The 56,047-nt window shown below is 73.2% G+C and carries 56 protein-coding genes (1 of these 56 cut by a window edge); 29 read left to right on the forward strand and 27 right to left on the reverse strand.

Going from position 1 to position 56,047, the window contains the following annotated elements; genetic code table 11:
- From IEZ31_RS41920 to IEZ31_RS41945, 6 genes are all read right to left on the reverse strand, one after another.
- Positions 1–1,249 (reverse strand): glycoside hydrolase family 10 protein (locus IEZ31_RS41920; protein ID WP_190255701.1); only part of this gene is annotated, 1,249 nt, incomplete at its 3' end.
- A 466-nt stretch (positions 1,250–1,715) separates the two neighbouring features.
- On the reverse strand, positions 1,716–2,627 hold the full coding sequence (locus IEZ31_RS41925) for a DUF6807 domain-containing protein (RefSeq protein WP_229836549.1): 912 nt from the start codon (positions 2,625–2,627) through the stop codon (positions 1,716–1,718).
- Positions 2,624–3,676 carry a Gfo/Idh/MocA family protein gene (locus IEZ31_RS41930; protein ID WP_190255702.1) on the reverse strand — a complete coding sequence of 351 codons (1,053 nt, stop codon included), beginning with the start codon at positions 3,674–3,676 and terminating at the stop codon, positions 2,624–2,626. The genes IEZ31_RS41925 and IEZ31_RS41930 overlap by 4 nt, the downstream gene beginning before the upstream one ends.
- 13 nt (positions 3,677–3,689) lie before the next feature.
- Positions 3,690–5,345, reverse strand: a complete 1,656-nt coding sequence (locus IEZ31_RS41935; protein WP_190255703.1) for an extracellular solute-binding protein — start codon at positions 5,343–5,345, stop codon at positions 3,690–3,692.
- 18 nt (positions 5,346–5,363) lie between these two features.
- Positions 5,364–6,206 (reverse strand): carbohydrate ABC transporter permease, encoded by an 843-nt coding sequence (locus IEZ31_RS41940; protein WP_190255704.1) that lies wholly within the window; start codon positions 6,204–6,206, stop codon positions 5,364–5,366.
- Entirely contained in the window at positions 6,203–7,204 is a 1,002-nt protein-coding gene (locus IEZ31_RS41945; RefSeq protein WP_229836552.1) for an ABC transporter permease, read from the reverse strand. Before IEZ31_RS41945 ends, IEZ31_RS41940 begins: the two co-directional genes overlap by 4 nt.
- 201 nt (positions 7,205–7,405) lie before the next feature.
- Here IEZ31_RS41945 and IEZ31_RS41950 point away from each other — a divergent pair, with 201 nt between their 5' ends.
- Together IEZ31_RS41950 and IEZ31_RS41955 are read left to right on the forward strand one after the other, a co-directional pair.
- Positions 7,406–8,452: a LacI family DNA-binding transcriptional regulator gene (locus IEZ31_RS41950; protein ID WP_190255705.1), complete on the forward strand. Its 1,047-nt coding sequence runs from the start codon at positions 7,406–7,408 to the stop codon at positions 8,450–8,452.
- Positions 8,453–8,617: 165 nt separating this feature from the next.
- Entirely contained in the window at positions 8,618–9,103 is a 486-nt protein-coding gene (locus tag IEZ31_RS41955; protein WP_190255706.1) for a DinB family protein, read from the forward strand.
- Here IEZ31_RS41955 and IEZ31_RS41960 read toward each other — a convergent pair.
- On the reverse strand, positions 9,100–9,957 hold the full coding sequence (locus tag IEZ31_RS41960; protein ID WP_229836555.1) for an alpha/beta hydrolase family protein: 858 nt from the start codon (positions 9,955–9,957) through the stop codon (positions 9,100–9,102). The two genes, IEZ31_RS41955 and IEZ31_RS41960, sit on opposite strands and share 4 nt — an antisense overlap.
- Positions 9,958–10,155: 198 nt before the next feature.
- On the opposite strand from IEZ31_RS41960, the gene IEZ31_RS41965 reads away from it, so the two are divergent.
- The 7 genes from IEZ31_RS41965 (at position 10,156) to IEZ31_RS41995 (ending at position 16,083) form a co-directional block, all read left to right on the forward strand.
- Positions 10,156–10,356 carry a hypothetical protein gene (locus IEZ31_RS41965; protein ID WP_190255707.1) on the forward strand — a complete coding sequence of 67 codons (201 nt, stop codon included), beginning with the start codon at positions 10,156–10,158 and terminating at the stop codon, positions 10,354–10,356.
- Positions 10,357–10,439: 83 nt separating this feature from the next.
- On the forward strand, positions 10,440–10,976 hold the full coding sequence (locus IEZ31_RS41970) for an RNA polymerase sigma factor (RefSeq protein ID WP_190255708.1): 537 nt from the start codon (positions 10,440–10,442) through the stop codon (positions 10,974–10,976).
- 2 nt (positions 10,977–10,978) lie between these two features.
- Entirely contained in the window at positions 10,979–11,281 is a 303-nt protein-coding gene (locus IEZ31_RS41975; protein ID WP_190255709.1) for a hypothetical protein, read from the forward strand.
- A 63-nt stretch (positions 11,282–11,344) separates the two neighbouring features.
- Positions 11,345–13,309, forward strand: coding sequence for a dynamin family protein (locus IEZ31_RS41980; RefSeq protein WP_190255710.1), 1,965 nt, complete (start codon positions 11,345–11,347; stop codon positions 13,307–13,309).
- Positions 13,306–13,995, forward strand: coding sequence for a C39 family peptidase (locus IEZ31_RS41985; RefSeq protein WP_190255711.1), 690 nt, complete (start codon positions 13,306–13,308; stop codon positions 13,993–13,995). Before IEZ31_RS41980 ends, IEZ31_RS41985 begins: the two co-directional genes overlap by 4 nt.
- Positions 13,988–14,539 carry a hypothetical protein gene (locus IEZ31_RS41990; RefSeq protein WP_190255712.1) on the forward strand — a complete coding sequence of 184 codons (552 nt, stop codon included), beginning with the start codon at positions 13,988–13,990 and terminating at the stop codon, positions 14,537–14,539. Before IEZ31_RS41985 ends, IEZ31_RS41990 begins: the two co-directional genes overlap by 8 nt.
- The gene (locus IEZ31_RS41995; RefSeq protein ID WP_190255713.1) at positions 14,536–16,083 is read left to right on the forward strand and encodes a dynamin family protein; all 1,548 of its coding nucleotides are present in this window, start codon (positions 14,536–14,538) and stop codon (positions 16,081–16,083) included. Before IEZ31_RS41990 ends, IEZ31_RS41995 begins: the two co-directional genes overlap by 4 nt.
- Here IEZ31_RS41995 and IEZ31_RS42000 read toward each other — a convergent pair.
- Positions 16,080–16,529: a hypothetical protein gene (locus IEZ31_RS42000; RefSeq protein ID WP_190255714.1), complete on the reverse strand. Its 450-nt coding sequence runs from the start codon at positions 16,527–16,529 to the stop codon at positions 16,080–16,082. The two genes, IEZ31_RS41995 and IEZ31_RS42000, sit on opposite strands and share 4 nt — an antisense overlap.
- Before the next feature lie 130 nt (positions 16,530–16,659).
- On the opposite strand from IEZ31_RS42000, the gene IEZ31_RS42005 reads away from it, so the two are divergent.
- Positions 16,660–18,543 carry a SpoIIE family protein phosphatase gene (locus tag IEZ31_RS42005; RefSeq protein ID WP_190255715.1) on the forward strand — a complete coding sequence of 628 codons (1,884 nt, stop codon included), beginning with the start codon at positions 16,660–16,662 and terminating at the stop codon, positions 18,541–18,543.
- Here the strand turns inward: IEZ31_RS42005 and IEZ31_RS42010 are convergent.
- Positions 18,540–19,433 (reverse strand): AraC family transcriptional regulator, encoded by an 894-nt coding sequence (locus tag IEZ31_RS42010; RefSeq protein ID WP_190255716.1) that lies wholly within the window; start codon positions 19,431–19,433, stop codon positions 18,540–18,542. The genes IEZ31_RS42005 and IEZ31_RS42010 overlap by 4 nt on opposite strands.
- Before the next feature lie 61 nt (positions 19,434–19,494).
- Between IEZ31_RS42010 and IEZ31_RS42015 the strand changes: the two genes are divergently transcribed.
- From IEZ31_RS42015 to IEZ31_RS42025, 3 genes are all read left to right on the forward strand, one after another.
- Entirely contained in the window at positions 19,495–20,346 is an 852-nt protein-coding gene (locus IEZ31_RS42015; RefSeq protein ID WP_229836558.1) for an NADP-dependent oxidoreductase, read from the forward strand.
- 62 nt (positions 20,347–20,408) lie between these two features.
- Entirely contained in the window at positions 20,409–20,738 is a 330-nt protein-coding gene (locus IEZ31_RS42020; RefSeq protein ID WP_190255717.1) for an ArsR/SmtB family transcription factor, read from the forward strand.
- Positions 20,735–21,145 (forward strand): SRPBCC family protein, encoded by a 411-nt coding sequence (locus IEZ31_RS42025; protein ID WP_229836560.1) that lies wholly within the window; start codon positions 20,735–20,737, stop codon positions 21,143–21,145. Before IEZ31_RS42020 ends, IEZ31_RS42025 begins: the two co-directional genes overlap by 4 nt.
- Positions 21,146–21,550: 405 nt before the next feature.
- Here the strand turns inward: IEZ31_RS42025 and IEZ31_RS42030 are convergent, their stop codons facing one another.
- From IEZ31_RS42030 to IEZ31_RS42050, 5 genes are all read right to left on the reverse strand, one after another.
- The gene (locus tag IEZ31_RS42030; RefSeq protein ID WP_190255718.1) at positions 21,551–22,720 is read right to left on the reverse strand and encodes an NAD(P)/FAD-dependent oxidoreductase; all 1,170 of its coding nucleotides are present in this window, start codon (positions 22,718–22,720) and stop codon (positions 21,551–21,553) included.
- Positions 22,721–22,819: 99 nt separating this feature from the next.
- Entirely contained in the window at positions 22,820–23,764 is a 945-nt protein-coding gene (locus IEZ31_RS42035) for an RNA polymerase sigma-70 factor (protein WP_190255719.1), read from the reverse strand.
- 78 nt (positions 23,765–23,842) lie between these two features.
- On the reverse strand, positions 23,843–25,981 hold the full coding sequence (locus IEZ31_RS42040) for a heavy metal translocating P-type ATPase (RefSeq protein ID WP_190255720.1): 2,139 nt from the start codon (positions 25,979–25,981) through the stop codon (positions 23,843–23,845).
- Entirely contained in the window at positions 25,981–26,862 is an 882-nt protein-coding gene (locus tag IEZ31_RS42045; protein WP_190255721.1) for a DUF8832 domain-containing protein, read from the reverse strand. Before IEZ31_RS42045 ends, IEZ31_RS42040 begins: the two co-directional genes overlap by 1 nt.
- A gap of 3 nt (positions 26,863–26,865) precedes the next feature.
- Complete coding sequence (locus tag IEZ31_RS42050; protein ID WP_190255722.1) at positions 26,866–27,069, reverse strand: heavy-metal-associated domain-containing protein; 204 nt, start codon at positions 27,067–27,069, stop codon at positions 26,866–26,868.
- Positions 27,070–27,236: 167 nt separating this feature from the next.
- Between IEZ31_RS42050 and IEZ31_RS42055 the strand changes: the two genes are divergently transcribed.
- Positions 27,237–28,331 carry a DNA polymerase III subunit beta gene (locus IEZ31_RS42055; protein WP_190255723.1) on the forward strand — a complete coding sequence of 365 codons (1,095 nt, stop codon included), beginning with the start codon at positions 27,237–27,239 and terminating at the stop codon, positions 28,329–28,331.
- A gap of 446 nt (positions 28,332–28,777) precedes the next feature.
- On the opposite strand, the gene trxA is transcribed toward IEZ31_RS42055, so the two are convergent.
- Entirely contained in the window at positions 28,778–29,209 is a 432-nt protein-coding gene (gene trxA, locus IEZ31_RS42060; protein ID WP_190255724.1) for a thioredoxin, read from the reverse strand.
- A gap of 176 nt (positions 29,210–29,385) precedes the next feature.
- Positions 29,386–30,060, reverse strand: coding sequence for a TetR/AcrR family transcriptional regulator (locus IEZ31_RS42065; RefSeq protein ID WP_190255725.1), 675 nt, complete (start codon positions 30,058–30,060; stop codon positions 29,386–29,388).
- Between the two features lie 87 nt (positions 30,061–30,147).
- Here IEZ31_RS42065 and IEZ31_RS42070 point away from each other — a divergent pair, with 87 nt between their 5' ends.
- Both IEZ31_RS42070 and IEZ31_RS42075 read left to right on the forward strand, forming a co-directional pair.
- Entirely contained in the window at positions 30,148–31,329 is a 1,182-nt protein-coding gene (locus IEZ31_RS42070) for an FAD-dependent monooxygenase (RefSeq protein ID WP_190255726.1), read from the forward strand.
- Between the two features lie 186 nt (positions 31,330–31,515).
- Positions 31,516–31,710 (forward strand): hypothetical protein, encoded by a 195-nt coding sequence (locus IEZ31_RS42075; RefSeq protein ID WP_190255727.1) that lies wholly within the window; start codon positions 31,516–31,518, stop codon positions 31,708–31,710.
- Positions 31,711–31,984: 274 nt separating this feature from the next.
- Here IEZ31_RS42075 and IEZ31_RS42080 read toward each other — a convergent pair whose 3' ends face one another.
- Positions 31,985–32,536 (reverse strand): DUF6939 family protein, encoded by a 552-nt coding sequence (locus IEZ31_RS42080; RefSeq protein WP_190255728.1) that lies wholly within the window; start codon positions 32,534–32,536, stop codon positions 31,985–31,987.
- Positions 32,537–32,648: 112 nt separating this feature from the next.
- Between IEZ31_RS42080 and IEZ31_RS42085 the strand changes: the two genes are divergently transcribed.
- From IEZ31_RS42085 to IEZ31_RS42095, 3 genes are all read left to right on the forward strand, one after another.
- On the forward strand, positions 32,649–33,062 hold the full coding sequence (locus IEZ31_RS42085; protein WP_190255729.1) for an ATP-binding protein: 414 nt from the start codon (positions 32,649–32,651) through the stop codon (positions 33,060–33,062).
- 65 nt (positions 33,063–33,127) lie between these two features.
- Complete coding sequence (locus IEZ31_RS42090) at positions 33,128–33,454, forward strand: STAS domain-containing protein (RefSeq protein ID WP_190255730.1); 327 nt, start codon at positions 33,128–33,130, stop codon at positions 33,452–33,454.
- A gap of 26 nt (positions 33,455–33,480) precedes the next feature.
- Positions 33,481–34,107 carry a hypothetical protein gene (locus IEZ31_RS42095; RefSeq protein ID WP_190255731.1) on the forward strand — a complete coding sequence of 209 codons (627 nt, stop codon included), beginning with the start codon at positions 33,481–33,483 and terminating at the stop codon, positions 34,105–34,107.
- On the opposite strand, the gene IEZ31_RS42100 is transcribed toward IEZ31_RS42095, so the two are convergent.
- From IEZ31_RS42100 to IEZ31_RS42130, 7 genes are all read right to left on the reverse strand, one after another.
- A complete protein-coding gene (locus IEZ31_RS42100) occupies positions 34,108–34,410 on the reverse strand; it encodes a hypothetical protein (protein ID WP_190255732.1) in 303 nt (100 codons plus the stop codon). It lies immediately after the preceding gene.
- Between the two features lie 49 nt (positions 34,411–34,459).
- Positions 34,460–35,326 (reverse strand): GNAT family N-acetyltransferase, encoded by an 867-nt coding sequence (locus IEZ31_RS42105; protein WP_190255733.1) that lies wholly within the window; start codon positions 35,324–35,326, stop codon positions 34,460–34,462.
- 20 nt (positions 35,327–35,346) lie between these two features.
- A complete protein-coding gene (locus IEZ31_RS42110; protein ID WP_190255734.1) occupies positions 35,347–35,760 on the reverse strand; it encodes a hypothetical protein in 414 nt (137 codons plus the stop codon).
- A gap of 23 nt (positions 35,761–35,783) precedes the next feature.
- Complete coding sequence (locus IEZ31_RS42115; RefSeq protein WP_190255735.1) at positions 35,784–36,365, reverse strand: DUF4184 family protein; 582 nt, start codon at positions 36,363–36,365, stop codon at positions 35,784–35,786.
- A 54-nt stretch (positions 36,366–36,419) separates the two neighbouring features.
- Positions 36,420–37,319, reverse strand: a complete 900-nt coding sequence (locus IEZ31_RS42120; protein ID WP_190255736.1) for a sugar phosphate isomerase/epimerase family protein — start codon at positions 37,317–37,319, stop codon at positions 36,420–36,422.
- Positions 37,320–37,439: 120 nt separating this feature from the next.
- Positions 37,440–37,949 (reverse strand): DUF3592 domain-containing protein, encoded by a 510-nt coding sequence (locus IEZ31_RS42125; RefSeq protein ID WP_190255737.1) that lies wholly within the window; start codon positions 37,947–37,949, stop codon positions 37,440–37,442.
- Between the two features lie 32 nt (positions 37,950–37,981).
- Positions 37,982–38,512: an FBP domain-containing protein gene (locus IEZ31_RS42130; RefSeq protein ID WP_190255738.1), complete on the reverse strand. Its 531-nt coding sequence runs from the start codon at positions 38,510–38,512 to the stop codon at positions 37,982–37,984.
- A 37-nt stretch (positions 38,513–38,549) separates the two neighbouring features.
- Here IEZ31_RS42130 and IEZ31_RS42135 point away from each other — a divergent pair, with 37 nt between their 5' ends.
- Positions 38,550–39,194, forward strand: a complete 645-nt coding sequence (locus IEZ31_RS42135) for a TetR/AcrR family transcriptional regulator (protein ID WP_190255739.1) — start codon at positions 38,550–38,552, stop codon at positions 39,192–39,194.
- Here the strand turns inward: IEZ31_RS42135 and IEZ31_RS42140 are convergent.
- The gene (locus IEZ31_RS42140; protein ID WP_190255740.1) at positions 39,182–39,568 is read right to left on the reverse strand and encodes a hypothetical protein; all 387 of its coding nucleotides are present in this window, start codon (positions 39,566–39,568) and stop codon (positions 39,182–39,184) included. The genes IEZ31_RS42135 and IEZ31_RS42140 overlap by 13 nt on opposite strands.
- Positions 39,569–39,739: 171 nt before the next feature.
- Between IEZ31_RS42140 and IEZ31_RS42145 the strand changes: the two genes are divergently transcribed.
- Entirely contained in the window at positions 39,740–42,667 is a 2,928-nt protein-coding gene (locus tag IEZ31_RS42145) for a glycosyl hydrolase (RefSeq protein WP_190255741.1), read from the forward strand.
- Here IEZ31_RS42145 and IEZ31_RS42150 read toward each other — a convergent pair.
- Positions 42,664–43,419, reverse strand: a complete 756-nt coding sequence (locus IEZ31_RS42150; RefSeq protein ID WP_190255742.1) for a dienelactone hydrolase family protein — start codon at positions 43,417–43,419, stop codon at positions 42,664–42,666. The two genes, IEZ31_RS42145 and IEZ31_RS42150, sit on opposite strands and share 4 nt — an antisense overlap.
- Before the next feature lie 551 nt (positions 43,420–43,970).
- On the opposite strand from IEZ31_RS42150, the gene IEZ31_RS42155 reads away from it, so the two are divergent.
- Positions 43,971–44,228, forward strand: a complete 258-nt coding sequence (locus IEZ31_RS42155; protein WP_190255743.1) for a hypothetical protein — start codon at positions 43,971–43,973, stop codon at positions 44,226–44,228.
- 169 nt (positions 44,229–44,397) lie between these two features.
- Here the strand turns inward: IEZ31_RS42155 and IEZ31_RS42160 are convergent, their stop codons facing one another.
- Positions 44,398–45,423 (reverse strand): LacI family DNA-binding transcriptional regulator, encoded by a 1,026-nt coding sequence (locus IEZ31_RS42160; RefSeq protein ID WP_190255744.1) that lies wholly within the window; start codon positions 45,421–45,423, stop codon positions 44,398–44,400.
- A 176-nt stretch (positions 45,424–45,599) separates the two neighbouring features.
- Here IEZ31_RS42160 and IEZ31_RS42165 point away from each other — a divergent pair, with 176 nt between their 5' ends.
- From IEZ31_RS42165 to IEZ31_RS42195, 7 genes are all read left to right on the forward strand, one after another.
- A complete protein-coding gene (locus IEZ31_RS42165) occupies positions 45,600–47,408 on the forward strand; it encodes a glycoside hydrolase family 127 protein (protein WP_229836567.1) in 1,809 nt (602 codons plus the stop codon).
- Positions 47,409–47,468: 60 nt separating this feature from the next.
- Positions 47,469–50,726: a discoidin domain-containing protein gene (locus IEZ31_RS42170; protein ID WP_229836569.1), complete on the forward strand. Its 3,258-nt coding sequence runs from the start codon at positions 47,469–47,471 to the stop codon at positions 50,724–50,726.
- A 4-nt stretch (positions 50,727–50,730) separates the two neighbouring features.
- Positions 50,731–51,750, forward strand: coding sequence for a LacI family DNA-binding transcriptional regulator (locus IEZ31_RS42175; RefSeq protein WP_229836570.1), 1,020 nt, complete (start codon positions 50,731–50,733; stop codon positions 51,748–51,750).
- Between the two features lie 87 nt (positions 51,751–51,837).
- Positions 51,838–53,058 (forward strand): ABC transporter substrate-binding protein, encoded by a 1,221-nt coding sequence (locus IEZ31_RS42180; protein ID WP_229836573.1) that lies wholly within the window; start codon positions 51,838–51,840, stop codon positions 53,056–53,058.
- Between the two features lie 349 nt (positions 53,059–53,407).
- Entirely contained in the window at positions 53,408–54,334 is a 927-nt protein-coding gene (locus tag IEZ31_RS42185; RefSeq protein ID WP_190255746.1) for a carbohydrate ABC transporter permease, read from the forward strand.
- Between the two features lies 1 nt (position 54,335).
- Positions 54,336–55,115, forward strand: coding sequence for a carbohydrate ABC transporter permease (locus IEZ31_RS42190; protein WP_190255747.1), 780 nt, complete (start codon positions 54,336–54,338; stop codon positions 55,113–55,115).
- Between the two features lie 167 nt (positions 55,116–55,282).
- Positions 55,283–56,047 carry the start of a glycoside hydrolase family 127 protein gene (locus IEZ31_RS42195; RefSeq protein WP_190255748.1) on the forward strand. The gene runs 1,692 nt beyond the window's last position, so 765 of the gene's 2,457 nt are visible here — the first part of the coding sequence; it begins with the start codon at positions 55,283–55,285; its stop codon lies beyond the right edge, outside the window.

Below are 56,047 nucleotides of genomic sequence, written 5' to 3' on the forward strand. Positions count from 1 at the left end.
TCCAGGCGTTGGTGATCGTGGCGCCCGAGGGCAGGGTCAGCCGCACCGACCACGAGCTCGTGGCGGACGAGCCGGCCGTGACCCGGATCGTGGCGACGAACCCGCCCTGCCACTGGTTGATCGAGACGGTGGCGGAGCAGCCGCCGGTGCCCGGGTTCGGGTTGGACGGCGACGGCGACGAGGGGTTCGACGGCGAGGGCGAGGACGGGTTGGACGGCGACGGCGAGGTCGGGTTGCCGCCGTTGAGCGCCTGCAGGACGGCGTCGTAGGCGGCCTTCTTGTTGCCGTTGCCGTCGAAGAGCAGCGGGGTGCCGCTGGCGCGCCACGAGTCGCTGTCCCGGATGCCCCACACCGTGATGCCGGTGCAGCGCGAGACGTTCAGGCAGGCCTGGGTGACCGTGCGGAAGTTGTTGGCCTGCGCGGTGCCGGAGCCCTCGATGTCCAGCTCGGTGATCTGCACGTCGACGCCGAGGTTGGCGAAGCGCTGCAGGTTGGCCTGGTAGTCGGAGGGGACCGGCGACTGGGGGTTGAAGTGCGACTGGAAGCCGACGCAGTCGATCGGCACGCCGCGGCTCTTGAAGTCCTGGACCATCGCGTAGACGGCGTTGGACTTCGCGTTCTGCCCGTCGGTGTTGTAGTCGTTGTAGCAGAGCTTCGCGCCCGGGTCCGCCGCGCGGGCGGCGCGGAACGCGGCCTCGATCCAGTCGTTGCCGGTGCGCTGCAGGTTCGAGTCGCGCCGGGCGCCGCTGCTGCCGTCGGCGAACGCCTCGTTCACCACGTCCCAGGCGTAGATCTTGCCCTTGTAGTACGTGGCGACCTGGGTGACGTGGTTGAGCATCGCGTTGCGCAGGGCCGTGCCGGACAGGTTGTTCACCCAGCCGGGCTGCTGCGAGTGCCACGCCAGGGCGTGCCCGCGCACCCGCATGCCCTGCTGCTGCGCGCGGGCCACGATCTGGTCCGCGGAGCCGTACGAGAAGCTGTTCTGCGACGGCTCGGTGGCGTCCCACTTCATCTCGTTCTCGGGCGTCACCATGTTGAACTCGCGGTTCAGGATGGTGCTGTAGGTGCTGTCGCTGAGCTTGTACGCCGCGACCGCGGTGCCGAAGTAGCGGCCCTTCTCGGCCGCCGAGGCGCCGAGCGTCGTGGCCGCGTTCGCGGTGGCCGCGAGGCTCACCACGACGCCGGTGACGAGGGCACCGACCGCCGCGACGGTGATCGCGGCCCGCGATCGCCTCCGGTTGCTGTCCATGCTGTGCCTTTCCAGTACGGTTCGCCGGAGTGCGTTTTCGAAAACGATTCGGCGGTGGGCGGGGATGAGCCCCAGCATTGTCGAGTTGGCAATCGCTGTGCAGCGCCCCTCGGCGAGCAATTTCCGGACGGGGCCCGACCAGGCCCGCGAGCGCAAAGAATGCGGTCCGGGAGTGCTGTTTTCGAAAAAGGAATACTGAAACTTTCAGCGACCGGCGACGATGTCCACGACGTCCGCCAGGGACTGTCCGGCCGCGCGGGACAGCGTGAGCGCCGGATAGCCGAGGCCCGCCGCCGCGGCCACCACGGCCGGGTCGCCGCCGACGAGGAGGCAGTCGCGGCCATCCGGACCCCGGCCACGCGCAGCCGCTCCAGCGCGGGGACGGTGTCCGGGTACGCCGCGACGGGCGGACCGGGCGGCGGCGCGTCCCGCAGGAGCACGCCGCCGGCGTCGAAGCGGACGCCCTTCACCACGCGGCCAGCCGCTCGCAGGCCGGGGCGTCGAGCTCGCCGTCGGCCACGACGACCGCGTACCGCAGCGCGAGCGTGGCCCCGGCCGGCAGGTCGACCGGGCGCAGGGCGAACGGCGCCGGGCAGACCACGGCGTAGACGCCGCTGCGGACGAACCACGGCGTCGGGTGCCCGGGGTTGCCGGGATGGTCGGCGAAGACGAGCGTCGACGACGCCCCGTCCGCGTCGTGCCGGCCGGTGAAGGCCAGCCACGGCGCGGCCGTGCCGTTGAGGTCGTCGGTGCCCTCGGCGGTCGCGGTCCGCACGGTGCCGCCGCTGAAGCTGCGCGGCCCGCGCCAGAACAGGCCGCTGTAGGCGGCGCCCGCCCGGCCCTCCGTCTCCGGGCTGCCGATCGCCAGGCCGGCCGCGCCGACGTTGCGCAGCTCGGTCGCCACCTCCAGGCGCCAGGCCCCGGCATCGGGGCGCACGGTCACCGCCAGCGAGCGGCGCTCGGCGAGGACGGCGCCGCCGTGCTCCGAGGTCCAGTCGAGGCGCTGCACCGCCAGTACCGCCGCATCGTCCGCGGACAGGGTCTCGAACCCGGCGTGGTCCTGGCTGCCGTTGTTCGGCAGCTGCGCGTAGCCGCCGTGGTCGCGCAGGTAGGTCGGGCCGCCCCAGAAGTTCTCCCGGCCGACGTTGGACAGCGCGATCGACAGGCCCTTGTGCCACACGTGGTCGTGCGGGCGGTACAGGCTGACCTCGCGGCCCGACAGCGTGCGGACCGGGTGCAGGTACGGCTTCGGCGACTCCACGCGGGCGTCCCACGGCCGGTAGACGTAGCGGAACAGCTCGCCGCCGCGCCACGACACGCGCAGCGACCGGTCGTGCTCGTGGCTGAGCGCCAGACCGGCGGGAACGGGTTCGGTCACGGTGCCTCCCAGGGTGGGCCGGAGCCCTGCATGCGGTCGTAGAAGGGGCTGCCCGGCCCGACGTCGGCGGGCCGGACCGGCCGGCCGGTGAAGGCCGACGCGTAGACGGCGGCGACGAGGCTCAGCGTCCGCCGGGCCTCGGCGGCGGTCACCGGCAGCGGCTCGCCGGCCTCCAGGGCGTCGAGCACCGCCGCGAACTGCGCGCGGTGCCCGCTCGGCCCGTCCGGCCCGGTCCATTCGGCCTTGACCGCCGCTTCGTGGCCCGGCGCCGGGGTGACCCGCCAGTTGTCGTCGCCGTAGCCGTAGAGGTGGGTCAGCTCGACGGTGGCCCACTCGAAGTCGAACCGCAGCCGGCTCTCCTCGCGCGGGGACAGCACGCTGTTGACGACGCTGGCCACCGCGCCGTTCGCGAACTCGACGAGCGCGAGCGAGAGGTCCTCGGTCGCGACCCGGCGGGCCTGCCGCCGGGCCACGGCCCGCACCTCGGTCCACTCGCCGAGGACGGCGAGCAGCAGGTCCATCTGGTGGATGCCGTGGCCCATCGTCGGGCCGCCGCCCTCGGTGTGCCAGTTGCCGCGCCACGGCACGTCGAAGTACTCCTGCGGCCGGAACCAGCTCGTGTCGCACTGGGCGACGAGCGGCCGGCCGAACGCCGCCGTGCGCAGGCGCCGGACGCCGCCGCCGAAGCGGTGCTGGAACACCGTGGCGACCGGGCCGGCCGCGGCCAGCTCGTCGAACTCGCGCAGGGTCAGCGTCGGCGGCTTCTCCACCAGCACGTGCGCGCCGGCGGCGAGGGCGGCCCGGGCCGCGTCCAGGTGCGCGCCCGGCGGGGTGCACACGTGGACGAGGTCCGGGCGGGTGGCGGCCAGGACCGCCGGCAGGTCCGCGCCGGCCCGCGGGATCCCGTGCGCCGCGCAGAACTCGCGGGCCCGGGCCTCGTCGATGTCGACCCCGGCCACGACGGTGACCCGGTCGCCGAGCTCGCGCAGCGCCTCGACGTGGATCCGCGCGATGTTCCCGGTCCCGGCGACCGCTATCCGCACGCTCACCTGAGTTGCACGCTCACTTGACGCCGAGCTTCTGCAGCTGCTCGGTGAACTCCGCGCGGACCTTGTCGCCGCCCTGCGCCTTCCAGTTCTTGATCATCTCGTCCAGGTAGGACAGTGGCTGGCGCCCGGCGATGATGTCGTTCTGGCCGTTGTTGACGATGCCGCCGAGCACCGGCTGCTTGCGCGACCACTCGTCGGAGAACAGGGCGTTGGCGATCACCGGGTCGGGGACCGAGGTGCCGATGACGGCCTTCTGGTACTCGTACGAGGTCTTCGTCGCGTCCGGGTTCCCGGGGATGAAGATGGCGTCGGGCGCGTCGACGATGTACCGGACGCCGAGCGCGGTCTGGGTGACGCCGGCCTGCGTGTAGACCGGGCCCCCGTTCTGCATGGTGTAGTGGGTGCCCGCCACGCCGTAGCGGCGGAACAGGAACTCCGCGGTGCCGAACGGGGCGGCCAGGTAGTTGCAGAGGGTCAGCAGCTCCCTGACGCGGCCCTTGTCGGCCTTCTTGAACACGGTGAAGTTGTTCGTGGCGCCGGCGCTGGACTGCCAGGTCGGGGCCCAGCCGCCGCCGTCGTACTTCGGCGGCCGCATCCCGCTGATCTTGAAGCTCAGGCCGGCGACGTTCTCGGCGTAGTACTGCGGCCAGGCCGTGTACCGGTCGGCGGTGAGCACCGCCTCGCCCGCGTTGAACCAGCGCTTCGTCGGCGCGTTGTTGGCGAAGCTGTCCGGGTGGACGACGCCCTCCTTGTACATCGCCACCACGTCCGACAGCGCCTTGCGGAACTCCTCGCTCTCCACCTGGTGGGTGAGCCTGGTGCCGTCCCACCGCCAGCCGTTGGGCCCGCCGAGCATCTGCTGGACCAGGAACATCAGGCCGCCGGCGTTGACGATCGCCCAGCGGTTCGCCTTGGCGTCGGTCACCTTGCGGCAGAAGTCGCGGAACTCGGCGAAGCTCTTCGGGTCCGGGTCGACGCCGAGCTTCTGGATCAGGTCGTCGCGGCGGAACATGAGCGTCCCGGCGACGCCGCGGGGGACCGGCACGCCGTAGATGCCGCCGTTGTACACGCACTGCTTCCAGGCGGCGGTCGAGATGGCGGCGAGGTTGGGGTACTCCTTGACCGCGTCGCCGCCGAGGAACTCGGTGAGGTCGGTGCACTTCGTCGCCATCCACTGCGGCAGGTTGCCGATGCCGGCGGGCACCCCGTTGGGCAGGAACAGCGCGGGCACGATGAGGTCGGGCAGGTCGTCGCCGGTGATGAGGGTGGAGAACTTGGCCGCCATCTCGGCGCTGGGCGTGATGGTGAGCTTCAGCTCGGTGCCGAGCCGCTTGTCGAGCTCCTGCCAGAACGGGTTGTTCTCCTTCGGCGGCGGCACCGGCGAGCCGGTGAGCACGAACGCCGACACTGTGCCACCCTTGAGCGGCGGGCCGGTGAACTGCTGGACCGGCGGGTCGGGGTAGGACAGGAACGCGTCGAGCAGGCCGTCGGCGTTGCCCGGCAGGTCGGGCTTGACCACGGTGGACGGCACGTAGGCGGGCAGCTTGACGCCCTGGTTGCGCTCGGTGGTGTTCTCGTTGCTCGTGCCGCCGTCGCCGCAGGCGGCGAGCAGCGGACCGCTCACGGCCGCGGCGGCGGCGCCGCGCAGCAGCGTTCGTCTGGTCAGCATGGCTCTCCCTTTACGAAATCAGCCCTTGACGGCGCCCACGAGGACGCCCTTGGTGAAGTGGCGCTGCACGAACGGGTAGACCAGCAGGATCGGCACGATCGAGATGACGAGGATCGCCATCTGCAGCGCCTCCTGCGGCGGCAGGTTCCCGGCGCCGACCTGGTCGACGCCGAGCTGCTGCTGGTTCACGACGTAGGTGCGCAGGACGAGCTGGACGGGCCACTTGCCCGCGTCGTTGAGGTACAGCAGCGCGGTGAAGAAGGCGTTCCAGTAGCCGACGGCGTAGAACAGCCCGATGACGGACAGCACCGCCTTGGACAGCGGCAGCACGATCCGGGTGAGGATCTGCCAGTCGCCGGCGCCGTCGATGCGCGCGCTCTCCACCAGCTCGGCGGGGATCTCCATGAAGAACGCGCGCAGGATCACGACGTTGAACGCGCTGACCACCGCCGGCAGGATCACGGCCCAGTAGGTGTCGAGCAGGCCGAGGGAGCTGACGGTGAGGTACCCGGGGATGATGCCGGGCGTGAACAGCAGCGCGCCGACGACGAGCGAGAGCACCGGCCGGTGCCCGAGCGAGCCCGGCCGGCTGAGCCCGTAGGCCAGCAGGGTGGTCGTCGCCAGGCTCAGCACCGTGCCGACGACCGTGATGAACACGCTCACCCCGACGGCCCTGGGCACGACGCCGCCGGTGAACAGCGCTTCGTAGGCGGCGAACGTGATCTCGTCGGGGACGATGACGAAGCCACCGGCCTGGACGATCTGCTCGCGGGTGGAGAGGCTGGTGGCGACGATGCCGGCGAAGGGCACCACCACCAGCGCGCAGCACAGCGTGAGGACCAGCGCCTTGAGGGCCTTCATCGCGGGCTCCGCTGGTAGAGGCCGGGCTCGCCGAACACGTGCGCGAGCTTGTTGGCGCCCAGCACCAGCACCACCCCGACCAGGCCCTTGACCAGCCCGACGGCGGCGCTGACGCCCCAGTCGCCCATGACGATGCCGTGGTTGTAGACGTAGGTGTCGAGGACCTCGCTGGCGTCGACGCCGACCGCCTGCTGCTGCAGCAGGATCTGCTCGAAGCCGACGGTGAGCGCGTCGCCGAGCCGCAGGATGAGCAGCAGGACGATGACGCTGCGCAGCCCGGGCAGCGTGATGTGCCACAGCTGGCGGGCCTTGCCGGCGCCGTCGACGGCCGACGCCTCGTAGAGTTCGGGGTCGATCCGCGACAGCGCGGCCAGGAACAGGATCATCGCCCAGCCGGCCTCCTTCCACAGGACCTGGCCGGTGATGAGCTCCTGGAACACGGCGGCGTTGCCGACGATGTCGACGGTGCCGAGGTCGTGGCGGCGCAGGAACGTGTTCAGCGGGCCGCTGCCGCCGAGCAGCTCGTTGAAGATCGACACGACGATCACCCAGGACAGGAAGTGCGGCAGGTACAGCACCGTCTGCACGACCCGCTTCCACCGCTCGGAGACGAGGCTGTCGAGCAGCAGGGCCAGGGCGATCGGCACGGTGAACACGACGCCGATCTGCAGCAGCATGATCACCAGGGTGTTCCCGAGCGCGGTGACGAACTGGGGGTCGCCGGTCGTCAGCACCTCGAAGTTCGCCAGGCCGTTCCACGGGCTGTGGAGGATGCCCAGGTACGGCTGGAAGTCCTGGAAGGCGATGACGTTGCCCAGCAGCGGCAGGTAGTGGAACGTGAGCAGCACCGCCAGGCCCGGCGCCGTGGCGAGCAGCAGCACCCGGTCGCGGCTCAGGCGGTACCGTTTCGGTCGCGGGGATGGCTCCCGTCGCCGGGGCCCGGCGGCGGGGTCGGGCACCGGCGGCGGCGTCGCCGTCGGGCGTTGCGTCTGCGTCAAGGCCGTCCTTCCGCTGGCGGTGGGCAGGGGTGATCGGCCGGGGCTGGGCGGCCCCGGCTTACGGAAAGATTCCGGAAATGTTTCCTCACGCTACGATCGACGCCCGTCTTCGTCAATGCCCGTCGATCCGTCCGTCCGGCGGCCGGCGGCCGACCCGAGCGACTGACGTCGATATTGACCGGGCGTGCTTAGAATGCCGTCGTGGCTGGGAAGAACGCGCACGAGCAGCGGTCCAGGCGGCGCCGGGGCGAGGTCACGGTGGCGGCCATCGCGGAGCTGGCCGGGGTGTCGCCGCCGACCGTTTCGAAAGTTCTGAACGGTCGGGCCGGCATCGCCGTCGACACCCGCGAGCGGGTCGAGGCGCTGCTGCGCGAGCACGGCTACCGCCGGCCCGAGGCGACGAGCCCGTCGAAGAGCGTCGAGGTGGCGTTCTTCGGCCTGGAGAGCCACCTCGCGATGGAGATCATGCGCGGGGTCGAGGAGGTCGTGCGCGACCGCGGCCTGGCCGTCGGGTTCACCGACCTGCAGGCCCGCGGCAGTGCCGGCCGGCTCACCGCCGACCGGCTCGTGGCCCGCCGCCCGGCCGGCGTGATCGCCGTCCACTCGGCGCTGTCCCCGCGGCAGTACGAGCAGCTCACGGCCAGCGGCATCCCGCTCGTCGTGCTCGACCCGACCGGCGAGCCGATGCACCCGACGCCGTCGGTCGGCGCGACGAACTGGAGCGGCGGGATCGCCGCCACCCGCCACCTGCTCGACCTGGGCCACCGGCGGATCGCGGTGATCACCGGCCCGGTCGAGTACCTCTGCGCCCGCGCCCGCCTCGAGGCCTGCCGCGCGGCGATGGACGCGATCGGCGCCCCGTTCGACCCGTCCCTGGTGCGCAACGGCACGTTCTGCTTCGAGGACGGCCTGGCGCTCGGGTTGTCACTGCTGCGCCTGCCCGACCCGCCGACGGCGATCCTGTGCGGCGACGACCTGCAGGCCCTGGGCGTCTACGAGGCGGCCCGCCAGCTGGGCGTCGGCATTCCCGACCGGCTCAGCGTCATCGGCTTCGACGACATCGAGGTCACCCGCTGGTGCGGCCCGCCGATGACCACCGTGCGGCAGCCGTTCGCGGAGATGGGCGCGGCCGCGGCCCGGATGGTGCTGGCCCTGGCCGCGGGCGAGGAGCCGGCGCCGGGCCGGGTGGAGCTGGCGACGACGCTCGTGGTCCGCGGCAGCACCGCCCCGCCGCCCCCGGCCGTCTAGCGGCCCGTCCGAAATATTGCCGCCGAGATCCAGAAACTTTCACGCCCGCGCCGCCCGCGCCGCCCACGTCCTCCGCGCCCGCGCCGCCGCGACGGCGGGGCCGGCGGGCCGCGGGGTGCCGATTGGACCGGTCGGGGTGCGGGCCGCTCGCCGTACCGTGGCCGCATGGATCGCTGCGAGGAGTGCGGCTTCGACTATGCCGGCGTGCCCGCCGAGGCGGTGCCGGAGCGGTTGCGGGGTTTCGGTGCGCGGTTCGCGGCGGCGCTCGCCGCGGTGGAGGTCCGCCGGCGCCCGGCCCCGGACGTGTGGTCGCCGCTGGAGTACACCTGCCACGTCCGGGACGTGTTCGCCGTGCAGCGCGAGCGGCTCGCCCTCGGGCTGCGGGAGGACCGGCCGGAGTTCGTGCCGATGGGGCGCGAGGAGCGGGTCGTCGCCGACGCCTACAACACCCAGGACCCCGCCGTCGTGCTGGCCGCGCTGGCGCTGGCGGCCGACGCGCTCGCGGCCGACTTCGCCCGGCTCACCGCCGTCGAGCTCGAGCGGACCGGGCGGTATCCGTGGCCGGAGCCGGCCGAGCGCACCCTGCTGTGGCTCGGCCGGCACACGGTTCACGAGGGCGAGCACCATCTCATCGACGTGGCCCGTTCCTAGCAGGCGTTGCTGCGGAAGTCCGACACCGCGAGGCCGGAGAAGCCGCAGGTGTACGGGGTGAAGCGGGAGTCCTGGTTCAGCCAGCGCTTGAACCAGGCCACCAGGGCGCGGGACAGGGTGGCGTTCGTGCTCTGCGGGAAGAAGTGGCTCGCCCCGGTCAGCTCGACGTACCCCTTCGGGCCCGCGAGCGTGTTGTAGAACGGGATCGAGTGGCTCGCCACCGGCGCGACCGTGTCGGACTGGCCGCCGACGATCATGACCGGCTCGCTCACGTTGTTCCACGTCTTGTCGCTGTTCCACGGCGCGATCGGCACGCCGGCCTTGACCAGCCCGGTGGTGTCCGCGGCGAGCGCCTCCAGGGTGCCGCCGCCGCCCATCGAGTGCCCGGCGACGCCGCGCCGGCTGCCGTCGACCCGCGCGCGCACCGCGGACGACGACGAGTTGACCGCCCAGTTCAGCGCGGCGAGGAGCTGGCTGCCCCGGCTGGCCGGCTGGTCGTAGATGCTGTTCGTCTCGATGCCGACCACGACGAAACCCCACGACGACAGCCGCGGCCCGATCCAGCTCAGGCTGGACCAGGTGGCGGTGAAGCCGGGGGAGATCGCGACCACCGGGTACTTGCCGGCGGTGGTCGGGTAGTACACGCGGCCACCCCCGAAGCCGCTGACCAGGCTGGAGATGCTCTCCGACGTGGTGGTGAAGCTGCCGTTGCCCGTGATGTTGCCGGCGGTCGGCGCCTGGCCGATCTCGTCGGCGACGGCCGGGGCGGCGGCGGCCGTGATCCCGGCCCCCATGAGCGCGAACACCATGGCGGCACGGACGAGGAACCGGATGGCGGGGTGTTGTCGTTGCAAGGCTGCACTCCCTCTGGCTCGGGGTCTTACTTCGACGCTCGTCAGTGTGTGCAGCTCCCGCCCGGGCCGGGATCGGCGAAATCACCGGTGTTCGCGCCCCGCGGCACGACGGCACGAGATCCCGGGAAATGAGCGGGAACTTTTCCGCGGCGGGCGCGATCAGACCCCCCGACGACCCGACGGGGAAGGAGCCCGGCAATGCAGGACTGGGACGACGACGGCTTCGCCGACGTGCACGAGGACCGCGCCGAGCCGATCGCCGAGGAGGATCCGGACACCATGCTGGGCACGGCGCTGGACGTCGACGGCCAGACGGAGGACGGCAACCCGGTTGCCTGGTCGACCTCGTACAACGAGTACTACGACACCGTAACCGGCGGGACGGTCGAACCGAAGTAACCGCTCGTGCGACCGTGTTCCAGGTGCGCGACGGTTACCGTGATCGCGAGCAGGCGGCGGGCACACGCACGGTCAGGTGACGGGTGGAAGACGAAGCGACCCTGGTCACGCGCGGTGCGTCCGGCGACCAGGCGGCGTTCGCCGAGCTCGTCACCCGGCATCGGTCGATGATCCACGCCGTCTGCGTGCGCATCACCGGCGACCCGCAGGCCGCCGCCGACGCGCTGCAGGAGACGCTCATCCGCGCGTGGCGGGGGCTGCCGAAGTTCCGCGGCGACGCCCGGTTCTCGACCTGGCTGTACCGGATCGCGGTGAACGCCGCCGTGGCCGAGGCGCAGCGGGGCGCCGACCGGCCGCAGCCCGTCGACCCGTTCGACCTGACCCCGCCGGCCGGCGCCGGGCCCGCGTTCGCCGACACGATCGCCGACCGGCTCGCCGTGCAGGCGGCGCTGCGGCGGCTGCCCCCGCAGTACCGGGCGGCGATCGTGCTGCGCGAGTGCGCCGACCACTCGTACGAGGAGATCGCGGAGATCCTGCAGATCCCGCTCAACACGGTGAAGAGCCGCATCTCCCGGGCCCGGCAGGCGCTCGTGTCGCTGCTGCAGCCGGATGGGGTGTGAGCGTGAGCGACTGGCTGGACATGTCGGTCTTTCCCGACCTCGACCCCGACGCCGCGGTGCGCCCGCAGGACCTCGCGGCGCTGCGCGACGGCATCGGCGCGCCGGTGGCCGGGCTGCCCGAGGAGGACTGGGCGCACCTGCTCGACGTGGCGTTCGACCCGGGCGACGACCTGGTCGACGTGGCCGCCGACGGCTTCGACGACCCCGGCTACGACGACGGGTTCGAGGCCCCGGACCAGGATGTGCCCGAGGTGGCCCAGGACGGACCGGATCACGACCCGGATGACGACGAGGACCTCTGGTGACCGGGAACAAACCCGCGAGCCGGGCCGATCTGCACCGCACCACCACAGGAAAGGGCTTCGGGGATGCGGGATTTCGACGCGGTACGCGATGACGTGCTCGCCCTCTTCGGCGAGCTGACCGACGCGGCCCGGCGGCGCGGTGCGGCGACGGCGGTCGGCCGGCTCGACGCCGCCCACCAGCGGCTGGCCGACGGGCGGCTGACCGTGGTCGTCTGCGGCGAGTTCAAGCGGGGCAAGTCCAGCCTGCTCAACGCGCTGCTCGACGAGTGGCGCAAGCCGTTGCTGTTCCCGGAGGCCGGCGAGATCGCCACCAACGCGGTGACGACGGTGTCGTACGGGGCGAAGGAGGAGATCGACGTCCTGGTCGAGACGCGCACCGGGACCGAGACGGTGTCGATCGGCCGCGACGAGATCGCCACGTACGTCACCGAGAGCGGCAACCCGCACAACGCCCGCCGGGCGCGGCTGCTCAACGTGACCACGCCGAACCCGAAGCTCGCGTCGGGCCTCACGCTCGTCGACACGCCCGGCGTCGGCAGCGTCCACCAGGAGCACACCGCCATCACCATGGCGTTCCTGCCGAGCGCCGACGCGATCGTCTTCGTCGCCGACGCGACCCAGCCGCTGCTGGAGAGCGAGCTGCGCTTCCTCGGCCGGGCCGCCGACGCGGTCGCGGCCGGCGACTCGACCGACGCGCTGCAGTTCGTGCTCACCAAGACCGACGGCGTCGCCGACTTCTCCACGATGCTCGCCAACTCCCGCAAGAAGATCGCCGACACGCTCGGCTGGCCGCCGGAGCGGGTGGTCATCACCCCGGTCTCGTCGCACGCCAAGCGCGACTACCTCATCGACGGCGACGACGAGGACCTGGAGCTGTCGAACTTCGTCGAGTTCGAGACCCGGCTGTGGACCGCGCTCGGCCGGTGGCGCGCCAAGCGGCTGCTCGGCGACGCGCTCGGCGAGCTGGAGCGCGGCGCCCAGGGCCTGCAGACGCCGCTCGACGAGGCGATCGAGGCGCTCGCCGACGAGACGAAGCAGCGGGTCGGTGAGCTGACCAAGCAGGCCGAGGAGCGCCAGGCCAAGCTCAACGAGCTGCAGCAGGGCTCGGCCGGCTGGCGGCGCGACCTCGCGGACGAGCTCAACGGCATCGGCCGGCAGCTGGGGCACCAGGGCCAGCAGCGCCTCGACAAGGTCTGGCAGGTGTTCAACACCGAGTACCTGCGCGACGACACGTACCTGTACCACCCCGACCGGCTCGTCGGCCAGCTCACCGCCGACGCGGCGCAGGTCATCGGCGAGCTCAACGAGCAGGCCAGCCGGGCGGCCGCCGGCGTGCTGCGGGAGTTCACCGCCCGCAACGGCCTCGACCTCGGCCACCCGCAGCTGGGCCAGCTGCCCGACCCGCCGGTGCCGCACCTCGAGATCCACGGCGACCTGCACGGCGAGAACCGGCCCAACCCGATGAAGCGCAAGCTGCGCGACGCGGGCCTGGGCAGCGGCGTCGGCGCGGCGATCGGCGGGTTCCTCGGCAGCGTCCTCTTCCCGGGCGTCGGCACCGTCATCGGCAGCGCCCTCGGCAGCCTCCTCGGCAGCGCGGTCGGCTACCGCAGCGGCGCCCAGGACGAGCGCAAGGCCGAGCGGCAGTCCCGCCGCAGCAGCCTGCAGAGCGAGCTGCGGCTGCTGGAGCAGGAGCAGCGCCGGCACGTGACGTCGGCGGTGCAGGAGGCGATGCGGGTGTTCGCCCGGATGGTCGTCGCCGAGCTCGACAGCCGCATCGCCCAGGAGCGCGAGACGGTCCGCGACCTGCTGCCGCGGCTCGCCGACGCGCGGCAGGCCACGCAGGAGAAGGCGCGCCAGCGCACCGCCGAGCTCAACGCCGAGAAGGCGCCGATCGTGCGGGCCCGCGGCCGGATCACGGCCCTGGTCCGCGACGTCGACCGGCTGTCCACCGCCACGGCCACCGTGAGCGCGCCCACCACCCCGGCCCCACGCGCGGCCGCCCACGACGACGACTGGGCGGACGCATGAGCGAATTTGAGAACCTCGCCGATCACCTGCACGACCTCATCGACATCATCACCGGGCACGACGACGACCACCACCAGGACACGGTCGCCGAGCCGCTGCCCGACCACTCCCACGACGACGACCCGGCCGTGATCGGGGAGCCGGCCGCGGGGGCCGAGCACTGGCACATGCAGGAGCGCGCCGACACCTGCGCCGTGGCCAGCCAGGAGTTCATCCTCGACGAGCTGACCGGCGTCGACCACAGCGAGGCCCAGCTCACCGAGATCGCCGAGGCGCACGGCTGGTACCAGCCCGGCGGCGGTACCGCGATGGCCGACGTCGGCAACATCCTGGAGTACTTCGGCGTCCCGGTGCAGCGCGAGTACGGCGCGACGCTGGAGGACCTGCAGCACGCCCTCGACGGCGGGCAGAAGGTCATCGTCGGCGTCGACTCCGACGAGATCTGGACCCCGGGCCACGACCCGGACGAGCCGCTCGACGCCTACCCCGGCATCCCCGGCCAGGGCGCCGACCACGCCGTGCAGGTCACCGGCGTCGACTACAGCGACCCGGCCCACCCGGTCGTCGTGCTCAACGACCCCGGCACGCCCGACGGCGGCGGCGAGCGGGTGCCGCTCGAGGCGTTCCTCGACGCGTGGGAGGATTCCGGCAACTACCTGGTCACCGCGGGGAGCGGGCATGCCTGAGCCGTCGACCACCCGCACCGGCAAGCTCCTCGCCGACGTGCGCAAGATGCCGCTGTTCCGGCAGCTGGCGCCGATGGAGTCCGGCGTGGGGTGGCCGATCCCGATGCGGCACCGCCCCGCCTGGCACGGCGACACCGCGGTGTTCCTGAAGCTGCCGCTGTACGGCTACCAGCGCGCCGAGGACGGCAGGGGGGCCTCGCTCTACCCGCCGTTCGCGACGCTCACCGTCGACTGGGCGACGGGCCGGCCGATGGAGTACGCCGACCTGCGGTACACCCGGCCGTGGGACATCAGCGGCCGGCCCGGTGCGGTCGGCACGTTCCCGCACGACGCCGTCCGCGGCAGCGTCCGCGAGTACATCGCGGCGAAGGAGGCGCTGCTCGCGCTGTACGACGAGATGCTCGACGCACTCCAGGAGGGCGTGCCGTTCGGGGCCGCCGACGAGTTCGGCGCGGCGCTGTCGCGGCTGATGGAGCCGAGCCTCCTGCCGTACTACCGGATCCTCGGCGGCAAGTTCGTCGAGCGCTTCCTGGGTCCCGCATGACGGGTTCGGAACTGCGGGAACGGGCGCGGGCGGCCTTCGCGACGGCGGCGGCCGCGCTCGGTACCGGCGAACCCCTGCGACCCGTCCGGGAGGCCCTCGCCGGGCACCGCGTGCGCCTCGACGCGCCGATGCCGGTCGCGCTCGTCGGGCGGGTCAGCTCCGGCAAGTCGACGCTCGCCAACGCCATGCTCGGCGGCGAGCTGGCGCCGACCGGCGTCGAGGAGCTCACGTTCAACGTGAACTGGCTGCAGTACGGTGCGCGCCGCGAGCTGACCGTGCACTTCCGCGGCGACCGCCGGCCCGAGCGCCGCGACGCCGCCGAGCTGGCCGAGCTGACCGTCCGGGCCCGCGACGGCGACGTCGAGCGGCAGCGCCTGCTCAAGGCGATCGACTACCTGGTCATCACGGATCCCAACCCGTACCTCAAGGCGTTCGACCTCGTCGACACGCCCGGCCTCGACTCGGTGTTCCACAACGACTCGCAGAACACGCTGCGCTTCCTCGGCCGCACCGGCGACGAGGTGCGGGCCGCGTCGGAGGCGCAGGCCAGCAAGGCCGACGCGCTCGTCGTGGTGTTCGCCCGCGGGCTCGCGGCCAACGAGGAGGAACTGCTCGCCGACTTCGTCGGGCCCGGGTTCGGCGGCAGCGGGCCGATCACCACGATCGCCGCGCTCACCAAGGTCGAGCTGGCCTGGCCGCAGCACCCCGACCCGATGGCCGAGGGCCGGCACCTCGCCGAGCGGGTGATGGCCTCGGCCGGCGCCCGGCGCGTGCTCTACGACGTGCGGCCGGTTGCCAGCCTGGTCGGCGCGGCCGCGGCCACGTTCACCGAGGACGAGTTCGGCTCGCTCGTCGAACTGTCCACGATGGACGCCGAGAGCCTCGAGCGGCGGCTGCGCCGCGGCCCGTACTTCGCGACCCGGGAGTACGACGACGTGCCGGTGCCGCCGCAGCGCCGGGCGCCGCTGCTGCGCCGGTTCGGGCAGTACGGCATCGCCCTCGCGACCGGGCTGCTGCGCGACGGCGTCGCCGACCCGGCGTCGCTGCGGGCCGAGCTGACCGCGCGCAGCGGCATGACCGAGTTCAAGCGGCTCCTCGTCGACCACTTCGGCAACCGCGCCGACCTCATCAAGGTGCGCGGCATGCTCGACCACGTCTACCAGCTGCGTGACTCCCTCGCCGACCGGCTGCCGCCCCGCGACCGGATGACCCTGCTCGACGCGGTCGGCCCGCTGCTGTCGCTGGACCACAACGAGCACGCCTTCAAGGAGCTCGACGTGCTGCGGCACTACTACGACGGCGAGCTCACGTTCACCGAGGAGGACGCGGCCGACCTGCTGCGGGTCACCGGCGAGCACGGCACCGGCCTCGCCGCCCGGCTCGGCCTGCCGCCCGGCGCCACCCGCGAGGAGCTCGCCGCCGCGGCCCGCGAGCGGCTCGGCGGCTGGGCCGAGCGCGACCTCGACCCGGCGTACGCCGGCCGCAGCCGCCGCGCCGTGCAGATCCTGCGCCGCAGCTACGAGCGCCTGGTCGGCACGATCTAGCTCCCGAGCACCCGCAGGGTGAGCGCGGCCAGGCCGGCCAGCACCGCACCCGCGTGGCCGGAGCGCAGGCCCGCGCCGCGGACGGCCACGTCGAACGTCCGGCCACGGGCGGCCACGACGTCGCCCTCCCGGTAGGTCTCGTACGGCGACCCGGCGACCGGCGCCACGCCGAAGTCGGCGCCGGCCGGCTGGCGCTGGAACCCGGCCCGCAGGTGCTCGAAGACGCTCGGCCCGCCGCGCGGCTGGACGTCGACCGCGGCGGTGGTGCCGTCGGCGAACCGGACCGTCCAGCCGATCCCGGCGACCGGGTGGCGCAGGTACGCGCTCAGCAGGTCGGGCGGCACCGCGGCCAGCCCGAGCGGGTGACCGACCGGCACCGGCGGCAGGGCGGACAGGTCCGGTGGACCGCCCGGGTCGCCCGGCTGCCGCCTGAATCGTCCGATCATGCGGCCATGGTGCGGCCGGCGGGCCCCGCCGTCTTGCGACTGACGCAGGCCGGACAGTCCGCCGCCCGGGCGGCCGGCGACGGACGGGTGGTCTGGCCCGGCGGGACGAACGGATGCCAGGATGGGCCTCATGGAGCCCGGGCCACTGCAGTCAGCCATCGAACAGGCGCCATACATCCTGATCGTGTGCGAGGGGCCCGACCTGCGCATCGCCGCCCTCAACGGCACGGCCCGCGCGCTGTTCCCCGGCCGTGACCCGGTCGGCAAGCCCATGCGGGAGGCGTTCGCCGACCTCGCCGGGCAGCAGTGGATCGACCTCTACGCCCAGGTGTACCGCACCGGCACGGCGATCACGGGGCAGGAGTGGCGGGCCCACATCGCGCTGCCCGACGGCTCGACCCGGGAGCTCTACGCCGACTTCAGCATCACCCCCTGGCGGCACCCGGACGGTGGCATCCGGGGCGTGATCGGCGGCGGCACCGACGTCACCGAGATCGTCCGGGCCCGCCTCGCCGCCGAGCGCCACGCCGAGGAGCTGCGGCAGCAGTACCGGCGGGCGCGGGACGTCGTCGACGCCCTCCAGCAGGTCCTCCTGCCGCGCGGCCTGCCCGTCCTGCCGGGCGCCCGGATCGCCGCCAGCTACCTGCTCGCCGCCGCCGACACCTCGGCCGGCGGCGACTGGTTCGACGCCGTCGTGCGCCCCGACGGGAGCGTCGCGCTCGTCGTCGGCGACGTCGTCGGGCACGGCGTGACCGCCTCCGGGGTCATGGGCCAGCTGCGGGCCGTGCTGCAGGACCGCCTGCAGGGCGACGGCGACCCCGGCGCGGCCCTCGCCGCCGTCGACCGGCTGGCCGGGCGGCTGACCGCCGCCCACGCGGCCACCGTCTGCGTGGCGCTGCTCCGGCCGGACGGCACCGTCGGGTACTGCACCGCCGGCCACCCGCCGCCGCTGCTCGTGCCGGCCGGCGGTGCCGCCCGGTTCCTCGACGTGACCGGCGGCGGGCCGCTCGGCACCGGCGGCCGGTTCCCCGTGCGCGAGGCCCGGCTGGCGGTCGGCGACGTGCTGCTGTTGTACACCGACGGGATCGTCGAGCGGCCCGGCCGGACCGCCGCCGAGGGCACCGGCGAGCTGGCGAGGGTCGCCGCCGACGCGGTCGCCGGGCGGGCCCTGCGGGCGCCGGACGCCTCGCCGGCCGAGCGGGCCGCCACCCAGCCGGTCGAGCTGCTGGTCCGGGCGACCGGCCACGCCGACGACATCACGCTGCTCGCCGTGCAGCGGACCGCGCCGCCCGCCCCGCTCGACCTGGAGCTGGGGGCCGACCTGTCCCGCCTCGCCGGGCTGCGCCGGGCCCTCGCGGGCTGGCTGGGCGGGTTCGGCGCGGCCGGCGACGACGTGTTCCTCGTCCAGCACGCGGTGGGGGAGCTGGTCACCAACGCGATCGAGCACTCGCTGAGCGACGACGTCGTGGCGCTGCGGGGCGAGCTGACCGGCGACGGCGAGGTCGTCGTCCGGGTCGCCGACCGGGGCACCTGGCGCGAGCCGGACCACGTCTCCGAGCGGGGCCGTGGCCTCGCGGTGACCGCGCAGCTCGTCGACGCGCTGCGGCTGGACCGGGGATCCGGCGGTACCGTCGCCGAGGTCCGCCACCGGCTCACCCGCCCGGCGTCGATGCTGTCCCCGGCCGCGCCGCCGCCGGCCGCCGTGCCCCGCCCGCGGCCGCCCGCCGAGCTGTCCATCGTCGACACCGGCAAGGGCAGCGTGACCGTGGCCGGTCCGGTCGACGCGGCCACCGCCGCCCGGATGCAGCACGAGCTGCTGTACCGCTCGCGGGGCGGCGTGCTCGACCTGACCGTCGACCTGTCCGGGGTGACCCACCTGGCCAGCGCGGGGGTCGCCGCGCTGCACACGGTCGCCGCCCGGCACCGGGCCCAGGGCAGCGCGTTCGTGCTGCTCGCGCCGGAGGGCAGCGCCGCCCGGCACGTGCTGTCGCTGGTCGCGCTGCCGTTCGGCTAGCCGGTCGGAGCGCGGCGGAAGCGGCCCGGGGCCGTGCCGAAGTGGCGCTTGAACGCGGTCGCGAACGCGAACTCCGAGGTGTAGCCGACCCGCGCGGCGACGGCGTGCAGCGGCGCGCCGTCCTCGCGCAGCAGGCGGGCGGCGGTGGTCATGCGCCACCACGTGAGGTACGTGCGGGGCGGCTGACCGGCGAGCGCGCCGAACCGCCGCGCGAACGGTGCCCGGGACAGCCCGGCGACCCGCGCGAGCGACGCGACGGTCCACGGCGCGGCCGGGTCGGCGTGCATCGCCTGCAGGGCCGCGCCGACGGCCGGGTCGCGCAGCGCCGCCGCCCAGCCCGGGCCGGTGTCCTCGTCGATCCGGGTGCGCAGGATGTACAGCAGGAGCAGGTCGAGCAGCGCCGGCACGAGCGCCTCACCGCCGGGCCGCGGCGGCCGCTCCAGCTCGCCCGCGAGCAGCCCGACGGTGGCCCGCAGCTCGGGGCTGCGGGTCAGCTCGGCCGGCAGGTGGACGAGCTCGGGCAGGCTCCGCAGCAGCGGATGGGTCCGGCGCGGGTCCAGCTCGTACGCTCCACAGAGGACGATCCCGTCCGGACCGTCCACAGCAGACGGCAACGGGAGGCCCGGCTCGCACGGCTGGATCGGCGCGTCCGGGTCGGCGGCCAGCGCGTGCCCGCGGCCGTGCGGCGCGAAGAGGACGTCGCCGGGCGCGAGCGGCACCGGGTCCGCGCCGTCCGGCAGCAGCCAGCACCGGCCGCGAAGGACGACCTGCACGCCCGCCGCGCCGGGGACCGACGCGAACCGCTGGCCCCACCGGCCGCGCCAGGCCAGCCGGACCGACACCGGGCGGCCGGTCCGCAGCAGGGCGATCACATCGCTGAGCACGTCCACGTATGAAAACGGTACTCCGCCGCATGGATCGTCTCGGTCGGGCCGCCTACCGTCGAGCGGTGTGAGAGCTGTGCGAATGCACGCCTACGGCGACGCGTCCGTGATCCGCGTCGACGAGGTGCCCGTGCCGGTACCCCTGCCGCATCAGGTCCTCGTGCGGACCGCCGCGACGTCGTTCAACCCGTCCGAGGTCGGCCTGCGGCTGGGGCTGCTGCGGGGCATGTTCGAGCTGCCGCTGCCCCACACCCTCGGCTGGGACCTGGCCGGGACGGTCGAGGGGACCGGCGAACGGGTGGTGGGGCGGATCGACACCGGGGCGGCGGCGCAGTTCGTGGCCGCGGACCGTTCGCTGCTGGTCGCGGCTCCCTCGACGGTACCGCTGGAGCACGCGGCCGCCCTGCCCGTGGCCGGACTGACGGCGTGGCAGGCGGTGTTCGAGCACGGCGCGGTACGGCCGGGGGAGCGGGTGCTGGTCAACGGGGCGGGCGGCGGGATCGGGGGGTTCGCGGTGCAGCTCGCCCGGCACGCGGGCGCTCACGTGGTGGCGACGGCGTCGGCGCGCAGCGCTTCGGTGGTGCGGTCGCAGGGCGCCGCGGAGGTGCTGGACTACCCGGCGGGGCCGCTCGACGCCCTGCTGCCGGCGCCGGTCGACGTGGTGCTGCACCTGGTGCCGGGGCCGGTGCCGGACGGGGTGCTGCGGCCGGGCGGCCGGCTGGTGTCGGCGACGACCCCGGGGCCGTCGCACTTCGTGGTGCGCAACGATCCTGCCCAGCTGGCCGCGCTGGTCGCGCTGGTGGACGCCGGGGCGGTTGTGCCGGATATTTCGGACATTGTGGATTTCGGGCGAGTGGCGGAGGTGCATCGCGCGGCCGAGGCGGGTGCGGTGCGCGGAAAGGTGCTGGTCGTGCCGTAGGTCCGCGGGAATGCGTCGGAGATTGTTGACGTGTCGGAACCTTCCGACGCATGATGGAGCGCGTGACGGAACAGGACGTGTTCGCGGCCCTGGCGAACCCGGTGCGCCGCCAGTTGCTGGAGGCGCTGCGGGACGGGCCGCTCGCGGTCAACGACCTGGCGGGCCGGTTCGCCCTCGGCCGCCCGGCGATCTCGGAACACCTCGCGGTGCTGCGGCACGCGCGGCTGGTCCGCGAGGAGCCGCGCGGCCGCCATCGGTTCTATCACCTGGAGCCCGCCCCGCTCGCAGGCGTCCAGGACTGGCTGCATCCGTTCGAGCGGTACTGGCGGGATCGCCTCACCGCACTCCGTGACGTCATCGCTGCCGACCTCGCCGAGGAGGAACATCCGTGACCATCGACACCACCGTGATCCAGTGCGACCAGTTCATCGCCCACCCGCCGGCCGTGGTGTGGCGCGCCCTGACCGATCCCGTGATGCACGCGAAGTGGTGGGCGCCCGGCGACGTACGCCCGGTCGTCGGGCACCGCTTCACCCTGGACATGGGCAGGTTCGGCCACCAGCCGTGCGAGGTGCTGGAGGTCGAGCCGGAGCGCCTGTTCCGGTACACCTTCGCCGAGGGCTCCCTGGACACCACCCTGACCTGGCGGCTCGAGCCGGAGGGGACGGGCACCCGGCTGTTCCTGGAGCACGCCGGCTTCGACCCCGACTCCCCGCTCGGCCGGCAGGCCCTGGAGGGCATGGGCAACGGCTGGCCCGCCATCCTGTCCAACATGACGAGCGCCCTGTCTCGCCCCTGACCCTCCACGCCCGCCCGTCCCCGGCCCGCTCTGCGCGCCCGCCCCGCCCCTGACCTGCTCCGCGCGCGCCGCCCCTGACCTGTTCCGCGCGCGCGCCGCCCCTGACCTGCTCCGCGCGCGCGCCGCCCCTGACCTGCTCCGCGCGCGCCCCGCCCCTGACTCGCTCCGCGCCCCCGCGCGCCGCCCGCCCCGCCCCACTGCGCCGATCTTGGAGTTGTGGTTCGGATATTTCATGGAATATCAGGCCGAATCGGGCACCACAAGTCCAAGATCGGCGCAGTGGGGCGGGGCGGACGCGCGAAGCGGGCGCAGTGAGGCGGGGCGCGCGCGGGGCGCGCGCGGTGAGGCGGGGCGGGCCGGCGGGCGGGCGCGCGGAGAGGCGCGCCAGCGACGGGGCGGGCCGGGTTACGCCGTCGGGGTCAGGTGTTCCGCCGGCGTCACGCGGTGGCGGCGGGTCGGCAGCAGGACCGTCGGGTGGGCCACGCTCCACCCCGCGCCCGCGCACACGAACTCCTTGATCCGCGCGGCCGCCCGGCCCGTCACCGCGGACGGCTTGGCCCGGTCGTCGGGCGTCACCAGCTGGATGATCCCGTCGCGGCGGCCCAGGCTGATGCACTGCACGAAGTACCGGATCGGGGTCACCGGCACCGGCCGGCCGGTCAGGCGGGCGGCGATGGCGTCGGCCGCCTGCCACGCCATCGGGATGCCCGAGGCGCACGACATCCGCAGCGGCTTGCCGCCCACGCCGGGGGCGAGGCCGGCGTCGCCGACCGCGTACACGTCCGGGTGCGAGACCGAGCGCATGGTCCCGTCGACCACGATCTGGCCGTTGGCGGCGACCTCCAGCGAGGTCGCGGCGGCGATCGGGTGGGTGGCGAAGCCCGCCGTCCAGACGGTCACGTCGGCCGGGAGCCGGTCGCCGGTACCCGTCACCGCACCCGTCCCGTCGACCCGGGCGACCGGGGTGTGCTCGTGGACGGTGACGCCGAGCCGGTCGAACACCCGGCGCAGGTGGGCGCGGGCCTTGTCGCTCAGCCAGTCGCCGACGCCGTCGCGGGCGGCGATCGCGACGGCCAGGTCCGGCCGGCGCTCGGCGATCTCGGTGGCCGCCTCGATCGCGGTGAGGCCGCCACCGACGACCAGTACGGACGCGCCGGCGGGCAGCTCGGCCAGGCGGGCGCGCAGCCGGAGCGCGGCCGGGCGGCCGGCCAGGTGGTGGGCGTGCTCGGCGGCGCCCGGGACGTCGACGGCGGCGGTGCTGCCGAGGGCGTACACCAGCGTGTCGTAGCCGAGCTCGGCGCCGTCCGCCAGCTCGACCGACCTGCGCTCGACGTCGACGGCGACGACCCGCCCCTGCCGTACCGCGACGTGCGTGCCCGCGACGACGCCGGTCAGCGGGCGGTGCCGCAGGTCGGGCCCGGTCGCGAGCTGGTGCATGCGGACCCGCTCGACGAAGTCCGGCTCGGCGTTGACCAGCGTGATCTCGGTGTCGTCGCGGTGCAGCCGCCGGGCCAGGCGGCCGGCGGCGTGGGCACCGGCGTATCCGGCGCCGAGGACGACGATGCGGTGCTTCATGGGTGTCGCTCCTGTCCGAGTCCGAGTGGTCCGCGGTAGCGGCTCACCACCTAGACCGGACAGCGGCGCGATCCCTGACAGGGGCGGCTATGACCTGGGTCACCAGTACGCGGTGATCGGCTCCCCGGGCTCCGACGCCGCCCACTCGCGGGTCAGGCGGTCCAGCTTGGCCGGGTTGGCCTGGATGTGCACGGCCGCGACGCCGTCGGCCGTCACCTCGAGCGCCAGGACGGCGGCGACCCGGCCGTCCACCACGGCCACCACCGCCGGGGCGCCGTTGACGACCGCGGCGTACGCGGCGACGTGCTCGGCATCGATGAACCGCAGCGCGGTCGACGGCCGCAGCACGCCCCGCAGGAACCGCGCGATGGCCAGCGCGCCGACGACCGGCGTGCCGCGAGCCGGGACGGCGCCCCCGCCGTCGGCGACGCTGACCGCGTCGTCGGCGAGCAGGCGCACCAGCGGCTCGGTGTCGCCGCTGAGGGCCGCGGCCAGGAACTCCTCGGCGATCTTCCGCGCGGCGGCCGCGTCGACCTCCACCCGGGCCCGGCCGGTGGCCAGGTGCTGACGCGCCCGCCGGTAGATCTGCTGGCAGTTCGACTCGGTGAGGTCGAGCATCCCGGCGATCTCGGCGTGGGCGTAGCCGAACGCCTCGCGCAGCACGTAGACCACGCGCTCGTTGGGCGACAGCCGCTCCATGAGGGTCAGCACGGCCATCGAGACGGACTCGCGCTGCTCGGCGGTCTCGGCCGGGCCGAGCATCCGGTCGCCGGCCAGCACCGGCTCGGGCAGCCACTGCCCGACATACGTCTCGCGGCGGGCCCGCGCCGAGGTGAGCTGGGTGAGGCAGAGGTTGGTGAGCGCCTTCGTCAGCCAGGCCTCGGGCGTCTCGATCCGCTCCCGGTCGGCGGCCTGCCAGCGCAGGAACGTGTCCTGCACCGCGTCCTCGGCGTCGCCGGCCGAGCCCAGCAGCCGGTAGGCGATCGCCTCCAGGCGGCCCCTGGAGCGCTCGAACAGATCGACCTCGCGCGAACTGAGCGCCATCGGGAGCAGTCTACTGCCCGGCGACGGCCCCGACGCGGAGGAGGACCTCCGCCGGGGCCGCCGCCAGCAGGACGCGCATCAGCGGAACGCCCGCAGCCGCAGCGAGTTGGCCACCACGAACACCGACGACAGTGCCATCGCACCGCCCGCCAGCATCGGGTTGAGCAGGCCGGCCGCCGCGACGGGGAGCCCGACGACGTTGTAGGCGAACGCCCAGAAGAGGTTTCCCTTGATGGTACCGAGGGTGCGCCGCGACAGCCGGATCGCGTCCACGGCGGCGAGCAGGTCGCCGCGGACCAGCGTCAGGTCGGCCGCCTCGATCGCGGCGTCGGTGCCGGTGCCCATGGCCAGGCCGAGGTCGGCCTGCGCGAGCGCGGCGGCGTCGTTGACCCCGTCGCCGACCATGGCGACGACGTTGCCCTCGTCCTGCAGCCGCTTGACCACGTCGACCTTGTCGGCCGGCAGGACGCCCGCGATCACCTCGTCGATGCCGACCTCCGCGGCGACCGCCCTCGCCGTGGCCTCGGTGTCGCCGGTGAGCAGCACCGGCCGCAGCCCGAGCGCGCGCAGCTTGGCGATCGCCTCGCGGCTGGTCGGCCGTACCGCGTCGGTGACGGTGAGCGAGCCACGGTACCCGCCGTCCCAGGCGACGTGGACGCCGTCGGTGTCGGGGGCGTCGATGCCGTGCTCGCGCAGCAGTCGCGCCCGCCCGGCGAGCACCGTGCGGCCCTCGACGGTGCCGCGGACGCCCAGCCCCGGCAGGTTGGCGAAGTCCCGCACCTCCGGCAGCGGGCCGCGCTCCTCGGCCGCCTTGGCGATCGCCCGGCCGATCGGGTGCTCCGAGGCGTGCTCGACGGCGCCCGCGATCCGCAGCAGCTCGCCCGGGTCCTGGTCGTCGGCCGGCCGGATCTCGCCGAGGGTCATCCGGCCCTCGGTGACCGTGCCGGTCTTGTCGAGCACGATCGTGTCGACGCGCCGGGTCGACTCGAGCACCTCGGGCCCGCGGATGAGCACGCCCAGCTGGGCGCCCCGGCCGGTGCCGACGAGCAGCGCCGTCGGGGTGGCCAGGCCGAGCGCGCACGGGCAGGCGATGATCAGCACGGCCACGGCCGCGGTGAAGGCCGCCGCCGGGCCGCCGCCGGTGCCGAGCCAGAAGCCGAGGGTGCCGACGGACAGGGCGATGACGATCGGCACGAACACCCCCGAGATCCGGTCGGCGAGCCGCTGCACGGCCGCCTTGCCGGTCTGGGCCCGCTCGACCAGCTCGGCCATCTTCGCGAGCTGGGTGTCGCGGCCGACCCGCGTCGCCCGCACGACGAGCCGCCCGCCCGCGTTGACGGTCGCGCCGGTGACGGCGCTGCCCGGGCCGACCTCGACCGGCACCGACTCGCCCGTGAGCATGCTCTGGTCGACGGCGGAGCTGCCGTCCTCCACCACGCCGTCGGTGGCGATCTTCTCACCGGGGCGTACCACGAACCGGTCGCCGACCCGCAACTGGCCGACCGGGATCCGGGTCTCGACGCCCTGCCGGACGACGGCGACGTCCTTGGCGCCGAGCTCCATGAGCGCGCGTAACGCCGTGCCCGCCTGCCGTTTGGCGCGCTGCTCGAAGTGGCGGCCGGCCAGCAGGAACAGCGTCACGCCCGCGGCGGCCTCCAGGTAGATGTCGCCAGCGCCGTCGCCGCGCTGGATGGTGAACTCGAACGGGTGCGTCATGCCGGGCATGCCCGCGGTACCGAAGAACAGCGCGTAGACGGACCAGGCGAACGCGGCCAGGGTGCCCAGCGACACCAGCGTGTCCATGGTGGCCGTGCCGTGCCGGGCGTTCTTCCAGGCGGCCTTGTGGAAGGGCCACCCGCCGTAGGCGACGACCGGCGCGGCGAGGGTCAGGCTCGCCCACTGCCAGTACTCGAACTGCCACCGGGGGACCATGGCCAGGGCGATGACCGGGACGGTGAGGGCGGCGGTGATCCACAGCCTCGGGTCTCGCTCGTTGCCCGTTTTTTCGGCTTTTTTCACGGTGTAGCCGGTTTTTTCGACCGTGGCGACCAGGTCCTCCGGCGTCACGTGCTCGGTGAAGGTGACGCTGGCCTTCTCGGTGGCATAGTTGACCGTCGCTGTTACGCCGTCCATGCGGTTGAGCTTCTTCTCGATCCGCGTGGCGCAGCTCGCGCAGGTCATGCCGCCGATGCTCAGCTCGATCCGGTTGGTGGCCATCAGTGGTCCGTTCCCGCGGTGAACTCGGCGGTGTGCACCGTGCCGCCGTGCTTGAAGTCGAGGTACAGGCGGTACCGCCCCGCGCTCGGGACCTCGGCCGCGAACGTCGTGCCCTTGACCGGGTGCACGTGGAGGTAGGCGAGGTCGCCGTCGCGCAGCGCGACGAGGTGGCCCTGGGCGCCCAGGTAGGGCTCCGGGTCGACCGGCCGGCCGTCGCGGCTGACGGTGAAGTCGAGCGTCGACGCGCCGCCGGGGTGCAGCTCGCCGCGCAGCTCCACGGTGTACCCGTCGACGGTCGCGGTGTGTGCCGCCGGCGGCAGGGGCTGCGGCCGGAAGTCGCCCGCCGCGGCGACGTCCGCGCCGAGGGTCAGGCCCTGCTCGCTCCCGTCCGGCCGGAAGTCGGCGAACACCCGATACTGCCCGGGCTGCGTGACCTGCAGCGGCACCGACCAGGTGCCGTCCTGCGCCCGCGCCGGGTGGACGTGCTGGAAGCCGGCGAGGTCTCTTCTGACGGCGATGAGGTGGAGCTCCTGCTCATGCTCCACGCTGTACCGCGTGAGCGGCGTGCCGTCCGGGCCGTCGATGCGGAAGCGGAAGTCCTGCTGGGTGCCGGCGGTGAGGCTGGTGGTCAGCGGGACGAGGGTGTAGCCGTCCTGGCTGATCTGCAGCCCTCCCGGTGGCTTGGCGTCGTTGCCGTGGCTTTGGCCGTTGTGCTCGTCCTGCTGGGTTTCGGTTCGGCCGTGCGCCTGTTCGGTGGGGCCGTGGGCCGGCTGGGACGCCGGGGCGGCGATCGGGCCGGTCAGGTGGCCGGCGCCCAGCGAGGCGGCGAAGACGGCCGCCAGCCCGGCGGCGAACGCCCCGAGCTTGAGCGGCGTGCGCATGACTCAGCCCACCACCGCGTAGCCGGCCTCGTCGACCGCCTCCCGCACGGCGGCGGCGTCGAGGGGCTGCTCGCTGGTCACGGTGACCGTCCCGGACCCGAGGTCGATCCGCACGTCCCGCACCCCGTCGAGCTTGAGCAGCTCCCCGCTCACCGAGCCCACGCAGTGCTGGCAGGTCATTCCGCTCACCGTGTACGTCGTTTCCATCAACCCGTTCCTTCCGTGCGGTGCTCTTACCCTACCCCCTGGGGGTACCAATGTGCTTCAAGGATTACCCCCCGGGGGTATGCGCGTCAAGGTTTTTTGCCGTCCGCCTTTTGCCGTCCCGCTTTGTCGTCCGGTTTTTGTCGTACCCGCGGGCTACGGTGCGGGGCATGGATGTCGACGTGGATGCGGGAGCGCTGGCCGACGCGGCCACCCTCGCCAACCGCCTGCTCACCGGTCGTTCCCCGCAGCCCGTCCACGGCGCGGTCCGCCTGCACGCCACCGGCCCGGCGCTCGAGCTGTCCGCGACCGACGGCACGCTGACCCTGCGCCTGACCGTGCCCGCCACGGTCCGGGAGCCGGGCGAGGCCGTCGTGCCGCGCCGCGCCCTGGCCGAGACTCTGGCGGGCCTGTCCGCCCCGACGGCCCGCCTCGCCGTCGAGGGCCGCCGCCTGGCCGTCCGCGTCCCGTCGGCCCGCTTCGCCCTCCCGCTGCTCGCCGACCCCTGGCCCCCGCTGCCCGCACTGCCCCCGCCCGCCGCCACCCTCCCGGCGGCCGACCTGCGCTCGACGGTGGCCGCGGTCGCCGGCGCCGCCTCCCGAGACGACGCCCTCCCGATCTTCACCGGCGTCCGCCTGCGCACGACGGAGGCCGGCCTGTCCCTGCTCGCCACCGACCGCTATCGCATGGCGGCCGCCACGCTGCCCTGGCCGTCCACGACACCGCTGGAGACCCTGGTCCCGGCCACGGTCCTGACCCGCGCCGCCTCCGCCCCGTCCCGCGCCGACGAGGTGACCCTGCACGCGTCCCCGGACCTGTTCGCCGTCTCCTGGCCGGCGGGCAGCCTGCTGACCCCGACGCTCGGCATGACGTATCCCGACGCCCAGTTCGACCGCCTGCTCTCGACCACGCCGGAGTGCGTCGCCGAGCTGGAGGCGGACGCGCTGGCCGCGGCCGCCGACCGGGCGGCTCGCTACGCGGGCCCGCACGGCCGGGTGACCCTCCACGTGATCGACGGCGCCGTCCTGGTCCAGGCCTCGGATCCGCTGCACGGCGAGTCCGAGGAGACGCTGAAGGCCACCGTCCACTACGGCCAGGGCACCCGCCACTACCAGGCCCGCCTCCTGGCCGACGCGGCCCGGGCCTTCGCCCACGCCCCGGTCCACGTCCGCATCCAGGAGTCCAACCGAGCCACGGAACTGACGTCCCCGGCGACGACCCTCCGCTACCTGGTGGTCCCCATGCGCCCGACCGAGGCCACCTGACCGAGCTTCGCGCTGTGTGCGCTTCGCGCTGTGTGCGCTTCGCGCTGTGTGCGCTTCGCGCGTGGCCCGTTGCTGCTTGGCCCGTCCTGCGCTGCACCGGTGCTCGGACTGGCTCGTGCCTGGTCCGTGCCTGGTCGTTCGGCCCGGGTTCATGATCGCGGACGTTTTTGTGTCGCGGGCGACACAAAAACGTCCGTGATCATGAACGGCCCTCGCGGCGAGCCGTGGGGGGTTGCGTTCGGTCGACAGGGCGGGGAGTCGTCGGTTGCCGTTGTCGCCGTGTATTCGTCCTGCGGCCCGGATCGAAGGGCAGCGGGCCGCAGGGGCATGCCGCGCGGTCGGACTGATGGGGCCGCGCCGTGGGTGTGGGCGGCCTCGTCGTCGTTGTGGCTCGACGTGGTGCGGGAGCGGACGGCCGCCGGGGACAAGCGGGTGCTCACCAGGGGCTAGGCCGATGCGAGGGTCTGCTCGACCCACCGGCGCAGCGTGGGGGCCGAGGCGGCGCCGGACTGGCGGGCGATGGTCTTGCCGTCGCGCATGAGGATCAGGGTGGGGACGGCGCGGACGTCGAAGCGGCGGGCCACGGCCGGCGCCTGGTCGACGTCGACCTTGACCAGCTTCACGACGCCGGCCAGGTCGGTGGCCACCCGTTCCAGGGCCGGGCTCACCATCCGACACGGGCCGCACCACGTCGCCCACAGGTCGACCAGGACCGGGACGGCGGCCCGGTCGGCCACGTCGCCGAAGGTGCGGTCGTCCGCGTGGGCGATCCACGGCAGCGGCTCCTTGCAGGACCCGCACACCGGCTTGCCCGGCGCGGCGGCCGGCACGCGGTTGCGCTGCTTGCAGTTGGGACAGGTGACGATCTCAGCGGACATGACGGTACGACCTCCTCGGCTCCCTATGACGCCCGGGCGGGCTTCCGCATTCCCGAACGGGGCGTCATGGGAGGACGACCAGTACGGCGGGTCAGGCGGCGTGGTGGAGCTCGTGGCCCTCGGCGAGCGGGCGGTCGGTCACCCGCGAGTGGGTGAGTACCCCTTCCGCCCGGCGGTCATGCCGGGATGCGGGCGGCCAGCCCGTCGAGCAGCAGCGCCAGGCCGAACTCGAACGCCTGGTCGCCGGCGCCGGCCGCCGCCGTCTCGGCCAGCGCCGCGAGCAGCTGCGGGAACCGGTCGCCGTGCCGGGCCAGCGGCGCCGCGATGGCCGCCGACAGCGCGGCCTCCGGGCGGTCGGCCGCCGCGCTCTGCTGGACCAGGGCCCGCACGTGGCCCGCGAGGACTGCCACGGCGTCGAGGCGCTCCGGGCCGGCCAGCGGCGTGCCGGCGAGCGCGCCGAGGGCGGCCTCCATCCAGCCGAGCTCGACCGGGCCGACCGGGCGCGGGCCGACCGTCGCCTCCAGGGCCCAGGGATGCGCGAGGTACCGGGCCAGGAGCGCCCGTGCCCACGTGGTGAGCGCCGCCCGCCAGGCGCCGGGAGCCAGCGCCGGTGGCGCGCCGACCGCCTGCTCCACCATCAGGGCGACCAGCTCGGCCTTGCCGGGGACGTACCGGTACAGCGACATCTTCGTCACGCCCAGCTCGGCGGCGACCCGGTGCATGGCGACCGCGCCCAGGCCCTCCGCGTCGGCGATCGCGATCCCCGCCGCGACGACGCGGTCGAGGGTGAGCGTCGGCTTCGGGCCTCGCGTCGCCGGCCGCGGGCCGTCCCAGAGTAGGTCGTGGTCCACAGCACTCCCCTTGGCGAATAACTGCGTCCATGGTACACAATAAAAACCGAGTCCATGGGACACAGTTTTTCGGGAAGGGACCCCACCATGCAGACCGTGCTCATCTCCGGCGCCAGCATCGCCGGGCCGGCGACCGCGCTGTGGCTGGCCCGCCACGGGTTCCGGCCGACCGTCGTGGAGGTCGCGCCGGCCCTGCGCGCCGGGGGCAACGCCGTCGACTTCCGCGGGCCCACACACCTCGGGCTGCTGGAGCGGATGGGGGTGCTCGACGACCTGCGGGCGGTACAGACGGGTGGGACCGCGATGCGGTTCGTCGATGCCGCCGGGCGCCGGCTCATGGAGCTGCCGGCCGACTTCGCCGGCGGGGAGATCGAGGTGCCGCGCTTCGATCTCTCACGGGTGCTGTACGAGCGGAGCCGGGCGCACGCGGAGTACCTCTTCAACGACCGGATCGTGGCGATGGCCGACGGCCCGCAGGGCGTCGACGTCACCTTCGCGGGCGGGGCCAGGCGCACGTTCGACCTCGTGATCGGCGCCGACGGGGTGCACTCGGCCGTGCGCCGGCTGACGTTCGGGCCGGAGGAGCGGTTCGTGCGGCACCTCGGGTACTACGTCGCGACCTGGGAGCTGCCCAACCACCTCGGGCTGGGGCGCGACTCGCTGGTCTACAACGTGCCCGGCCTCATGGCGAGCGTCGGCGGCGACCATCGCGACCCGTCCCGCGCCACCGCCTTCGTGGCGTTCGCGTCGCCGCCGCTGCGGTACGACCGCCACGACCGCGAGGCGCAGCGCCGGATCCTGCTGGAGCGCTTCGCCGGGCTCGGCTGGGAGGTGCCGCGGCTGCTCGACGGCCTGCGCGCCGCCGACGACTTCTACTTCGACGCGATCTGCCGGGTGGACGTCTCGCCCTGGTCGCGCGGCCGGGTGGCGCTCGTCGGCGACGCCGCGGCCGGCGCGACGATCGGCGGCATGGGCACGGGCACGGCGATCGTGGCCGCCTACGTGCTCGCGGGCGAGCTGGCGACCGCGCCCGACCACACAACGGCCTTCGAGCGCTACGAGCAGCGGCTCGCGACCTTCGCCCGCCGCGCCCAGTCCGGCGGCGACACCACCGGCCGGTTCCTCGCGCCGCGCACCGCGTGGGCGGCCTGGCTGCGCAACTCGGTGCTCAACAACCGGGCCGGGCTCGGGCTGCTCATGCGGATGGCCGACGACCGCGCCACCCGCATCGAGCTGCCCGACTACCGGGTGCCTCAGGCGACGCCATAGGGCGCGAGCACGCTGTCCGAGCCGTCCCACGTCCGCACGCCGAGCAGGCGCGGCGTGCGGGCCGTGGGCGGTGCGGCGTGCGGTGACACCGGACGAAGAACCTCCTCGGACCCCGCGCCGAATCACACGGCTGTACTTCTGGATCAAGCCTTTGTGCAGGTGGAAGCGCGGTTTAAGGTCGCGAGGGTGAAGGTCATCGGCACGATGCAGACTCCGGACGGCGGCTGGCGGGTGGAAGTGGTCCGCCACGCGAGCGGCAGCCGCTGGTACCGCGTCGTGCACGGCGACAACGTCATCGACTACCTCACCATCACGCGCGTGGCCGAGCTGCTGTCCCAGGCGGGCATCGACCTGAGCGACCTGGCCGAGCCGGCCGCCTGACGGGTCCCGCCCGTTCCGATCCATGCCCCAGCGGGGCACGGGAGCGCGCGAGGCGCCCAGTCTGCGGGCGGGCGCGGCGCGGCGGCGGTGCGGCGCCCCCGACCGCGCGGAACAGGCCGACCCGCGCCGCGCGGCGCCCGCCGCTGTGCCCCGCGCGCTGCCGACCCGCCGGGCTCGGCCCGTTGCCAGCGGCGCGCGCCACGCTGGTGAAGGGCCCCACGTCGTCCGGCGGCGCGCGCCGGGCCGGTGGGAATCCACTGTGGACTGCCGCGCATCAGCCGGGCCAGGTGTCCTCCAGGTGGTGGCGGATCAGGGCCGCGTGGGACAACGGCGTCGACAGGTCGGTCACGTCGCCGTTGGTCGTGTAGTCGAGCAGCACCACCGTCCCGCCGTCCGCTAAGGCGCGCAGCTCGGCCAGCTCGGCAGCGGCGTGGTGGGTGAGGACCCAGTAATACGACGGGAGGTAGATGCGGCGGCGGGCCGTTTCGTAGTCGAGGAGGGTGTCGCCGCGCAGGCCCGCGCGGTGGCCGTGGACCGCGCCGAAGCGGCGGGTCGTGCGCTTCAGGCCCGTCATCGTGGTCAGGGTGAGCTTCGCCGGGTCGACGTCGGCCGTGTCGAAGACCTTCAGGGCCTGCCAGACGCCCTCGACCGACTGGGCCTCGACGCCCGGGGTGAAGGGCACCGGGATGCCGCCGTGCGGGTAGAACGGGCTCAACCTCACCCACGGCTGCGGGGCCCTCGACGTCACGTCCACCATCGCGGCGCCCGGGAACGCCGCCGCCACGGCCGTCGCGCTCCGTCGCCGGCTCACCACCTCGATCCCCATGCCCCGCATCATGCCCCCCAGGTACGACACTTTCCGTTAGCAAACCCGGGCCGCTGGGTACCGCGAAGACCGAACCGGCCGCCAGGGGAGGGGTACCGTGCCAGCCAACGCGATGCGTCTGCAGTTCTCGCTCGACCTGCCGCGCGACGCGGCCATGGTGGGGGTGACGCGCCGCACACTGGACGGGGCGCTCGCCGGCGCCGGCGTCACGCGGGACTGCCGCGACGACATCCAGCTGGCGCTCACCGAGGCCTGCGGGAACGTGGTGTCGCACGCGTCGCTCGCCAGTCAGTACCACATCGACGTCACGGTCGACGAGGACGAGTGCGTCATCGAGGTCACCGACGACGGCGGCGGATTCAACCCCGGGAGCGTCCGCCCCGCGGGGGAACTGAGCGAGAGCGGCCGCGGGCTGCAGGTCGTCGCGGCGCTGGTGGAGCGCCTGGATGTGGTGTCCGTCGAGGAGACGGGGACGCTCGTGCGCTTCAGCAAGCACCTGACGTGGGACGTCGCCGACGGGCGGTAATCGGCCGTTCGGCCGTATGATTCGACCGGAAGTACGAATTGGGCATCGAGAAGGGCAGTGGCGGAATGCAGGTCACCTCTGCGGTCGACGGGTCGCGCGCCGTCGTCAAGGCGAGCGGCGAGCTCGACGTCGCTACCGCGCCGGAGCTGCGCGCCTACCTGCACGAGCTGGTCGACAACGGTGCCTCGACGGTCGTCGTCGACCTCACCGACGTGGGGTTCCTCGACTCGACCACGCTCGGCGTGCTGATCAGCGTGCACAAGCGGCTCGTCGAGACGGGCGGCGTCGTGGAGCTCGTGGTGCCGCACGCGCGCCTGCTGCGCATCTTCCAGATCACCGGCCTGGACCGCGTGTTCACCATCCACGCGTCACCGGCCGACGCCACCGTGTAGTCGCATCCGGTCGCCACAATCGGGCGATGCGGAGAACCTGGCGGCTCGCGATCGCCCTACCGGCCCTGCTCGCCATGCTCGGCTGCCTCGGCCCGTGCGCCGACCTCATCGACGAGTCGGTCGAGGACGTGCCGGTCGAGTACAACCTCTGCTGCGTGAACGCGGGCGTGGACCGGCTGGCCCAGATCACCGGCGTCCAGCCGGTCACCGTGGCCGACGGCGTGCTGACCGGCGAGACGCGCGGCATCCGGGTCGAGGCCACGGCCGTCACCCGCACGCTGCACATCGACAAATCGGACTTCGACTCGGACACCGACGGCATGGTGCCGCTCGACGACGCCCACGAGTACGTCGCGCTGCTCGTCAGCCGCGTCCCGGACCGGCCCGTCGCCACCCACCCGTGGCGCGACCAGCACGGCATCGCCGTCTACGCCACGCCGGCGGACGCCTGGCCGGAGCCGCGCTGGGAGGGCACGCCCCGCATGGTCGACCCGCACAACGGCAAGGACGTGCGGTCGAAGATCATCGTGCTGCGGGTGCCGGTCGGCAGCACCGTCGTGTACACCCTCGACCTGCAGCGACGCCTGCCCGACCGCCCGGCGATCGACCTGCGCACCGGCGCCCGCGGCGGCTATCCCGCGAAGCCGGCCTGATCACCGCGGGCAGGCACCGCTGCCGACCACGGTGTTCGTGGTGGCGTCGAGGATGATGTACCGCCCGTGCTCCACGATGTTCAACCGCCCGCCCGGGATGGGCCGCCCGGTGCAGTAGCTCGGCAGCGGGATCGTGCGCGCCGCGGTGACCGGCGACGGCGCGCTCGGCGGAGCCGCCAGCGCGAGCGCCACCAGGGCGAGCACGCGCCCGGCCCGCCCCGGCGCGGACGCGACGGCACGCCGGGCCGGCCGCCGGCGCCCGACGGCGGGCACCGCGGGCGTGTCGAGGTCGATGACGGACATCGCCCTCGATGCTAAGGCCTCGTCCGCACGATCCCGCACCGCAGCGTAGTCAGGCCGCCACGCGTGGGACACCAAGTTTTCGGACGCCGCCGTCGAGGACGGGAACGTAGCCGAGGCGGGCGTACAGCCGGTTGCTCACCGGGTTGGCCAGGTCCGTGTACAGCACGCACCGCTGCGCCCCGGCGTCGAGCGCGCGGGCCGAGGCGCCGGCCACGCAGGCCGCCGCGTAGCCGTGGCCGCGCCGCGACGGCGGCGTGTAGACGGCGCTGAGCCGGACCACGCCGCCGACCGGCCGGGTGCGCCACAGGAACGACACCGGCTCCCCGCCGGCCCGCCAGAACCAGCACAGCCCGCCGGCCGCGAGCCGCGCCGCGGCGGAGGCTTCGGACTGCTCGCTGGACGTCCCGGTCTCGACGCCGAACGCCCGCACCCAGTCCAGGACGAGGCCGAGGTCGGCCGGCGTGGCCTCGGCGAGGCTCCCCGGCACCCCGACCGGCGGCCGGAGGGTGTCGAGCACGTGCAGCCGGTTGCGCCAGCCGGTGACCTCCGCCGCCCCGTAGCCGTCGGCGAACGCCTCCAGCTCGCCGTCCGCGCCGTTGACGGCGTCGAGCCCGGCCAGCTCGGCCGGTGCCGAGGCCACGTACGCCCCCAGGAACCGCGCGGCCGCGGGGTCGGGCGCGCTGACGAACATGGCCCGCGGCGGGGTCCAGAGCGCCGTGCCGGCGACCGTCCCGCCGCGCATGACCCGCAGCCAGACGGCGTCGCCGGGGTCGAGCCCGTCGCGCAGGAGCCCGTCGACGAGCGCGGCCGGCACCGTGTTGCGGACCGGGTCGCGCACCAGCCAGTCCAGGGCCGCCGCCGCGAACGACCGCACGTCCGGGTCCCGCACGCAGGTGAACCCCCCGAGCTCCGCCATGCGGCCATCGTCGCAGACGCTCAGCCCCGGGCGCCCGCTCCGGCGTACTCACGGGTGGTGACGGGCAGGTGAACGGGTGCGAGCCGCCGGGTCCGCCACTGGTAGGAGGCGGTGACGACGGCGAGCGACCACCCGTACACCCCGACGGCGAACGAGGTCCAGGAGTCCGGCCAGGCGGCCACCCCGAGCGTGCCGCCCACGAGCGCCGCGACCGCGACCGGCCAGGCGACGGCCAGCATCCGCCCCCGCGGCCGCGGTGGCGTCCCCGGCCGCACGAGCACCAGCAGGAGCGCCGCGGCGGCCCCGGCCGCGGCCAGCCGCAGGTACCCGCCGCCGCCCGTGACCAGCGGGATGGCCACCGCCGCACACCCGGCGAACCCGTACCACCGCACGAGCCGCGGCGGTTGTCCACTGTGGACCCGATTCTCCCCCATGCTGAGAGCCTGCATCGAGGACGCTAAGAGGTTCCTGAGCGAACCTGTGAATCACTCAGGAAGCGCGTCACCAGCGCCGCGACCAACAGCCCGGCCGCGCCGAGCTCCAGCAGCCGCACGATGACCGCCTGCGGCGCCGTGAACCAGGCCAGGAACGGCTGCACCGCGAGCCCCGGCACCCAGACGGCGAGCGCGGCGGTCCAGAACACGGCCGGCCGCCGGGCGGCCACCGGCACCGCGGCGACCCCGTCCCGCAGCCAGCCGGTCCGCCCGGCATGCAGCGCGACCGCGAGCACGACCAGCGCGCCGGCCACGGTCGACCCGTAGTGCAGTACCCGCCACCACGGCTGCCCGGCGAACGCCGTCGCGTCGAGGAAGGTGAGCCGCTCGGTCCCGCGGTCGGCGTTCGCGGCGTGCGTGACCAGGTCCCACAGCCGGTGCGACACCGCGCCGAGCCAGGCGCTGAGCACCGTGATCGCCCACGGGTGCCGCCGGGCGGCGAGGGCCGCGTAGTCGCCGACCGCGAACCGCCGCAGCGGCCCGCCCCGCGGCAGGTGCGCCACGACGACCGGCGCGGCGGCGTGTGACGGGAAGGTCAGCGGCATGCCGTGATGCTGTCGCGCGTGGTCCCCGCCGCGGAAGGACCTTCACCAAACCTCCTAGAAGCGGAGGCCGGCCAGGTAGTTGTAGCCGTTGCGGGCGGTCGTCAGGGCCTCGGCCGGCGTGCGGGGCGGGCTGCCCGCGTCGTCGCGCTCGACGATGTACTCCACCAGGCCGGCCTCGCGGGCGTGCTCGAAGATGCGGCCGAAGTCGATCAGGCCCGCGCCCGGGTCGGCGAACGACGCGTTGGTGTCCAGGTCCTTGACGTGGACCTGGCGGATGCGGCCGCGGTGGCGCTGGATCAGGTCGACCGGGTCGGCGGTGCCGCGCCAGGCCCAGAAGAGGTCGACCTCCAGGTGGACCAGATCCGGGTCCGTCTCCGCGGTGAGGATGTCGTAGCCTCGGCGGCTGCCGCCGTCCTGGCGCACGAACTCCAGCTGGTGGTTGTGGTAGCCGAAGTCCAGGCCGGCCCGCTTGGCGAGCAGGCCGGCGCGGTTGAGGTCGCGGGCCATCGCGTGGTACTTCGCACCGTCGCGGATCGGCTGGCCCGTCGCGAAGTCGAGGCCGAAGAACGGGTGCACGACGTAGGTGTTGCCGACGACGTTGGCGTCCTCGAGCGCCCGCTCCCAGGCGGACGCGTCGAACGGCTGGGGGATGCCGACGTGCCCCGACGTGGCCCGCAGCCCGGCGGCGTCGAGCGCGGCCCGGAACTGGGCGGCCGTGCGGCCGACGAAGCCGGCGTGCTCGACCCGCGTGTACCCGATCGCGCGCAGCTCCCGCAGGCTGGCGTCGAGGTCGATCGCGAGCTGGTCGCGCAGCGTGTAGAGCTGGACGCTGATCCTGTCGCGCGGCACCCGGTCGGGCCGGTGGGCGGGTGCCGCGCCGGCGGAGCCGAGCAGGGTGGTGGAGGCCGCCGCACCCAGGGCAGCGGCACCGAACAGTTGACGACGGCTCGGCATGGCGGTGCCTTTCTCGTCTGTTCGGCCGGCCGTTACGGCGCGGCCGCCGCGCTCAGTCGCGGATGTATGTCAATCTTTCGATCACGCCACCCTACGGTACTGCTGGGATGAAGGAAAGATTCAACCGAGCAGACCGATAGTCAGGTCCACCGCGACAGAACCGCCGACGCGGCGCGGCTCCTGCGCGTGCTCCCAGTCGACCACCGCCACCGAGGGGTCGGCCGGGTCGTACCGGACCGGCAGCAGCACGCCCGGCCCGACCAGCCGGACGAGCGCGGGCGGCACGACCTGCCGCACCCGGGCGGCGACCGGCCCGGCCGGGGTCGGGATCGCCAGGTCGATGCGGGTCACCTGGTGCTCGTCCGGGTCGGCCGACAGGTCGCCGACCGCCACGACGGTCGCCAGGGCCGGGGTGCCGGTGCGCAGCACCCGCCGCTGCCGGGCGAGGTTCCGCGCGCCGATCACGAGCAGCGGCAGGCCGGTGGCGAACAGCGCGACCGCCACCGCGGCGACGGCGAGGAGTTCGACGCCGCGCAGCGCGAGCGCGACGAACGACAGCAGGACGGCGACCGGCAGCAGGATGAGGCCGGTGAGGCGGGCGGCACCGGCGCCCGAGTTGAGGCTCGACACGGCGACCAGCATCGCCGCCCGCCCGCCGGCCGTCAGTCGGGTTCCGTGCCGGCCGGCTGTTGCGCCGACGACACCAGGATCTGATCCAGGAACGCCGCCAGCTTGCCGCGGGTGCGCCCGATCTGCTCGTCCAGCGACAGCGTCTCGTCGAACCGGCCGCCGAGCTCCGGGCGCTTCTTTCCCCGGATGTACAGCGAGCAGGCCAGGTCCGTGCACACGTACAGGCCGATCGAGTTGCCGTCGCGTCCGGCCTGCCCGGCGCGGCGCCCGGTCATCATCGTCACGCCCGGGCCCGGGTGGGTGGTCAGGCACAGCGAGCACATGCCGCGGTGCAGCAGGCCGCGCCGCTGGGCCGCGATGCGCAGCGAGACGCCGACCAGGCGGTCGCCGTGCTCGGCCACGAGATAGGCGCGGTCCGGCGCGCCCGGATCTCGCCAGCCGAGGAAGTCGAGGTCGGCCCAGGGCCGCTCGGCGAGGTCGCGCGGCAGCGCCGCCCGCTGGGCCTCGCCCTTGGAGCAGTTGACGAACGACGTGCGGATGTCGCGGTCGGAGAGTGCCTTCACGTTGCCCGACGGTACGTTGCCTAGATACCCTAGGCAAATGGTTATCAACTCTAGGAAGGGGCTCACGACCGAGATCGTGGTCAAGGCGGCGGCCGACCTCGCCGACGAGGTCGGGCTGCCCGCCCTCACGGTGTCGGCCGTGGCGCGGCGGCTCGGCGTGAAGGACGCCAGCCTGTATTCGCACGTGAGGAGCCTCGACGACCTGCGCACGCGGATCGCCCTGCTGGCCGCGGAGGAGATGACCGACCGGATCGCGTTCGCGGTCGTGGGCCGGTCGGGCAAGGACGCGCTCGTGGCCTTCGCCGACATGTACCGTGCCTTCGCCGTCGAGCGCCCGGGCCGCTACGCGGCGACCCAGCGGCCGCTCGACCCGGCGGTGACCGAGGGCACGGCCGCCATGTTCCGCAGCGTCGAGCTGACGCACGGGATGCTGCGCGGCTACGGCCTGGCCGACCCCGACCTCACCGACGCGGCGCGGCTGCTGCGCAGCGCCTTCCACGGCTTCGCGGTGCTGGAGAGCAACGGCGGCTTCGCCCACCCGCGCTCGCTCGACGACTCGTGGCGCCGCGCCCTCGACGCCCTGCACCACACGCTGGTGCACTGGCCGGATCACGCCCCGGAGAGCGCTCCGGAGAGCGCCGCGGAGAGCGCTCCGGAGAACGCCCCGGATCACGTCTCGTAGCGGATCGACCGCCAGGCGGTGAAGGCCCAGCGCAGGTCGGCGTCGGCGCTGACGAACACCGTGCGCACGTAGCGGCCGTCGACGAACGTGTATCCCCACAGCGTGTCGGGGAAGAGCCAGGCCGCGCGGTGCCCGATCCCGTCCCGGCCGGCCTCGCCGAGCCGGCCGGTGGACCCGGGCGGCACCTCGCCGGCGAGCGCCGCGAGGAGGTCCAGCTCGCTCACGTCGCGCGAGCCGGCCGTCGTCACGTCGAGCACCTGCAGCAGCCCGGCCGGCCCGGTCCAGACGGCCGGGCGCTGCGCCTGGCGCTGCCGGCGGCGCTCCCACGCCCCCGCCAGTTCGACGGTCCACCGCTCCGTCAGCCGCATCCGCATGCATCGAGTGTGCCGCGCCCGCGAGCCGAGAGCGCTCTCAAAACGTTTCCGCAGGTCAGACCGTGAGTAGAGAGCGCTCTCCGCGAGCTGGCCATTGACATCGGTCGCCGCGGTCCGCATCATTCGCAGGGACCTGTGGAAGCCGCCACTTCAGACGACACGGAGTCCTTCATGCGCCTTGCCCGAGGCCGGCCCTTCGCTGCCGGCGCGATCGCCGTCGCGGTGGTCGCCACCGTCGTGACCTTCCTGACGCTCCCCGACGCCGAGGCCGCCACCCTCGGCTCCGGCAGCTACGCCACCTCCCGGCCGGCCGGCACGTCCGGGCCCACCGGCTGCGGCAGCGTCGGCACCAACCCGCGGCAGTTCGTCACCGCCAACGCCCCCTCCGGCCCGGTGCCGACCAACGACTGGTGGTCGGCGCTGCTGTTCAAGCGCACCGAGTGCGCCTACTCGACGCCGCTGCACGCCCACCCGATGTCGTTCCAGCCGAGCGCCGGCGGTCTCGGCGTCGGCTACACCACCGACGCCGCGATCTCCGGCACGGCCACCGGCGTGGGGGAGTACCACTACCCGTACGCGACCGAGTTCACCCTCGGCGTCACCGGCCTCAACGCGCCGAACACGCTCGTCGACGGCTGGACCGACTGGACGGTCACGCCGTCGTGGTCCGACGGCGCCCGCACCCTGCGCGCCACGATCGGCCACGGCCTGCCGTTCGTCTACGCCCGCACCACCGGCGGCAACGCCCAGCTGAGCTTCGGCGGCGCGCCGGCCGTGTGGTCCAACAGCGGCAACCGGATCGGCTTCACCGTCCGCGGCCACGACTACATGGCGTACGCCCCGACCGGCGCCACCTGGACGGTCAGCGGCACCACGATCACCTCGGCGCTCGCCGGCCGCGACTTCTTCTCGGTCGCGCTGCTGCCCACGACGCCGTCGACGCCCGCCGCCGACCGCACGGCCCTGGCGAACACCTACGGGCAGTACGCCCACAACCACGTCACCGGCACCCGCGTCGGCTGGTCGTACAACCAGGCCACGAGCACGGTGAACGCGACCTACACGTTCACCACGACGGCCCGCGAGGGCAGCGGCTCGGGCACGGTCGTCGCCCTCTACCCGCACCAGTGGAAGAACCTCAGCGGCAGCACGCCGATCACGCAGACCTACGTCTCCCCGCGCGGGGCGATGAAGGTCCTGACCGGCGCCGGAGCGTTCACGACGGCCACGAAGTTCCAGGGTGTACTGCCGGAGATCCCCGCCGTCGCGACGTCCTCGGGCGCCGACCTGACCACCCTCGGCGGCTACCTCGACCAGGTCGCGACCGGCGACCCGCTCGCCGGCTTCGGCAACGACACCTACTGGACCGGCAAGGGCCTCGGCCGCGCCGCCCGCGCCGCCGAGATCGCCGACCAGCTCGGCCGCACCGCGCAGCGCGACAGCCTGCTCAACGCGATCCGCACCCGGCTCACCGACTGGTTCACCGCCGGCTCCGGCGAAACCGGCCGGCTGTTCGCCTACGACGCGGCGTGGGGCACGCTCATCGGCTACCCGGCGTCGTACGGCTCCGACCAGGAGCTCAACGACCACCACTTCCACTACGGCTACTACATCGCGGCTGCGGCGACGCTCGCCAAGTTCGACCCGGCCTGGGCCGCCAACGGCGCCTACGGCGGCATGGTGAACCTGCTCATCCGCGACGCCAACAACCCCGACCGCAGCGACACGATGTTCCCGTTCCTGCGCGACTTCGACATCTACGCCGGGCACGACTGGGCGTCCGGCCACGGCTCCTTCGGCGCCGGCAACAACCAGGAGTCCTCGTCGGAGGGCATGAACTTCGCCAACGCCCTGATCCAGTGGGGCATCGCGACCGGCAACACCGCCGTGCGCGACGCCGGCCTGTACATCTACACCACCCAGGCGCAGGCGATCCAGGAGTACTGGTTCGACTCCCAGAACCAGAACTTCCCGGCCGCCTTCGGGCACAACACCGTCGGCATGGTCTGGGGCGACGGCGGCGCCTACGCCACCTGGTTCAGCGCCGAGCCCGAGATGATCCAGGGCATCAACATGCTGCCGGTGACCGGCGGGTCGTTGTACCTGGGGTACCGCCCGTCGTACGTGACCACCAACTGGAACGAGCTGGTCACGAACAACGGCGGCCAGCCGACGGTGTGGCAGGACATCCTGTGGTCCTTCCAGGCCCTCGGCAACGGCGACCAGGCCCTGACGAACCTGCGCAACAACCCCGGCTACACGCCGGAGGAGGGTGAGAGCCGGGCCCACACGTTCCACTGGATCCGCAACCTCGCGGCCCTGGGCCAGGTCGACACCACGATCACCGCCAACACGCCGCTCTACGCGGTGTTCAACAAGAACGGCGCCCGCACGTACGCGGCGACCAACCTGGGCACCGCCCCGATCACCGTCACCTTCTCCGACGGCCGCACCCTCACCGTGGGCGCCGGCAAGACGGCGACGACCGGCGCGTGGACCTGGAGCGGTGGCAACGGCACCAGCACCCCGCCGTCGAGCCAGCCGCCGTCGTCGCCGCCCCCGTCGAGCCAGCCCCCGTCCAGCCCGCCGCCGTCGAACCCGCCCGTGGGGTCGAACCTGTTCTACCTGCGCGGCGGCCCGGCGCTGTCGACCACGGCCGGCACCGCGGCCGGGACGCAGACGATCACCGCCGCCAACGGCAACTGGGACGGCAACCCGCACAACCCGGTCACCTACCAGGTCTGCGGGATCACCGGCAGCCTGAACGGCGGGTCGACCGCCTTCACGTTGCACGTCGACGCCGGAACGGCCGTGGCGCAGGGCGTCCAGGCTCGCGTCTCGTACGACTTCACCGGCGGCGGCACCTACGGCCGGGTCGAGACCTACCGCTACTTCGCCACCGACCCGGTCGTGGGCACGGAGCAGTACACCCAGGCGGTCGGCCTCGCCTCGTCCAGCGGCACCCTCGCGGCGATGAACCGCGGCTGCGTGCGGCTGGAGCTGTGGAACGCGATCGGCAACGCCAGCACCACCGTCCGCATCGACGCCTCGGCCGCCAACGGCCGCCAGTCGACGCTGACGATCCCCTACACCGTCTAGGTGTCCGCCGGGGCGGGGCCGTCAGCCGGCGGCCCCGCCAGGTGGGTCTTGAAGAACGCGACGATCCGCGCCCGGGCGTCGGCCGCCGACGGCTCGTGCGGCCCGTACCGCAGGACCGGCTTCGACAGCCGCACCAGCAGCGGCGTCGGGTCGCCGGCGCCCCTGTGGTCGTTGAGGAACCCGTGCCCCGCGGCCGCGTACTCGCGCACGTCGCGGGGCACGTCGTTGGCCTCCAGCGCGCGCTCCAGACGGTCCGCGGCGCCGCGCAGCGTGAGGTCGCGGGCGCCGAAGCTGGCCACCACCGGGCAGGCGCCGGCCAGCGCCGCCGCCGGGTCCTTCGGCAGCATGCCGTAGTTGGCGCTCACCGCGCCGAAGCCGTGGCCGGGCGCGAGCAGCAGCGCGAACCCGCCGCCCAGGCAGAACCCGACCACCCCGATCCGGCCGGTGCAGCACGGCCGCTCGGCGAGCCAGCGGCGGACCGCCTCCACGTCGTCGAACGTGCGGCCCGAGCGGCGGCGCAGGTCGCCGACCGCGGTGCCCAGGCACCGGAGTCGCCGGCCGTCGAAGAACAGGTCCGGCGCGATCGCCAGGAACCCCTCCCGGGCCAGCCAGTCGGCCTGGTTGCGCACGTCCTGCCCCATGCCCATGGCGTCGTGGATGACGACGACCCCGGGGTGCGGGCCGGGCCCGCGCGGCGTGGCGATGTAGACCGGCATGGTGCCGTGGCCCGTCTCGATCGCGGCGGCCGTCATCGCCGTCAGCCCTCGAGCCCCGGCAGATGCATACGGGAGATGGTGGCCCGTCCGTGACCGCGCTGCAAGCCCTTGCGCGGCCGTTGAGACTGGAGGTGTGACAGCTGACGATCGGCCGCTGCGGCTGCGCCCGGCGGTGCCCGGCGGCGACGGGGAGCCCGACCTCCCCGAACCGCCGCCGGTGGATCCGGTGCGGGTGCGGGCCCTGGCCGCCGGGATCGGCCGGCCCGGCGTGCCGGTGAGCCTGCGCGAGGCCCGCGACCAGCCGAACGGCGGCGCCGGCACCGGGCACTGGCAGCGCCACGCCGGCCGGCTCGGCGCGGCCGTCGAGCGGTGCCGGGCCGCCGTCGACGGGGTGCCGCCGGGCGCCGTCCACGACGAGCTGACGCGGCTGCTGCACGTCGTGGAGCTGCGCGCGGGGCGGTACATCCGGATCGCCGCGGTCGGGCAGGCGGTCGCCCCCGACGACGACACGACCCTCGCCGACGGCACCCGCCCGGGCGAGCGGCCCGAGCTGGCCGGCCCTGGTCGCCGCGCTCGCCGCCGACCCGATGGGCGACCTCACCGGCCGCCTCGGCCCGTCGCCGACCCTGCCGCTGCGCGACCGGGTCCTGCTCGTGCGGGCCGAGCTGGCCGGCATCGCCGCCGAGGCCGCCCGCATCGGCCTGCGCCTGCACGGGCACCCGCACGCCACCGACGTCGGCACCTGGCTGTCCGGCCTCGGCGCCGGCGTCGACCAGGCCAGCCGGTCGGCCTGGCTCCCGGTCGCCTACCGCACCGGTCCGGCGGCCGATGGGGAGGACGCGTGATCTCGCGGCAGCTGCTGGAGGCGGCGGTGGAGGCGGAGGCCCGGTACCGCCGGGCGCTGCACACCCTCGATGCGGGCACTGGCTCATGATCGATGGAGCGTTCCGGCTGTGATGGCAACCGGAATGCTCCATCGATCATGGAACTGGAACGCCGCCCCGAGGCGCGCGGTCAGCGGGGGGCCGGGGCGACGCCGGTGGACTCGCGGACGACCAGGCGGCCCGGCTGGCGGATCACGCCGCCGTGGCGGTCGCCGTCCAGGGCCGCGAACAGGTGCTGGACCGCCGTGGCGCCGAGCTGCTCCAGGTTGAGGTCCACCGTCGTCAGCGGCGGGCGGCACTCGGCCGCGAAGACCTCCCAGTTGTCGTAGCCGACCACCGCGACGTCGTCGGGCACGGTGCGGCCGAGTTCGCGCAGGGACTCGGTCACGCCCGCGGCGATCTGGTCGCTGCCGCAGAAGATGGCGTCGACGTCCGGGTGGGAGGCCATCAGGCGGGCCGTGGCGTGCCGGCCCCAGCGCTGCGACCACTGGCCGAAGAGCGGCTCGCCGACCAGCGGCAGCCCGACGTCGGACAGCACCGCGGTCAGGGCGGCGGCGCGGTCGCGGGCCGCGCGGTACGAGTGGTCGCCGGTGATGTGGGCGATCCGCCGGCGGCCCAGCGAGACCAGGTGCTCGGCGGCCAGCCGGGCGCCGCCCGCGTCGTCGGCCACCACCGAGAGGTCGGCCGGGTCGTCGGACTCGCAGTACGCGTAGACGACCGGGACGGGGATGTCGCGGGTCAGCGACGGCCGCAGGTCGTTGGCGTCGCCCAGGATGATGAAGCCGTCGACCTGCCGGGCCAGCAGCGTGCGGATGTAGTGCTGGCGGCGGATCGAGTCGCCGCGGGCGTCGCACAGCAGCACGCTCATCTGCTCGTTGCCCAGCGCGTTCTCGGCGCCGAGCAGGACCGGGATCGCGAACCGGGCGGCCGACAGCTCGTCGGTCAGCAGCCCGATCGTGCGGGTGTTGCCCGAGATCAGGCCGCGGGCCAGCACATTCGGCTGGAACGACAGCTCCTCGGCCGCCTGCTGCACCCGGCGGCGGGTCGCCGGGGCGACCTCGTCGCGGGCGTTGAGTGCCTTCGACGCCGTCGCCACCGACACGCCCGCCCGCTTGGCGACGTCGGTCAGCGTGACCTGCGCCCGTTTCCTGCCCACCGAAGCCACACTGCCCCCCGAGAGCTGCTGCCCTCCGAAAATATTTCGGCGAGCATAGCCGGCCAGGCGCCACTGTCACAACGTGGACTCTCCAAGGGAAGAGACCGTTGACACACCGGTAACGGACGGCCAGAATCTCCGAAAAGGTTTTCGAGTTTTTCGGAGAGGCGGTGGCGGTGACAGCCATCCGGGGACCGGTCGTGCCCTCACGCGGCGCGCTGCGGCCCGTCGGCCTGCACCAGGTGCGGATCACCGGCGGGTTCTGGGGGCAGCGCCAGGCGGTCAACGGCACCGCCACGGTGGAGCACTCCCGCACGTGGCTGGACCGGCTGGGCTGGACGGGGAACTTCGTCGAGCCGATCAGCCCGGTGCGGCGCGGCCGGGAGTTCTCCGACTCCGAGGTGTACAAGCTGATGGAGGCGCTGTCCTGGGAGACCGGCCGGCCCGGCGGCACCTCGCACGCCGCGCAGCTCGCCGAGCTCACGGCGCTCGTCGCGGGCGCCCAGGCCGGGGACGGCTACCTGCACACGGCGTACGGGCGGCCCGGCCAGCCGCCGCGGTACGCGGACTTCAACTTCGGCCACGACCTGTACTGCGCGGGCCACTTCCTGCAGGCGGCCGTCGCCGGCGCCCGGACCGGCGCCGCGCCGGAGCAGCTGCTCGACATCGCCCGCCGGGTCGCCGACCACGTCTGCGTGCGCTTCGCCGACGAGGGCTTCTGCGGCCACCCGGAGGTCGAGACCGGCCTCGTGGAGCTGTTCCGCGTGACCGGCGACGAGCGCTACCTCGACCAGGCCCGCAAGTTCGTCGAGCGCCGCGGCCACCGCAGCCTTCCCGAGCACGAGTTCGGGTGGCGGTACTTCCAGGACGCGATCCCGGTCCGCGACGGCGAGGTGTTCCAGGGCCACGCCGTGCGCGCCCTCTACCTGGCCGCCGGCGCGGTCGACGTGGCCGTGGAGACCGGCGACGACGACCTGCTGGCCGCGGTGGCCCGGCAGTTCGACCGCACCCTGGAGCGGCGCACCCACATCAGCGGCGGCATGGGCTCGCGGCACCTCGACGAGAGCTTCGGCGACGACTGGGCCCTGCCGCCCGACCGCGCCTACTCCGAGACCTGCGCCGGGGTCGCCACGATCATGCTGGCCCACCGGCTGCTGCTGGCCACCGGCGAGCTGCGCTACGGCGACATCGTCGACCGGGTGCTGCACAACGTGGTCGCGACCGCGGTCGCCGACGACGGCCGGTCGTTCTTCTACGCCAACACCCTCCACCAGCGGACCCAGACCGAGGTGCTGCCGCTCGACCGCGAGCAGCTGCGCTTCGGCGGCGGCCCGCGGGCGCCGTGGTTCGAGGTGTCCTGCTGCCTCAACAACGTCGGCCGCTTGGTCGCGTCGCTCGGCACCTACCTGGTCACCGAGGACGACGGCGGGGTGCAGCTGCACCAGTACGCGCCGATGCGGGTCGAGGCCGGCGGCATGGTGCTCGACGTCGACACCGCCTACCCGGACCAGGGCGCCGTCACGATCACCGTCGTCGAGGCGCCCGAGACGCCGCGCACGCTGACGCTGCGGGTGCCGCAGTGGGCCGGCGGCGGAACCCGGCAGCACCGGGTGAGCGAACCGAACCAGCAGATCCGCGTGGAGCTGAACATGCGTCCGCGCTGGACGTTCCCCGACCCGCGCGCGGACGCGCTGCGCGGGTGTGCCGCCGTCGAGGTCGGGCCGGTCGTCATGTGCGCCGAGTCCGTCGACCAGGAGGACGGCGTCTCGCTCGACGAGCTACGGGTCGACACGTCGGTCGCACCCGAGGCCACGGCGGTGAAAGGCCGCCGGATCCTGCCCGTCGCCGGCGGCTGGCCGTACCGTGGCGAACCCCAGACCGCCGAACAGCCCGATCCCGTCGTGATCCCTCTCGTCCCCTACCACCGCTGGGCCCGCCGGGGCCCGTCGACGATGCGGATCTGGCTGCCCACCACTCCGTCCTGACCCGAACTAGGAGGTGACGCGATGCCACACCCCCGCTGGAGATCCAGACTGGCACTCGCGTTGACGACCGTCCTCACCGGATCCCTCGCGGCCGTGACGCTGACCGCCACTTCGGCGTCCGCGGCCCAGACCATCGGCTACCCCACGTTCAGCGGGCCCGCCGTCCCGCAGCCGCCCGTGGGGCTCAGCACGGGCAACACCATGCAGGCGATCTACGACGCGGAGGCCGGGGGCACCGACTTCTGGATGGACCGGCTGCTCGCCCGGCCCGGCAACGACCCGGCGGGCACCTGGCTGATGAGCCGCGGGCGTGCGCTGTTCATGAAGACGCACACACCCGGCACGCTCGGCTTCGCCGGCCAGGTCGCCTACTGGGAGAGCATCAGCAACGCGAACGCCTTCACGGTCACGGCGTCGCCCGGCACGTTCACCGAGCAGGTGAGCTCCCGCTGGCAGGCGCCGAGTCACTGGAAGAGCGTGCACACCAGCGGCAGCATCCGCATCGACCAGACGAAGTTCATCACCAACAACAACGTGGCGGTCGCCAACCTGGCGATCACCAACAGCGGCAGCTCGTCCGCGACCATCACGCTGCGGGCGACGTCGCCCTACGCGACCAGCGGCAGCGGCAACGAGCTGACCGGCCAGGTCAACGTCAAGAACAACCTCACCACGCTGTACCCCCGGCTGTCCGGCGACGGCTTCACGGTCAGCAGCGGCGGGCTGAACCGGTCGGTGACGGTCGCGGCCGGCGCCACGGTCACCACCAAGGTGCTCATGGGCTTCGTCGCCAACGAGATCCCGGCGTCGCTGACCGAGTACAACACGTACAAGGGCTACACGGCCTCCACCGCGTTCGCCACCCACGTGCGCGACTACAACCGCTGGTGGGCGCAGAACGTGCCCTACCTGGACGTCCCCGAGCCGGCCATCAAGAAGGAGATCTACTACCGCTGGTGGCTCATGCGGTTCAACTTCCTCGACGCCGACATCCCCGGTCAGGACTTCCAGTTCCCGATCCCGGTCGAGGGGGCGCTGGGCTACAACAACGCCATCGTGCTCACCCAGCCGATGCACATCGACGACCTGAAGTACCTGCGCAACCCGGCCCTGTCCTACGGCTCGTGGGTGTCGGCCGGCCAGGTGTCGAAGGGCGGCCGGTTCATGGACAACCCGGGTGACCCGGAGAACTGGTCGAACAGCTACACCCAGTACATCGCCGAGGCGGCCTGGCGCAGCTACCAGATCCACGGCGGCCAGCCGGCGATCGCGGCCAACCTGGCCAAGTACGCCGAGGGCGACGCGAAGGGCCAGCTCGCGTACTACGACCACAACAACAACGGCCTCATCGAGTACGACTGGGGCGCGCTCACCGGCAACGACGCCGACGCCGTGTCGTTCCACTGGCGCTCCGGCAACCTCGACCGGGCCGAGTCCGCCTACGTCTACAGCGGCGCCCTGGCCGCGGCCCAGGCGTACACGGCGATCGGCAACACCACCAAGGCCGCCGAGATGCAGGCGATCGCGGACCGGGTCCGCAACGGCATCGTGACGTACCTCTGGGACTCGACGAACAAGCTCATCGAGCACCGGCACGTCGGCACGAACACGCTCGTGCCCTGGAAAGAGATCAACAACTACTACCCGTTCTCGGTCGGCGCGATGCCCAACACCGACGAGTACAAGCAGGCGCTGCGCCTGTTCGCCGACCCGGCCGAGTACCCGATCTTCCCGTTCTTCACCGCCAACCAGAAGGACAAGGCGGCGGCCGCCGCGGCCGGCCAGCCCGGCAGCAACAACTTCTCGACCATCAACTCCACCGTGCAGTTCCGGCTCTACTCGTCGGTGCTGCGCAACTATCCGAACCAGTGGATGACGGTCGAGGACTACAAGAAGCTGCTGTACTGGAACGCCTGGGCGCAGTACATCGGCGGCAACACCCAGTGGCCCGACGCGAACGAGTTCTGGGCCGACTGGAACGCCGGCACGAAGACGATCGACTACCGGTCCTGGATCCACCACAACATCCTCGGCAGCAACAACTGGACCGTCATCGAGGACGTGATGGGCCTGCGGCCGCGCAGCGACAAGCTGGTCGAGCTCAGCCCGCTGAACATCGGCTGGCCGAACTTCGCGGCCAACAACCTGCGGTACCGCAACGCCGACCTGAGCATCGTCTGGGACGACCCGGCCGACGGCGTGGTGAAGTACAGCGGCATCCCGCAGGGCTACTCGATCTTCATCAACGGCACCCGGGTCGCCACCATCGACCGCCTGGCGCCGATGACGTGGAACCCCGACACCGGTGCGGTCACGACGAGCGCGACCGTGCAGTTCAGCGCGGCCTACTCGGGCCTGCAGTCGCCGACCCAGGTGACGCAGAACAGCACCCAGATGGTCGACATGTTCAACAAGGCCGGCGTCGACCTCACCGCGAACCTCACCAACTACGCGCAGGGGGTGTCCACGACGGCGTCCTACACCGCCTCCGGCACCGCCGGCGCCAACGCGGTCGACGGGTTCCCGATCAACGAGCCGATCTGGGGCACCTACGGCTCGCCGAACGCCACCGACTGGCTGGAGCTCAACCTCGGCCAGGCGCGGACGGTCGACGAGGTCCGGCTGTGGTTCCGCAACGACCGGGCCACCAACCGGTACCGCCAGCCCAGCTCGTACCAGGTCCAGTACTACAACGGCAGCGCCTGGGTGAACGCGGCGTCGCAGGTCAAGACGCCGTCCAGCCCGCAGGCCAACTACAACGTGGTCCGGTTCACCGCGGTCAACACGACCCGGCTGCGGGTGCAGGTCACCCACGCCTCCGGGTTCAAGACCGGCCTCACCGAGGTGAAGGTGTACAACCGCGGCGGCACCAGCGAGCCACCGCCGACCGGCGGCGGGAACCTCGCCACGAGCGCCACGCCGTCCGCGTCGTACACCTCGTCGTGGGAGTCCGTGGCGGCGCTCAACGACGGCATCGACCCGCCGTCGTCGAACGACACGGTCAACCCGAGGTGGGGGACCTGGCCCAACACCGGCGAGCAGTGGGCGCTGCTGACCTGGTCGTCCGCGCAGACGCTGAGCAGCGCCGACGTGTACTTCTTCGACGACAACGGCGGCGTGCGGCTGCCGGCGTCGTGGAAGCTGCAGTACTGGAACGGCACCGCCTACGTCGACGTGGCCGGATCCTCCGGGTATCCGACGGTGATCAACCAGTACAACCACGTCACCTTCACCCCCGTGAGCACCACAAGGCTGCGGGTCCTGCTGCAGAGCGGAACGCAGTCCGTCGGGCTCCTCGAAGTGAAGGCGTTCGGGTAGCGCGATGACGGAGGTGCGGAGGCCGCCGGCGATGCGGGACGTCGCCCACCTCGCCGGGGTCTCCCACCAGACCGTGTCGCGGGTGGTCAACGACCACCCCAACGTGCGGTCAGAGACCCGGGAACGGGTCCTGGCGGCGATGCGGAAGCTGGACTACCAGCCCAACGCCGCCGCCAGGACCCTGGCGACCAACCGGTCCCAGACGATCGGGCTGGTCACCTTCGACACGACCCTGTTCGGGCCGTCCTTCATGGTTCACGCCATCGAGCGGGCGGCCCGGGAGGCCGGCTTCTTCGTCAGCATCGCGAGCGCCCGGGAGCTGGACGTGGCATCGGTACGGGAGGCGATCCGCCGCCTGCGCGAGCAGTCGGTCGAGGGCATCGTCACGCTCGCGCCGGTCGCGGCCGCCTGGACGGCGCTCGGCCAGGTCCCCCTCGACGTCCCGATCGTCGCCGTCGGCATCGACGGCGACAGCCATCCGGAGGTGCCGATGGTCGCGGTCGACAACGCCGCCGGCGCCGCCCTGGCCACCCGCCACCTGATCGAGCTCGGCCACCCCACCGTGTACCACGTCGCCGGCCCGGCCGACTGGCCCGAGGCGCGCGAGCGGGAGGCCGGCTGGCGGGCGGCGCTGGAGGACGCCGGCCGGCCGGTGCCGGCGCCGCTGCCGGGCGACTGGAGCGCGCAGTCCGGGCACGCCGCCGGCCTGCGCCTGGCCGCCGACCCGTCGGTCACCGCGGTGTTCTGCGGCAACGACCAGATGGCGATCGGCATGCTGCGGGCGCTGCACGAGGCCGGCCGGACCGTGCCGCGGGACGTCAGCGTGGTCGGCTTCGACGACGTGCCCGAGGCGCCGTACCTGCAACCCCCGCTCACCACCGTCCGGCAGGACTTCGCCGAGCTCGGTCGCGACAGCCTGAACCTGCTGGTCACCCAGATCTCGACGGGCGTGCGCCGCACCGGTCAGCACCGGTCGGCACCCAGCCTCGTCGTGCGCCACAGCACCAAAGCCCTTGCGCAATGAGAACGCTCACAAGCATCGTGTGTCATCTGGGAAGGGAAGAGGACCTTGAAACGCTGGATCGGTAGCACTGTCGCTGCCTTACTCGTCGTGAGTGCTGCGGCCTGCGGCGACGACACCCCATCGACGTCCGCGTCACCGGACAGTGGCGCCACCATCACGCTCTGGACGCGGGCCGCCACCGAGTCCATCTCGAAGGCGTACGCCACCGCCTACAACGCCACGCACAAGAACAAGGTGGAGGTCACGGCGTACCCCAACGAGGAGTACCCGGCCAAGCTCGCCTCCGCCGCCGGCGCCAAGGCGCTGCCCGACCTGTTCGCCTCCGACGTCGTGTTCGCACCCCAGTACGCGTCGCAGGGCCTCTGGCTGGACATCACCGACAAGTTCGGCGCCCTCCCCGTCAAGGACAAGGTGGCCCCCGCCCACGTCCGCAACGGCACCTGGAAGGGCAAGAACTACGCCGTGCCGCACACGATCGACATGTCGGTCATGCTGTACAACAAGGACCTGTTCAAGCAGGCCGGCCTCGATCCGGAGAAGGCGCCGACCAACCTGACCGAGTTCGCCGACGCGGCCCGCGCGGTCGACAAGCTCGGCGGCGACATCAACGGCACGTACTTCGGCGGCAACTGCGGCGGCTGCAACGTCTTCACCCTGTGGCCGTCGGTCTGGGCGGCGGGCGGTGACGTCATGAACGAGGACGGCACCGAGAGCAAGGTCAACGGCAAGGAGATGTCGGAGGTCTTCGCGCTGTACCGCAAGCTCTACGAGGAGGGCGTCGCGGCCCCGGCGTCGAAGGACGAGGCCGGACCGACCTGGCTCGGCGCGCTGCAGAGCGGCAAGATCGGCATCGCACCGGCCCCGTCGGCCTGGCTCGGCCTCATCGAGGAGAAGGCCACCTTCAAGCTCGGTGTGGCCCCGATCAGCGGCATGACCGGCGGCGAGTCCACGTTCGTCGGCGGCGACGCGATCGGCATCGGCGCGACCAGCAAGCACTCGGCCGAGGCCTGGGACTTCCTGGCCTGGACCCTCGGCGACGAGGCCCAGGTCGAGGTCGTGGCCAAGGGCAAGGGCGTCCCGGTGCGCACCGACCTGGCCGAGAACAAGTACTCCTCGTCCGACCCGCGCGTGGTGAAGATCAACAGCCTGATGGGCAAGGGCAAGACGCCCTACGCGAAGAACTTCAACGCCACGTACAACGACCCGCAGAGCCCCTGGGTCACCGCCTTCCGCGGCGCCCTGTTCGGCGACGCCAAGAAGTCCCTGGACGACGGCGCCACGGCGCTGACGGCGTCCCTGAAGAAGTAACCGCGTTCGGCCCGCCCCCGCCGTCCGGGGGCGGGCCCCGAGCCGAACCGCGCGCGATCTTGGAGTTGTGGTCCCGAACTTACGTTGATATATCCGATATTTCGGCGATCACAACTCCAAGATCGCGGGGGAGGGAGGGGCGGGTGCGCCACCGACCACCACGGTGCTCGCCCCGCTCGGGGCGGGCCTCCCGACCGCAGCGCTCGCCCCGCTCGGGGCGGGCCTCCCGACCGCAGCGCTCGCCCCGCTCGGGGCGGGCCTCCCGACCGCAGCGCTCGCCCCACCCGGGGCGGGCCAACCACCGGAGCAACCGCCCCCGCCAGGGAGCGAGCCCCCGACCGGAGCGAAGATGACCTTGCTGGCCCCCGCCAAGCCGCCCGCTGTCACGGCGGCACCCGCCCGGAGACGCCGCGACACGAGACGGTGGATCGGTGCCCTCTACGCCGCTCCGACGGCGTTCGTGGTCGGCATGTTCTTCGTCGTCCCGCTGGGCCTCGTGGCCTGGATGTCGCTGCACCACTGGCCGCTGCTCGGCCCGCCCGAGCTGAACGCGCCCGAGAACTACGCCGCCCTCTCCGACGACGACCTGCTCGGGACGGCCGCGTGGTTCACCCTGAAGTACACCGTCGTCGTCACGGTCCTGTTGTTCGCGCTCTCATTCGGCCTCGCGCTCATCGTGCAGCACCGCTCCCGCGGCGTGGGCCTGCTGCGCACCGCGTACTTCCTGCCCGCCGCGGTCGGCTTCGCGAGCGCCTCGCTGCTGTTCCTCGGCATGCTCAGCGACGAGATCGGCCCGGTCAACCGGATCCTGGAGGCGGTCGGCCTGCTCGACGGCTACGTCTCGTGGACCAGCGGCAGCCCGAACACGGCGCTGGGCTCCGCCGTCGGCCTCGTGCTGTGGCGCTTCGCCGGGTTCAACATGCTGATCCTGCTCACCGGCCTGCAGGCGATCCCGGTCGAGGTCTACGAGGCCGCCCGCCTCGACGGCGCCACCGCCTGGCAGATCTTCCGGCGCATCACGGTGCCGCTCATGCGCACCACGATCGCTCTCGTGCTGACCCTCATGGTCACCGGCTCGCTGCTCGCCTTCGACCAGTTCTGGATCCTCACCCGCGGCGGGCCCGACAACAGCACCACCTCGCTCGTCATGGTCATCTACCGCGAGGCGTTCATCGAGCTCGACCTGGGCTCGGCCGCCGCCATCTCCGTGGTGCTGCTCGGCGTCCTCATCGTCTTCAACGTGGTGCAGCTCGGCATGCTCCGCAGGAAGGGCTGACATGAAGAAGCTCACCGCGGCGGCGCTCGCCATCCTGTTCCTGTTCCCGCTGCTGTGGAGCGCCTGGGCGTCGTTCCGCACCCCCACGGGCTTCGGCCTGGAGAACTACTCGCGGCTGTTCACGTCCGACAACGGCATCCGCTTCGAGCACGTGTTCAACAGCGTCGCCGTCTCGGTGCTCACCGTCGGCGGCACGCTGGTCGTCGCCACCCTGGGCGGCTACGCGTTCGGCCGCTTCCAGTTCCCCGGCAAGAACGCGCTGTTCCTGCTGACCCTGGCGATCCTCATGGTGCCCTACGCGACGATTCTCATCGCGCTGTACGTGCTGCTGGGCTGGATCGGCCTGGAGGACTCCCTCGTCGGGCTCAGCGCCGTGCTCATCATGTTCCAGCTGCCGTTCTCCATCTTCATGATGCGCAACTCGTTCGAGGCCATCCCGAAGGAGCTGGAGGAGCAGGCGCTCATCGACGGCTGCTCCAGCTTCGGCATCCTGACCCGGGTGATGCTGCACGCCGTGCGGCCCGGCCTGGTCACGGTCGGCCTGTTCGCGTTCCTGACCTCGTGGAGCGAGTTCTTCGCCCCGCTCATCCTGCTCAACTCGACCGACAAGTTCACCATGATGCTCGCCGTGGTGAACATGCGCACCGCCTCGTTCGGCGCCATCGACTACGCCGCGCTGGAGGCCGGCGTGACGTTCATGGCGGTGCCCTGCCTGCTGCTGTTCCTGTTCCTGCAGCGCAGCTACGTCCGCGGCTTCATGTCAGGCGCCCTGCGCGGCTGACGCCGCCCCTCGCGCGTTGATCTTGCACTTGTGGTGCCAGGACACGCCGTCGATGTCCGGGTTTGTCAGGCACCACAACTGCAAGATCGGCGCGGAGTGAACACGGCACGGACCGGGCCGCCCATCGACGGGCGGTCCGGGGACACCCCTTTGCCCAGGGAGGAACCATGCCAGTCTCGCGTCGAACGCTCCTCAGGAGCGCGGCCGGCAGCGCCGCCGCCGTCGGAGCCACGACACTCGTCGAGCTGGGCACCACGGCGGCCGCCACCGCCGCCCGGCCCGACACCGGCGTCTCGCTCTACGCCTTCCCGCTCTCCGCGGTCGCGCTGCTGACCAGCCCGTTCAGCGCCAACACCGCCCGCACCCAGTCCTACCTGCTGTTCCTCGACAACGACCGGATGCTGCACACGTTCCGGCTCAACGTCGGGCTGTCGTCGTCGGCCACCGCGTGCGGCGGCTGGGAGTCGCCGACCACCGAGCTGCGCGGGCACTCGATGGGGCACCTGCTCTCCGCCCTCGCCCAGGCCTACGCGAGCACCGGCAACACCGCGTTCAAGACCAAGGGCGACGCGCTCGTCACCGTCCTCGCCCAGTGCCAGGCCCGCGCCGCCACCGCGGGCTTCAACACCGGCTACCTCAGCGCGTTCCCGGAGAGTTTCATCGACCGGGTCGAGGCGCGGCAGTCGGTCTGGGCGCCGTACTACACCCTGCACAAGATCATGGCCGGGCTGCTCGACATGCACCTGCTGGCCGGCAACGCGCAGGCGCTCACCGTGCTCACCGGCATGGCGTCGTGGGTGAAGTTCCGCAACGACCGGCTGACCCAGACCCAGCGGCAGAACATGCTCGACACCGAGTTCGGCGGCATGAACGAGGTGCTCACCAACCTCTACCAGCTGACCGGCACCGCCGCGCACCTGGCCGCCGCGCAG

The sequence above is a fragment of the Dactylosporangium sucinum genome (genome assembly GCF_014647515.1).
Lineage (GTDB): Bacteria > Actinomycetota > Actinomycetes > Mycobacteriales > Micromonosporaceae > Dactylosporangium > Dactylosporangium sucinum.

Excerpts from the sequence above, each read along its gene's own strand:
- IEZ31_RS42115 (WP_190255735.1), bottom strand. The coding sequence starts at position 36,365 with ATGCCGCTGACCTTCCCGTCACACGCCGCCGCGCCGGTCGTCGTGGCG.
- IEZ31_RS42135 (WP_190255739.1), top strand. The coding sequence starts at position 38,550 with ATGGTTATCAACTCTAGGAAGGGGCTCACGACCGAGATCGTGGTCAAG.
- IEZ31_RS42085 (WP_190255729.1), top strand. The coding sequence starts at position 32,649 with ATGCGTCTGCAGTTCTCGCTCGACCTGCCGCGCGACGCGGCCATGGTG.
- IEZ31_RS42140 (WP_190255740.1), bottom strand. The coding sequence starts at position 39,568 with ATGCGGATGCGGCTGACGGAGCGGTGGACCGTCGAACTGGCGGGGGCG.
- IEZ31_RS42005 (WP_190255715.1), top strand. The coding sequence starts at position 16,660 with ATGGAGCCCGGGCCACTGCAGTCAGCCATCGAACAGGCGCCATACATC.
- IEZ31_RS41955 (WP_190255706.1), top strand. The coding sequence starts at position 8,618 with ATGGATCGCTGCGAGGAGTGCGGCTTCGACTATGCCGGCGTGCCCGCC.
- IEZ31_RS42105 (WP_190255733.1), bottom strand. The coding sequence starts at position 35,326 with ATGGCGGAGCTCGGGGGGTTCACCTGCGTGCGGGACCCGGACGTGCGG.
- IEZ31_RS42030 (WP_190255718.1), bottom strand. The coding sequence starts at position 22,720 with ATGAAGCACCGCATCGTCGTCCTCGGCGCCGGATACGCCGGTGCCCAC.
- IEZ31_RS42095 (WP_190255731.1), top strand. The coding sequence starts at position 33,481 with ATGCGGAGAACCTGGCGGCTCGCGATCGCCCTACCGGCCCTGCTCGCC.
- IEZ31_RS42040 (WP_190255720.1), bottom strand. The coding sequence starts at position 25,981 with ATGGCCACCAACCGGATCGAGCTGAGCATCGGCGGCATGACCTGCGCG.
- IEZ31_RS42070 (WP_190255726.1), top strand. The coding sequence starts at position 30,148 with ATGCAGACCGTGCTCATCTCCGGCGCCAGCATCGCCGGGCCGGCGACC.
- IEZ31_RS42045 (WP_190255721.1), bottom strand. The coding sequence starts at position 26,862 with ATGCGCACGCCGCTCAAGCTCGGGGCGTTCGCCGCCGGGCTGGCGGCC.
- IEZ31_RS41940 (WP_190255704.1), bottom strand. The coding sequence starts at position 6,206 with ATGAAGGCCCTCAAGGCGCTGGTCCTCACGCTGTGCTGCGCGCTGGTG.
- IEZ31_RS42080 (WP_190255728.1), bottom strand. The coding sequence starts at position 32,536 with ATGGGGATCGAGGTGGTGAGCCGGCGACGGAGCGCGACGGCCGTGGCG.
- IEZ31_RS42145 (WP_190255741.1), top strand. The coding sequence starts at position 39,740 with ATGCGCCTTGCCCGAGGCCGGCCCTTCGCTGCCGGCGCGATCGCCGTC.
- IEZ31_RS42100 (WP_190255732.1), bottom strand. The coding sequence starts at position 34,410 with ATGTCCGTCATCGACCTCGACACGCCCGCGGTGCCCGCCGTCGGGCGC.
- IEZ31_RS41980 (WP_190255710.1), top strand. The coding sequence starts at position 11,345 with ATGCGGGATTTCGACGCGGTACGCGATGACGTGCTCGCCCTCTTCGGC.
- IEZ31_RS42035 (WP_190255719.1), bottom strand. The coding sequence starts at position 23,764 with ATGGCGCTCAGTTCGCGCGAGGTCGATCTGTTCGAGCGCTCCAGGGGC.
- trxA (WP_190255724.1), bottom strand. The coding sequence starts at position 29,209 with ATGTCCGCTGAGATCGTCACCTGTCCCAACTGCAAGCAGCGCAACCGC.
- IEZ31_RS42090 (WP_190255730.1), top strand. The coding sequence starts at position 33,128 with ATGCAGGTCACCTCTGCGGTCGACGGGTCGCGCGCCGTCGTCAAGGCG.
- IEZ31_RS41995 (WP_190255713.1), top strand. The coding sequence starts at position 14,536 with ATGACGGGTTCGGAACTGCGGGAACGGGCGCGGGCGGCCTTCGCGACG.
- IEZ31_RS42175 (WP_229836570.1), top strand. The coding sequence starts at position 50,731 with ATGACGGAGGTGCGGAGGCCGCCGGCGATGCGGGACGTCGCCCACCTC.
- IEZ31_RS42155 (WP_190255743.1), top strand. The coding sequence starts at position 43,971 with ATGGGCGACCTCACCGGCCGCCTCGGCCCGTCGCCGACCCTGCCGCTG.
- IEZ31_RS42110 (WP_190255734.1), bottom strand. The coding sequence starts at position 35,760 with ATGGGGGAGAATCGGGTCCACAGTGGACAACCGCCGCGGCTCGTGCGG.
- IEZ31_RS41990 (WP_190255712.1), top strand. The coding sequence starts at position 13,988 with ATGCCTGAGCCGTCGACCACCCGCACCGGCAAGCTCCTCGCCGACGTG.
- IEZ31_RS42055 (WP_190255723.1), top strand. The coding sequence starts at position 27,237 with ATGGATGTCGACGTGGATGCGGGAGCGCTGGCCGACGCGGCCACCCTC.
- IEZ31_RS41965 (WP_190255707.1), top strand. The coding sequence starts at position 10,156 with ATGCAGGACTGGGACGACGACGGCTTCGCCGACGTGCACGAGGACCGC.
- IEZ31_RS42000 (WP_190255714.1), bottom strand. The coding sequence starts at position 16,529 with ATGATCGGACGATTCAGGCGGCAGCCGGGCGACCCGGGCGGTCCACCG.
- IEZ31_RS42190 (WP_190255747.1), top strand. The coding sequence starts at position 54,336 with ATGAAGAAGCTCACCGCGGCGGCGCTCGCCATCCTGTTCCTGTTCCCG.
- IEZ31_RS42150 (WP_190255742.1), bottom strand. The coding sequence starts at position 43,419 with ATGACGGCCGCCGCGATCGAGACGGGCCACGGCACCATGCCGGTCTAC.
- IEZ31_RS42050 (WP_190255722.1), bottom strand. The coding sequence starts at position 27,069 with ATGGAAACGACGTACACGGTGAGCGGAATGACCTGCCAGCACTGCGTG.
- IEZ31_RS42185 (WP_190255746.1), top strand. The coding sequence starts at position 53,408 with ATGACCTTGCTGGCCCCCGCCAAGCCGCCCGCTGTCACGGCGGCACCC.
- IEZ31_RS41985 (WP_190255711.1), top strand. The coding sequence starts at position 13,306 with ATGAGCGAATTTGAGAACCTCGCCGATCACCTGCACGACCTCATCGAC.
- IEZ31_RS41935 (WP_190255703.1), bottom strand. The coding sequence starts at position 5,345 with ATGCTGACCAGACGAACGCTGCTGCGCGGCGCCGCCGCCGCGGCCGTG.
- IEZ31_RS42120 (WP_190255736.1), bottom strand. The coding sequence starts at position 37,319 with ATGCCGAGCCGTCGTCAACTGTTCGGTGCCGCTGCCCTGGGTGCGGCG.